The sequence below is a fragment of the Alcanivorax sp. DG881 genome, assembly GCF_000155615.1.
GTDB lineage: Bacteria > Pseudomonadota > Gammaproteobacteria > Pseudomonadales > Alcanivoracaceae > Alcanivorax.
Genome location: NZ_DS989915.1, coordinates 1247659 through 1295716, shown reverse-complemented (window position 1 = coordinate 1295716; position 48058 = coordinate 1247659). Strand labels below are relative to the sequence as shown.

At 58.2% G+C, this 48058-nt stretch carries 49 protein-coding genes (1 of these 49 cut by a window edge); 19 read left to right on the top strand and 30 right to left on the bottom strand.

Features of this window, described 5'->3' with window-relative positions; translation table 11 throughout:
- Window positions 1–55: 55 nt before the first annotated feature.
- Window positions 56–2092, top strand: a complete 2037-nt coding sequence (locus ADG881_RS05810; protein ID WP_050760125.1) for a hypothetical protein — start codon at window positions 56–58, stop codon at window positions 2090–2092.
- 28 nt (window positions 2093–2120) lie between these two features.
- On the opposite strand, the gene ADG881_RS05805 is transcribed toward ADG881_RS05810, so the two are convergent.
- From ADG881_RS05805 to miaB, 5 genes are all read right to left on the bottom strand, one after another.
- Window positions 2121–3215, bottom strand: coding sequence for a sulfate/molybdate ABC transporter ATP-binding protein (locus ADG881_RS05805; RefSeq protein WP_007149788.1), 1095 nt, complete (start codon window positions 3213–3215; stop codon window positions 2121–2123).
- The gene (gene cysW / locus ADG881_RS05800) at window positions 3212–4066 is read right to left on the bottom strand and encodes a sulfate ABC transporter permease subunit CysW (protein WP_007148783.1); all 855 of its coding nucleotides are present in this window, start codon (window positions 4064–4066) and stop codon (window positions 3212–3214) included. Before cysW ends, ADG881_RS05805 begins: the two co-directional genes overlap by 4 nt.
- 2 nt (window positions 4067–4068) lie before the next feature.
- Complete coding sequence (gene cysT, locus ADG881_RS05795; RefSeq protein WP_039927247.1) at window positions 4069–4896, bottom strand: sulfate ABC transporter permease subunit CysT; 828 nt, start codon at window positions 4894–4896, stop codon at window positions 4069–4071.
- A gap of 25 nt (window positions 4897–4921) precedes the next feature.
- On the bottom strand, window positions 4922–5923 hold the full coding sequence (gene cysP / locus ADG881_RS05790) for a thiosulfate ABC transporter substrate-binding protein CysP (RefSeq protein WP_007151448.1): 1002 nt from the start codon (window positions 5921–5923) through the stop codon (window positions 4922–4924).
- 130 nt (window positions 5924–6053) lie between these two features.
- On the bottom strand, window positions 6054–7391 hold the full coding sequence (miaB, locus tag ADG881_RS05785; RefSeq protein WP_007150980.1) for a tRNA (N6-isopentenyl adenosine(37)-C2)-methylthiotransferase MiaB: 1338 nt from the start codon (window positions 7389–7391) through the stop codon (window positions 6054–6056).
- Window positions 7392–7471: 80 nt separating this feature from the next.
- Between miaB and ADG881_RS05780 the strand changes: the two genes are divergently transcribed.
- The 5 genes from ADG881_RS05780 to ADG881_RS05760 all read left to right on the top strand — a co-directional run bounded on the left by ADG881_RS05780 (window position 7472) and on the right by ADG881_RS05760 (window position 11300).
- Window positions 7472–8044 carry an SCO family protein gene (locus ADG881_RS05780; RefSeq protein WP_039927246.1) on the top strand — a complete coding sequence of 191 codons (573 nt, stop codon included), beginning with the start codon at window positions 7472–7474 and terminating at the stop codon, window positions 8042–8044.
- Window positions 8025–8480, top strand: a complete 456-nt coding sequence (locus tag ADG881_RS05775; protein WP_007150565.1) for a copper chaperone PCu(A)C — start codon at window positions 8025–8027, stop codon at window positions 8478–8480. The genes ADG881_RS05780 and ADG881_RS05775 overlap by 20 nt, the downstream gene beginning before the upstream one ends.
- Before the next feature lie 83 nt (window positions 8481–8563).
- On the top strand, window positions 8564–9799 hold the full coding sequence (locus ADG881_RS05770) for a hypothetical protein (protein ID WP_007148560.1): 1236 nt from the start codon (window positions 8564–8566) through the stop codon (window positions 9797–9799).
- Window positions 9800–9811: 12 nt separating this feature from the next.
- Window positions 9812–10219 carry a hypothetical protein gene (locus ADG881_RS05765; protein WP_039926308.1) on the top strand — a complete coding sequence of 136 codons (408 nt, stop codon included), beginning with the start codon at window positions 9812–9814 and terminating at the stop codon, window positions 10217–10219.
- A gap of 148 nt (window positions 10220–10367) precedes the next feature.
- A complete protein-coding gene (locus tag ADG881_RS05760; RefSeq protein ID WP_007149461.1) occupies window positions 10368–11300 on the top strand; it encodes an endonuclease/exonuclease/phosphatase family protein in 933 nt (310 codons plus the stop codon).
- Window positions 11301–11494: 194 nt separating this feature from the next.
- Here ADG881_RS05760 and ADG881_RS05755 read toward each other — a convergent pair whose 3' ends face one another.
- From ADG881_RS05755 to ADG881_RS05745, 3 genes are all read right to left on the bottom strand, one after another.
- Entirely contained in the window at window positions 11495–12205 is a 711-nt protein-coding gene (locus ADG881_RS05755; protein ID WP_007149341.1) for a TorF family putative porin, read from the bottom strand.
- Between the two features lie 217 nt (window positions 12206–12422).
- Window positions 12423–12893 carry a hypothetical protein gene (locus tag ADG881_RS05750; RefSeq protein WP_007149245.1) on the bottom strand — a complete coding sequence of 157 codons (471 nt, stop codon included), beginning with the start codon at window positions 12891–12893 and terminating at the stop codon, window positions 12423–12425.
- Window positions 12894–13003: 110 nt separating this feature from the next.
- Entirely contained in the window at window positions 13004–14053 is a 1050-nt protein-coding gene (locus ADG881_RS05745) for a M14 family zinc carboxypeptidase (RefSeq protein WP_007151169.1), read from the bottom strand.
- Between the two features lie 284 nt (window positions 14054–14337).
- Between ADG881_RS05745 and ADG881_RS05740 the strand changes: the two genes are divergently transcribed.
- Entirely contained in the window at window positions 14338–15078 is a 741-nt protein-coding gene (locus tag ADG881_RS05740; RefSeq protein ID WP_007150174.1) for a YiiX/YebB-like N1pC/P60 family cysteine hydrolase, read from the top strand.
- On the opposite strand, the gene ADG881_RS05735 is transcribed toward ADG881_RS05740, so the two are convergent.
- The gene (locus ADG881_RS05735) at window positions 14978–15439 is read right to left on the bottom strand and encodes an isoprenylcysteine carboxylmethyltransferase family protein (protein ID WP_039926307.1); all 462 of its coding nucleotides are present in this window, start codon (window positions 15437–15439) and stop codon (window positions 14978–14980) included. The genes ADG881_RS05740 and ADG881_RS05735 overlap by 101 nt on opposite strands.
- A 395-nt stretch (window positions 15440–15834) precedes the next feature.
- On the opposite strand from ADG881_RS05735, the gene ADG881_RS05730 reads away from it, so the two are divergent.
- Complete coding sequence (locus tag ADG881_RS05730; RefSeq protein ID WP_007151315.1) at window positions 15835–17301, top strand: PhoH family protein; 1467 nt, start codon at window positions 15835–15837, stop codon at window positions 17299–17301.
- Window positions 17302–17429: 128 nt separating this feature from the next.
- On the opposite strand, the gene ADG881_RS05725 is transcribed toward ADG881_RS05730, so the two are convergent.
- Complete coding sequence (locus tag ADG881_RS05725; RefSeq protein WP_007149691.1) at window positions 17430–18434, bottom strand: hypothetical protein; 1005 nt, start codon at window positions 18432–18434, stop codon at window positions 17430–17432.
- A gap of 547 nt (window positions 18435–18981) precedes the next feature.
- On the opposite strand from ADG881_RS05725, the gene ADG881_RS05720 reads away from it, so the two are divergent.
- Entirely contained in the window at window positions 18982–19665 is a 684-nt protein-coding gene (locus ADG881_RS05720) for an OmpW family protein (protein ID WP_007150249.1), read from the top strand.
- 145 nt (window positions 19666–19810) lie between these two features.
- Here ADG881_RS05720 and glpE read toward each other — a convergent pair whose 3' ends face one another.
- Together glpE and rhlB are read right to left on the bottom strand one after the other, a co-directional pair.
- A complete protein-coding gene (gene glpE, locus ADG881_RS05715) occupies window positions 19811–20131 on the bottom strand; it encodes a thiosulfate sulfurtransferase GlpE (protein WP_007150169.1) in 321 nt (106 codons plus the stop codon).
- A 2-nt stretch (window positions 20132–20133) separates the two neighbouring features.
- The gene (rhlB, locus tag ADG881_RS05710) at window positions 20134–21420 is read right to left on the bottom strand and encodes an ATP-dependent RNA helicase RhlB (RefSeq protein WP_007151607.1); all 1287 of its coding nucleotides are present in this window, start codon (window positions 21418–21420) and stop codon (window positions 20134–20136) included.
- Between the two features lie 133 nt (window positions 21421–21553).
- Here rhlB and ADG881_RS05705 point away from each other — a divergent pair, with 133 nt between their 5' ends.
- Window positions 21554–21817 (top strand): DUF1145 domain-containing protein, encoded by a 264-nt coding sequence (locus ADG881_RS05705; RefSeq protein ID WP_039926305.1) that lies wholly within the window; start codon window positions 21554–21556, stop codon window positions 21815–21817.
- 12 nt (window positions 21818–21829) lie between these two features.
- On the opposite strand, the gene ADG881_RS05700 is transcribed toward ADG881_RS05705, so the two are convergent.
- From ADG881_RS05700 to ADG881_RS05685, 4 genes are all read right to left on the bottom strand, one after another.
- On the bottom strand, window positions 21830–22420 hold the full coding sequence (locus tag ADG881_RS05700) for a DUF938 domain-containing protein (protein WP_007151024.1): 591 nt from the start codon (window positions 22418–22420) through the stop codon (window positions 21830–21832).
- A gap of 77 nt (window positions 22421–22497) precedes the next feature.
- Window positions 22498–23337: an SDR family oxidoreductase gene (locus ADG881_RS05695; RefSeq protein ID WP_007149516.1), complete on the bottom strand. Its 840-nt coding sequence runs from the start codon at window positions 23335–23337 to the stop codon at window positions 22498–22500.
- Window positions 23338–23649: 312 nt separating this feature from the next.
- Window positions 23650–24396, bottom strand: a complete 747-nt coding sequence (locus ADG881_RS05690; RefSeq protein WP_007149916.1) for a lysophospholipid acyltransferase family protein — start codon at window positions 24394–24396, stop codon at window positions 23650–23652.
- Window positions 24397–24502: 106 nt separating this feature from the next.
- Window positions 24503–25252 (bottom strand): START domain-containing protein, encoded by a 750-nt coding sequence (locus ADG881_RS05685; protein ID WP_050760124.1) that lies wholly within the window; start codon window positions 25250–25252, stop codon window positions 24503–24505.
- 265 nt (window positions 25253–25517) lie between these two features.
- On the opposite strand from ADG881_RS05685, the gene ADG881_RS05680 reads away from it, so the two are divergent.
- Together ADG881_RS05680 and ADG881_RS05675 are read left to right on the top strand one after the other, a co-directional pair.
- Window positions 25518–26819 carry an exo-alpha-sialidase gene (locus ADG881_RS05680; RefSeq protein ID WP_156790348.1) on the top strand — a complete coding sequence of 434 codons (1302 nt, stop codon included), beginning with the start codon at window positions 25518–25520 and terminating at the stop codon, window positions 26817–26819.
- Window positions 26819–27481, top strand: coding sequence for a hypothetical protein (locus ADG881_RS05675; protein ID WP_039926302.1), 663 nt, complete (start codon window positions 26819–26821; stop codon window positions 27479–27481). The genes ADG881_RS05680 and ADG881_RS05675 overlap by 1 nt, the downstream gene beginning before the upstream one ends.
- Here ADG881_RS05675 and ADG881_RS05670 read toward each other — a convergent pair.
- Both ADG881_RS05670 and ADG881_RS17830 read right to left on the bottom strand, forming a co-directional pair.
- Complete coding sequence (locus tag ADG881_RS05670) at window positions 27409–28962, bottom strand: sodium:solute symporter (RefSeq protein ID WP_039926299.1); 1554 nt, start codon at window positions 28960–28962, stop codon at window positions 27409–27411. The two genes, ADG881_RS05675 and ADG881_RS05670, sit on opposite strands and share 73 nt — an antisense overlap.
- A 78-nt stretch (window positions 28963–29040) precedes the next feature.
- Complete coding sequence (locus ADG881_RS17830; RefSeq protein WP_007150727.1) at window positions 29041–29649, bottom strand: cold-shock protein; 609 nt, start codon at window positions 29647–29649, stop codon at window positions 29041–29043.
- 213 nt (window positions 29650–29862) lie between these two features.
- Between ADG881_RS17830 and ADG881_RS05660 the strand changes: the two genes are divergently transcribed.
- Entirely contained in the window at window positions 29863–30912 is a 1050-nt protein-coding gene (locus ADG881_RS05660) for a GNAT family N-acetyltransferase (RefSeq protein WP_007149476.1), read from the top strand.
- A 22-nt stretch (window positions 30913–30934) separates the two neighbouring features.
- Here ADG881_RS05660 and ADG881_RS05655 read toward each other — a convergent pair whose 3' ends face one another.
- The 8 genes from ADG881_RS05655 to ADG881_RS05620 form a co-directional block, all read right to left on the bottom strand.
- Window positions 30935–31300, bottom strand: coding sequence for a hypothetical protein (locus tag ADG881_RS05655; protein WP_007150409.1), 366 nt, complete (start codon window positions 31298–31300; stop codon window positions 30935–30937).
- Between the two features lie 282 nt (window positions 31301–31582).
- Entirely contained in the window at window positions 31583–33517 is a 1935-nt protein-coding gene (locus tag ADG881_RS05650) for a M48 family metallopeptidase (RefSeq protein WP_007148628.1), read from the bottom strand.
- A gap of 12 nt (window positions 33518–33529) precedes the next feature.
- Window positions 33530–34117 carry a LemA family protein gene (locus ADG881_RS05645; protein WP_007148825.1) on the bottom strand — a complete coding sequence of 196 codons (588 nt, stop codon included), beginning with the start codon at window positions 34115–34117 and terminating at the stop codon, window positions 33530–33532.
- A gap of 236 nt (window positions 34118–34353) precedes the next feature.
- Complete coding sequence (locus ADG881_RS05640) at window positions 34354–34809, bottom strand: DUF962 domain-containing protein (RefSeq protein WP_007150441.1); 456 nt, start codon at window positions 34807–34809, stop codon at window positions 34354–34356.
- 157 nt (window positions 34810–34966) lie between these two features.
- Window positions 34967–35878: a heme o synthase gene (gene cyoE, locus ADG881_RS05635; RefSeq protein WP_007149599.1), complete on the bottom strand. Its 912-nt coding sequence runs from the start codon at window positions 35876–35878 to the stop codon at window positions 34967–34969.
- Window positions 35875–36936, bottom strand: a complete 1062-nt coding sequence (locus ADG881_RS05630) for a heme A synthase (RefSeq protein ID WP_007148383.1) — start codon at window positions 36934–36936, stop codon at window positions 35875–35877. Before ADG881_RS05630 ends, cyoE begins: the two co-directional genes overlap by 4 nt.
- A 15-nt stretch (window positions 36937–36951) precedes the next feature.
- Window positions 36952–37587 (bottom strand): hypothetical protein, encoded by a 636-nt coding sequence (locus ADG881_RS05625; RefSeq protein ID WP_232211692.1) that lies wholly within the window; start codon window positions 37585–37587, stop codon window positions 36952–36954.
- A 244-nt stretch (window positions 37588–37831) separates the two neighbouring features.
- Window positions 37832–38584, bottom strand: a complete 753-nt coding sequence (locus ADG881_RS05620) for an SURF1 family protein (protein ID WP_007148351.1) — start codon at window positions 38582–38584, stop codon at window positions 37832–37834.
- Between the two features lie 261 nt (window positions 38585–38845).
- Here ADG881_RS05620 and ADG881_RS05615 point away from each other — a divergent pair, with 261 nt between their 5' ends.
- Together ADG881_RS05615 and ADG881_RS17505 are read left to right on the top strand one after the other, a co-directional pair.
- On the top strand, window positions 38846–39118 hold the full coding sequence (locus ADG881_RS05615; protein ID WP_007151124.1) for a twin transmembrane helix small protein: 273 nt from the start codon (window positions 38846–38848) through the stop codon (window positions 39116–39118).
- Between the two features lie 258 nt (window positions 39119–39376).
- The gene (locus ADG881_RS17505) at window positions 39377–39544 is read left to right on the top strand and encodes a hypothetical protein (protein ID WP_007150997.1); all 168 of its coding nucleotides are present in this window, start codon (window positions 39377–39379) and stop codon (window positions 39542–39544) included.
- Window positions 39545–39713: 169 nt separating this feature from the next.
- Here the strand turns inward: ADG881_RS17505 and ADG881_RS05610 are convergent, their stop codons facing one another.
- Window positions 39714–40049, bottom strand: a complete 336-nt coding sequence (locus ADG881_RS05610) for a DUF1820 family protein (RefSeq protein WP_007149300.1) — start codon at window positions 40047–40049, stop codon at window positions 39714–39716.
- Window positions 40050–40446: 397 nt separating this feature from the next.
- Here ADG881_RS05610 and coxB point away from each other — a divergent pair, with 397 nt between their 5' ends.
- Genes coxB through ADG881_RS05590 form a run of 4 tightly spaced genes read left to right on the top strand, consistent with a single transcriptional unit; the run spans window position 40447 to window position 44799 of the window.
- The gene (gene coxB, locus ADG881_RS05605; RefSeq protein ID WP_039926296.1) at window positions 40447–41655 is read left to right on the top strand and encodes a cytochrome c oxidase subunit II; all 1209 of its coding nucleotides are present in this window, start codon (window positions 40447–40449) and stop codon (window positions 41653–41655) included.
- Between the two features lie 14 nt (window positions 41656–41669).
- Entirely contained in the window at window positions 41670–43277 is a 1608-nt protein-coding gene (ctaD, locus tag ADG881_RS05600) for a cytochrome c oxidase subunit I (RefSeq protein WP_007150287.1), read from the top strand.
- Window positions 43278–43313: 36 nt separating this feature from the next.
- Window positions 43314–43889 (top strand): cytochrome c oxidase assembly protein, encoded by a 576-nt coding sequence (locus tag ADG881_RS05595; protein WP_007148909.1) that lies wholly within the window; start codon window positions 43314–43316, stop codon window positions 43887–43889.
- Window positions 43890–43917: 28 nt separating this feature from the next.
- Window positions 43918–44799 carry a cytochrome c oxidase subunit 3 gene (locus ADG881_RS05590; RefSeq protein WP_007149881.1) on the top strand — a complete coding sequence of 294 codons (882 nt, stop codon included), beginning with the start codon at window positions 43918–43920 and terminating at the stop codon, window positions 44797–44799.
- Between the two features lie 349 nt (window positions 44800–45148).
- On the opposite strand, the gene ADG881_RS05585 is transcribed toward ADG881_RS05590, so the two are convergent.
- From ADG881_RS05585 to rapA, 3 genes are all read right to left on the bottom strand, one after another.
- Entirely contained in the window at window positions 45149–45607 is a 459-nt protein-coding gene (locus tag ADG881_RS05585) for a hypothetical protein (protein ID WP_083787461.1), read from the bottom strand.
- A gap of 178 nt (window positions 45608–45785) precedes the next feature.
- The gene (locus ADG881_RS05580) at window positions 45786–46451 is read right to left on the bottom strand and encodes an alpha/beta hydrolase (RefSeq protein WP_007149343.1); all 666 of its coding nucleotides are present in this window, start codon (window positions 46449–46451) and stop codon (window positions 45786–45788) included.
- 2 nt (window positions 46452–46453) lie between these two features.
- A protein-coding gene (gene rapA / locus ADG881_RS05575; protein WP_007148884.1) for an RNA polymerase-associated protein RapA crosses the window boundary here: on the bottom strand, window positions 46454–48058 show its 3' portion. It continues 1305 nt past the right edge of the window; only the last 1605 of its 2910 coding nucleotides appear in the window; its start codon lies beyond the right edge, outside the window; the stop codon is at window positions 46454–46456.

Below are 48058 nucleotides of genomic sequence, written 5' to 3'. Positions count from 1 at the left end.
GAGGGTTTCAGTGGTTCGATGGGTTGTTATCAATGGATGGAAAGGGAGTAACAGGATGAACATCGGCACGTATCGTAACCTTGGTTTCACCGCGCTGGCGGCGGCAGTGGGTCTGGCCGCTTGCGGGGGTGACAGTAGCAGTAATAATAGCGTCACACCGCCTTCAGCTCGATCAGCCCCTATTCTGGTGATGCTCAATGGCCCGACCAACCGGGGACAAATCGATCGACTGGACCCGGCGCTGAACGTGGAAGCGAATTTTTCATCCGGTGGCAACGAAGGCATGGCGCAGGATCTGCTGGGCAATCTGTATGTGGCCGATGACACGGCGACGCCCAGCACCTTCCAAACCATTCACCTTGCGGCCCAGCGAGAAGACGGCAGCCTCACTGATCCGGCGCTGGAGCGTGATATCGATGCGCCCGGTTCCGCTACGGTGAAAGGAATTGCCGTGGCTCATGAGGCGGGCCTGTTGTTCGCCGCCAATGTGGGCGGTAACAGTATTGAAGTGTTTGGCACCGCGGCGGGGGACATGGCCCAGCCGTTGGCCTCCACCGCGCTCCCTGCCAACTGCTGGGATCTGGCCTATAACGAAACCCAGGATATTCTGTTCCTGGCCATGACCAACGGCACCATCCTGGTGGTGGATAACTATGTGGCGGGTGGATTTGACGCCAGCGCCGCGCGAACCATTACGCCAGGCGACGGCGTCAGCATTTCCAACATTCACGGGATTGCCTACCGCGCGGATACCGACACCCTGGTAGTCACCGATGTGGGGGATGCGGCGGTGGCCGATGATGGCAAGGTCTATGTGATCAGCAACGCCAGCTCCGCTTCTGGCATGGTGACCCCGGATCGCACACTGGCAGGGCCGGCCACCATGCTGGGTAATCCGGTGGATCTGATTCTGGAAGGCAACAAGGCGTTTATTGCCGAGAAATCCAACGACGCCATTCTGGTCTACAACAATATTTTTGCGGGCCAGTCCGGCGATGTGGCGCCCAATCGCACGGTGGCATCGGTGAAGCCGGAATCGCTGGTGCGCATCACGACGCCACGCCTGGAAGCGGATGTCTCGGATATCGATGACAGCGACACCACGATCGATGGCGTGCTGGTGTCCAGCAATGCGCCGTTGGCGGGTGACCCGGATGTGGTGGTGCTGGATACCGACCTGACCACCGTGCAACGGGACTTCACCGTGGGCGAGTCACTGGAAAGCGTCAGCGTTAACCAACTGGGCGATGTCTACCTGACCGCCGATGATGGCGCCAACCTGGACGGCCGCATTGTGGTGGTGAACCGTCTTGGAACGGAGCGTGACGGCGAGATGTTTTCGCTGAGCCGCGACCGCATTGTGTCCGGGGCGGCAACTACGCTGGTCAGCCCGAAAGGCTTTGATGTGGCGGACGAAGCCGGGCTGCTGCTGATCACCGATAACGGTGACCCGGCGGTGAAAGTCTTTGGTGCCCAGTCGGGTGCAGATGCGCCTCCGCTGTTCACCACCTCCCTGGCAGTGGCGCCCTGGGATCTGGATTACCACCCCAAGGGCGATCAGCTCTTTGTGGCGCTGACCGATGGCACGGTTGCGGTGTTCGATGATTATCTGGCCAACCAGGGGGCGGAAGATCCGGACCGGATCATCACCCCGACCATCGGTGGCAGTGCCATTGCGGCGCCGACCAACCTGCATGGCATTGTCTATGTGGCGGATCGCAAAACCCTGATCGTTTCCGATGTGGGCAGCGGCGCGGTGGGCACCGATGGCAAGCTGTATGTGATCGAGAAAGCGGACCGTGCGGATGGCAATACCGATGTGGCGGTTAGCATTGATAATGGTGATGGCACCACCGTGGGCAATACCCAGCTGGGCAACCCGGTGGATATCGCCTTCGATGGCAGCAGCCTGTACGTGGCGGAAAAATCCCAGGATCAGGTGCTGCGCTTCGATAACATCCTGTCCAGCCCGGGCGGCGATGTGACACCGGATGCCAGTTATGCGCAGACCAAACCGGAGTCCGTGGTGTTGTTGCCAGATTACCTGGCACCTTCTGAAGAGGATGGCCTGGGCAGAGGCAGCATACGCTGAGGCCAGGCTGCTGAAGCGGGGCGTCGGGTCAGGCAGGTGTGACCCGGGGCCCCAGATTGCCGTCGCAGGTGACGGTCTGTAATTGGCGCGGATGCACAAACAGGGTATCTCCCGGTTGTGCATTCAGCGCTTGCCAGGCGTCCCGGCTCAGTTCTACTTCCATCACCTCCGCTGGCCAGCCCAGTGCTTCCAGTTCCAGTGTTACCGTGCCGCCAAACACGCTGCGTGCGCCCAGTTTGACGGGCAGGTTGGCGCTGTCACTGGGGGTTTTGCTCAAGTCCGCCTCGTGGGGGCGCAGGTAAAGGGTGAGCTCACCATCCGGGCAGGCGCCTTCGGTGGTAAGGCGCAGTTGCGCGTTGCCCGCTTGCCAGCTACGGCCGTCGTAGTGCCCCTTCAGTGCATTGATGTGTCCCAGGAAATCGAACACGAAACGGCTGGCCGGTTGCTCGTAGACGGTGAGCGGTGAGGCCATTTGTTCGATGCGTCCCTGGCTCATCACCACCACCTGGTCCGACACTTCCATGGCTTCTTCCTGGTCGTGGGTCACGAAGATGCTGGTGACCGAAATCTGCTCGTGCAGATGACGCAGCCAGCGGCGCAGCTCCTTGCGCACTTTCGCATCCAGAGCCCCAAAGGGTTCGTCCAGCAACAACACGTCCGGTTTCAGGGCCAGTGCCCGGGCCAGTGCCACGCGCTGTTTCTGGCCGCCGGATAATTGTGCCGGGTAGCGACCGGCCAGGTGGCCAAGCTGGACCAGATCCAGCAGTTCATTGACCCGCTGGCGGATCGCCGAGCGGGCGGGGCGTTCCTTGCGCGGCAGCATGCGCAGGCCAAAGGCCACGTTGTCGGCGACGGTCAGGTGGCGGAACAGGGCATATTGCTGAAACACAAAGCCGACTTTGCGCTTGCGAACGTCCAGGTTGGTGACGTCCTTGCCGTGGAAAAGGACCTTACCCTGGTCGGCTTTTTCCAGCCCGGCGATGATGCGCAGCAGGGTGGTCTTGCCAGAACCGGAGGGGCCGAGCAGGCCGACCAGCTGGCCTTCCTGAACATCCAGATTGATGTCGTCCAGCGCGGTGAAATCGCCGAAACGCTTTTGAATCTGTTCGACACGAATGCTCATGGGGTGTCCTGTTCGGTTTTCTGTTCAGTGGCATTGTCCGTGTTGTGCTGTGTGGCCCATTCCAGCACGGTTTTCAGCAGCAGGGTGACCAGCGCCATGGCGGCCAGCAGGCCGGCCGCGGTAAAGGCGCCCACGGTGTTGTAGTCCTGATTCCACATCTGCACCAGCAAAGGCAGGGTCAGGGTCTGCCCGCGAATCAGGCCGGAGACCACGCTCACCGCGCCGAATTCACCCACCGCCCGGGCGTTGGTGAGTACCACCCCGTACAGCAGCGCCCAGCGGATCTTCGGCAGGGTGACATACCAGAAAGCCTGCCAGCCGGAGGCGCCAAGAATGATGGCTGCTTCTTCTTCGTGCTGGCCCTGGGACTCCATTAACGGAATCAGCACCCGTGCCACATAGGGGCAGGTAACAAAAACGGTGACCATGACCATGCCGGGCAGGGCGAACATGAGCTGCACGCCCATGCCGCTGAACCAGTTGCCCACCACGCTCTGGGCCCCGTACACCACTAGATAACATAGCCCGGCGACCACCGGGCTCATGGCGAAGGGGATGTCGATAAGGGTACTTAGCAGTTTGCGGCCGCGGAACTCGTAACGGGTAACGCACCAAGCCAGCAGAATGCCGAACAGCAGGTTCACTGGCACGGTGATTAGCGCGACGATCAGGGTCAGCTTGATGGCGCCGAGCATGTCCGGGTTGGTCAGGTTCTGCTGCACCATGGCCCAGCCCTGGCTGAAGGCTTCGGTGAAAATCAGCGCCAGTGGCATCACCAGCAAGATGGCGACCGCAGCAAAGGCGGCCATGATGAGAAGCCACTGGTGCCAGTGGCGGGGGCGTTCATGCATGGTCAGTGCCCCTTCCAGCGACGGGTCAGACGGGATTGCACCAGCTGGATACCAAAGAGCAGTACCAGCGAGGCAATCAGGATCACCGAGGCCAGTGCGCTGGCGGCGGCGTAGTCGAACTCATCCAGGCGGATGTTGACCAGCAGCGAGAGGATCTCGGTTTCGAAGGGCATATTGCCGGCGATAAAAATCACCGCACCGTATTCACCCAGGCTGCGGGTAAAGGCCAGGGCAGTGCCGGTGAGTAGTGCCGGCATCAGCTGCGCCAGAATCACCCGGGTAAAGGTGGCCATGGGTGTGGCGCCCAGGGTGGCGGCGGCTTCTTCCACGTCGGGCGTCAGGTCTTCGAGCACCGGCTGCACGGCCCGCACCACGAAGGGCAGGCTGGTGAAACTCATGGCGATCATGATGCCCAGGGGCGTGTAGGCGACGCTGATGCCGATGGCTTCAAACCATTGTCCCAGCCAGCCGTTGGCGGCAAACAGGGCCGACAGCGTCAGCCCGGCCACGGCGGTGGGCAGGGCGAACGGCAGGTCCACCAGCGCATCCATCAGGCGTCGGCCGGGGAAGCGGTAGCGGGTAATCACCCAGGCCAGCAGCAGGCCGACCACGGCGTTGATACCGCTGGCGCCGGCGGCGGCCAGCAGGGTCACGCGGAAGCTGGCCAGTGAGCGGGGGTCGGTAATCACACCCCAGTATTGAGCCCAGCTCATCTGTGAAACATGGATGGCGAGCCCGGACAGGGGCACCAGAATCACCAGACAGATAAACAACACGCTCAGCGCGAAGCTGAGCGTGAAGCCGGGTAAAACGGAGTGTTGGGTTCGCAGTAGGGGCACTGTCTATTGGCGCGGTTTAGCGCAGGCTCCGGGCCTTGGCTTGCAAGCGATCCAGCTCACCACCAGAGGCAAAGTGGGTCTTCTGGGCATCCGCCCAGGAGCCGAAATAGTCCGCCACTTCCAGCAGCTTCACCGGGGGAAACTGGTCGGCGGTTTCCTTTACCACGGTATCGTTATGTACCCGGTAGTTGAAGCCGGCCAGCAGGCGCTGGATATCTTCGCTGTACAGGAAGTTCAGGTACTCGGTGGCCACTTTGCGGGTACCTTTCTGGTCCACCACCTTGTCCACCACGGTGACCGGAAATTCGGCGAGCACGGAGGTTTTCGGGACCACCACATCGTAGTCATCGCTGCCGTACTGTTTGCGGATGTTGTTCACCTCGGACTCGAAGCTGATCAGCACATCGCCGATCTCACGCTCGGCAAAGGTGACGGTGGCCGCGCGCCCACCGGAATCGAATACCGCTACGTTGGCAAGAAAGTGGGCCATGTAGTCGCGAATCTTGTCTTCATTCCCGTCCAGACGATCACTGGTGGCCATCCAGGCGGCCAGGTAGGTGTAGCGGCCGTTGCCGGAGGTCTTCGGGTTGGGGAATACCACGCTGACGTCTTCTTTCGCCAGGTCGGCCCAGCCCTGAATGTTCTTCGGGTTGCCCTTGCGCACCAGGAAAGCGGTGGTGGAATAGTAGGGGCTGGAGTTGTTGGGCAGGCGGGTGTTCCAGTCCGCCGGGATCAGGTTGCCCTTGTCGTGCAGCACGTTGACGTCGGTCACCTGGTTAAAGGTCACCACGTCGGCTTTCAGGCCCTGCAGGATGGCGCGGGCCTGTTTGGAGGAACCGGAGTGGGACTGCTTAATGGAGACCTCTTCGCCGGTCATTTCCTGCCAGTGGGCCTGGAACTTGGGGTTCACCGCGGCAAACAGTTCACGGGCGATATCGTAGGAGCTGTTCAGCAGGGTCTGCTGGGCACTGGCGGTGCCGGCGATGGCCAGCAGCAGGGCGGAAATCCACACACGCATGGTTTGTCCTCACAAATAGATCAGCGTTGGTCAGCACGAATGAGGTTCAAGTCTATATAACCAAGCGCCAATTAAAAGCTGTTCGGATGGAACGAATCGCTATAACGATATGAGCCCGGCAAGGCCCGGGCTAGCCCGGGTTGCGCGGGTCGGTGCCCAGCAGGGAATTGCTGTACGCCTGGGCAATGGTCACATCCACGAATTGGCCGATCAGGTCGGTGTCGTCGCACTGGAAGTTCACCACCCGGTTGTTTTCGGTGCGGCCCTTGAGCTGGCCCGGGTCCTTTTTGGAGAAGCCATCCACCAGAATGCGCTGGGTGCTGCCCACCATTTTGCGGGAGATGTCCTGGGCGTTCTGGTTGATGCGCTGCTGGAGAATCGCCAGGCGCTGCTTTTTCACGTCCATGTCCACATCATCGGGCAGGTCCGCCGCCGGGGTGCCGGGGCGGGCGCTGTAGATGAAGCTGAAGGACATGTCGAAGCCGATATCATGGATCAGGTCCATGGTGTCTTCGAAGTCCCGGTCGGTTTCGCCGGGGAAGCCGATAATGAAATCCGAGCTGAAGGAGATGTCCGGACGGATGCGCTTGAGCTTGCGTAGTTTGCTCTTGTACTCAAGCACCATGTGGTTGCGCTTCATCATGGCGAGAATGCGGTCGGAGCCGGATTGCACCGGCAAGTGCAGGTGGCTGACCAGTTCCGGCACGTCTTCGTACACCTGAATCAGCGCATCGGAGAATTCCACCGGGTGGCTGGTGGTGTAGCGAATGCGATCGATGCCGTCGATGTCACGGATCAGGCGGATCAGGTCGGCCAGATCCAGCGTATCGCCATCGGCGCCCACGCCCTGGTAGGCATTCACGTTCTGGCCCAGCAGGTTGACCTCGCGCACGCCCATGTCTGCCAGGTGCTGGATTTCACTGAGCACCGGCTGGACCGGACGGCTGACTTCTTCGCCGCGGGTGTAAGGCACCACGCAGAACGTACAGTACTTGGAGCAGCCCTCCATGATGGAAACGAAAGCGGAGGGGCCGTCTACGCTGGGTTCCGGAAGGTTGTCGAACTTTTCGATTTCCGGGAAGGTCACATCAATGGCCAGCTCGCGGGTGCTGGCGGCCTGGGTAATCAGGCCGGGCAGGCGGTGCAGGGTTTGAGGACCAAATACCACGTCCACATAGGGCGCACGGTCGCGGATGGCATCGCCTTCCTGGCTGGCCACACAGCCGCCCACGCCGATAATCATGTCGGGTTTGGCGTCTTTCAGCTTTTTCCAGCGGCCCAGCTGGTGGAAGACCTTTTCCTGGGCTTTTTCCCGGATAGAGCAGGTGTTGAGAAGCAGCACATCCGCTTCTTCCGGGTTGTCGGTGGACTCCAGGCCGTGGCTGGATTCGAGCAGGTCCACCATGCGGGTAGAATCGTACTCGTTCATCTGGCAGCCGTGGGTCTGGATAAACAGCTTACGTGCCATGGGTTGCCTAACCGTCAAATAGAGTGAAAATGGGCGCGGATTATACCGCTGACTGCTGCAAACTGCGAACCGGAGAATTCATGCGAAAACTGCTGTATGTGCTGCCATTGCTGGCAGCGTTGGTGCTGGCCGGCTGTGGCAAGCAGGAAAGCGACCTGCCAGTGAATACGCGGCTGGGGGGCGATTTCACCCTGACAGACCAGAATGGGGAGCCTTTTTCGGCGGAAAAATTGAAGGGCCAGGTATCGATTCTGTTCTTTGGCTACACCCATTGCCCGGACATTTGCCCGGCGGTGCTGGCCCAGGTGGCTCAGGTTTACCGTCATCTGGAAGAAGAAGGGGTGGCCGATCAGGTACAACCGGTGTTCATTACCTTTGATCCTGAGCGGGACACGGCTGCCCATCTGAAGGAATATCTGCCCTGGTTCAAGGCGGATATGATTGGCCTGACGGGCAGCCTGGAGCAGATTCGAGCCGTGGCCGAGCAGTACGGTGTGGTCTTTATCAAGGATCAGGAGGCCGGGGAGCAGGGCTACCTGTTTACCCATAGTGATTATATTTACCTGCTGGATGAGCAGGCGCGCGTGCGCAAGTTGTATCCGGCGGATTTCAAGATTGACGAGGTGGTAACGGATGTTGAATCGCTTTTGTAAGCCCGTTTGTCAGGGCGTGGCACTGGCTGTCGCGTTGTGCGCCGGCGTTGCCAGCGCGGATGTACGTATCAGCGATGGCTGGCTGCGGGCGGTGCCGCCGGTATCGCCGACCATGGCCGGGTACCTGACGGTGACCAATGAGGGCGATACCAGCGTCAACATTACCGGCGCCCGTAGTGAAATCGCCGGCCATGCCATGCTGCACAGCATGAAAACCCTGGATGACGGGACGCGCAAAATGGGCCATCTCCACCATGTCATGTTGGCGCCGGGGGAATCGTTTTCCTTTTTGCCGGGCGGCGACCATTTGATGTTGATGAAACTGCAGCGGGTTCCGCAGCCTGGGGAGTCGGTCACGGTCTGCCTGACACAGGCTGAGGGGGAGGCGATTTGTGCCGGGTTGCCGGTTTTGCGTGAAGCGCCCTCGGACTCTTGATTCCCGATCACAATCACGGATAATGCCATCCTTTCGTCTTAGTTAAACTTTAATGAAAAAGACGAAGTTTCTGTGGGGGAACTATGGGAAAGGCATTATCTGTCGTGCTCGGTGCGTCGCTGGGCATCAGCCCTTTATGGGCGATTGCTGCTGAAAGCGACGTGGAGCAGACGCTGCGTGATTACCAGCAGCGGCTTGAAAAGCTGGAACAGCAACAGGTTGAAAGCAGCCTGACACAGCCCGAGCGGCTGCGTATCAACGGATTCCTCTCCGCCGGCATGAGCCGTGCCGAGGCGGACACCACCTTGGGTGACGACGGCAGCTACATCGATGGCTCCGGTGATAAGTGGAGCCATGATTCCCTTACCCGTGCCGGCGTACAGTTTAACGCCCAGCTCACCGACAAGGCCGAGGCGGTTGTCCAGCTGTTTGCCTCCGGTGCCGATGATTTCAATGCGGAAGTGCAGTGGGCCTACCTGGACTACGACGTTACCGAGAGCGTCAGCGTCAAGGCGGGGCGTATTGTGGCGCCGTTTTATCTGCACTCACAGTATGTGGATGTAGGTTATGCCTATCCGTGGGTGTCATTGCCTTCCGAGGTGTATCAGCTGGCGCCCATCAAAACCATGGAGGCACTGGAAGCGACCTGGGGCTTCAATACCGGCCCGGTCAGCCACCGGCTTAGCGGTTTCTGGGGGTCCAGCACCGTGGATGGCGGGCCGCGTACCAACAATGCGCAATACCAGGCTGACGATCTCGCCGGCATGAACCTGACCAGCCGCTGGCGTGACTGGACCGTGCGTGCGGCCTACTCTGCGGCGGATGTGTCCGTGGGGCAGGATGATCTGGATGCGCTGATTCCTGCTACCGCATTGGGGCTGTCCTTTGACGAGGTGTACACCTACTTTGCCGGCCTTGGCCTGCAATATGATGACGGTAGCTGGTTCATGTCTGGCGAGGTGGCTCGTCTGGACTTTGGTAACTGGTACCCCAGCAGCCAAAGTGCCTATGTGAGCCTGGGCAAGTATATGGGCAAGTGGATGCCGTTGGTGACCTGGGCGGAAGTGGATCCCCGTGATCTGGATTCCTCTTTGCCTGGCCCGATCAATGATGGCCTGGCCGAGCAGCAGAAAAGCTGGACGGCAGGATTACGTTACTCGCTCACCGATTCCATCGCCCTGAAAGGGGAGTTCAGTTACTACTACGACTTCTCCGATGATGAGGTTTCCACCACAGGGTTCTTTGTCACCGACCCGGGGGCGGAGATGGAAGATGATCATGCCACCATTGTGCGTCTCAGCGCCGATCTGGTCTTTTAAGGGAGAATGATAATGAAGAAATGGATAATTTCATTGCTCCTGACCCTGTCCGCCACTCTGCACGCCGAGCCGGTTGTGGTGGTTTCAGCCAGTAGCGAATTGACCATGCTGACCCAGGACGAAGTACGCCAGTTATTTAATGGTTTGACTCGCCGGGCGTCTGGCGTTGCCTTGAAACCGTTGGATTTGCCGGCTCAAAGCGCTGAGCGCACGGGCTTTTATCAGCGGGTAATGGGCAAAAGCGCGGAGCAGATGAAAAGCTATTGGGCCAGAATGATTTTCACCGGCCGAGGTATGCCGCCCCGGGAAGTGTCCAGCGACCGGGAAATGGTCATGCTGGTCGGCAGTAATCGAAACTTTATCGGTTACGTGGATGAAACCAAGGTCTCACCACAGTTAAAAGTGGTGTATCGCCCCTGAATGTGTTTTTTGACCCGCCTCTCCGGCGGGTTTTTTTTGAACATGAATTAGACGGATATCGCCGTTGTGTCAGTGCGTGGTTGCCCTGCGTTAATCCGCTTCGCTTGAGCCTCTGTTACGCAGCGGATGGCGCGCATACACTGCCTGCATGCGTTTATTCATTCTGATTGTCCTCACTATTTCCCCGCTGTTGGCCCCGGCCGATTGTGCACAGCTTGCGCCTGCCCGTGGTGTGCCTGCTGCGTCTGATCAGACATGGGCGCTGGCAACCCTGAATCTGTGGCGCCTGCGCGATGACCACAAGAACAGCGAGCTGGATGACCCTGTGTCGTCTGTGTTGTTGAGGGCACGGATAAATGCCGTTGCGGGCTTTATTGTTGAAGACCTGAACGCGCCGCATGTTCTGGCGCTTCAGGAAGTGGAAAACCAGGCCGTGCTGGATCGGCTGGCGGATCGGTTGTCGCAGCGTGGTTACCGGTATCGTTCAGCGCTGCGTGAGGGTAATGACCCTTCGGGTATGGATGTGGCAATAATGTATCGCTCACCGGTCAATATTGGGTCGGTGAGCACTCTTTTTTCAGGCCAGCAATTCCATGGTCACGCGCTGTATGCACGCCCACCGTTGGTGGTTGCGCTTGAAGCGCCGCTTGCTGCGAATGTAGTGGTGGTGCATTGGCGTAGCGCGCGGAATTTGAAGAAAGCCTGGGTTCATGAAAAAAGACAGACTCAGGCGGCCTTGTTGGCCAACTGGGTAACGATGCAGACCTCGCCATTGATTGTCGCGGGGGATTTCAATACGACGTGGGATGAAGGCCGGTTCTCCGACAGCCATGAACGGTTTGAGCAATCGGGCTTGCTGAATCTCTGGTCGTTCTTGCCTGAAAAGGAACGCTACAGTTTCCGCCACCGTTGTCGCCCGCAAGCGCTGGACCACATCTGGGTGTCACCCGGATTGAAGCCCTCTGTTAGCAAGGTTGCGGTGAGTCGTGGTAATGCGGGGCGTTATGACAGCCTGTATGGCAGCCAGGGTGTGGCACCGATTTCAGACCATGATGCATTGGTGGTGTATTTTGAACGCTAGAAGAAAAAATGCGGGAAGCTTCATGCTGCGAGTAACACCGCTCCCTCTTTGCTTTTAAGCGTCAGGCATCGGGTGTTGAGCATCAAGCGTGAAAGGAAAAAGCGCCGCAGGGTTGCTTGCGTGCTTGCGAGGACCAGGGAGAGCCCTGCGGCGTAAACAGTGGGCGACCGGAGTCGCCCGTTTTTTTGCAGTGTTTAGATCGCGAAGGCGTAGGACACAACGAACAGGGTGTCGTCCGGTACTTCGTCGCTGTCGCCCATGCAGGTGCCCGTGGCGGTATAGACGCCTGTCCCAATCGCACAGTCGTCAGCGGAAACGATTTTGGACACGGTGAAGCTCAGCTCGTCGGTCAGGGCGTAGCTCAGGTCAACGTGGGTGTAGTTGGAATCTTCAGCTTCGTTGTCCCAGGTACCGACCAGAATGCCGTACTTGTCGTAGCTGTAGCCCAGAGTGAAGTAGTTGCTTTCGTTGTCGGCGGCATCGGCACCGTGACCCACTTCACCCACACCGAAGTAACCGGTAGCGCTCAGGCCGGCAAAACCCAGACCCAGAATGACTTCTTCCAGGTCGCTGTCGGTATCGTTCGGGTAGTTGTAGTCGATGTAGGAGATGTCGAAACTGAAATCGCCGAATTCTTTACCGTAGCCAGCATAAAGATCGTATTCGGTGGTGTCGGTTTCAGAGCTGCCCCATACGCCGGCGTACAAGCCGGATGAGTGTGCGTAGTCCAGGCTACCAAACACTTGTGCACCACCAGCAGAGATGTCCTGACCACGCCAGAAGTACATGTTGGAAATACCCAGACTCCCGCCAACTTCAGCAATGGCGATAGACGGGGCCACCACGCTGGCTGCGGCAATAGCAGAGGCAATGATGGTTTTCTTCAGACCCAATACGTTTTTCATGTGCAACCCTCTTAACAAGTCTAATTTGTTCAGTGTGCGTTAGTGACGCACCGCCATATCGGCTCGATAAGAGTGTTGCAGAGAGTGTGCCAACTATTTTTTATTTATATAAAACAGTGAGTTGGTGGTTATGAGTGGTGATAAAAGAACGGTAATAAAGTGAGAAAGAAGAATGCGGTGGGCGAAATTAGTGCGCCGCACCGCATTGGTGCGATATTTATGGGCATTGCCAGTCGATGAGAACCGCATCCACGCGCTTCCCGTCCTGTTCGGTCAGTGACAGCCCGCACTGGTCGTTTTCATAGTGGAAGCTGGCTTGATAGTGCTGACCGGCCACCGGATTAAATTGTAGCGCGACGCGGCAACGGTCACGGCTCTTATCGGTTTGGCGCTGGTCGTAGCTCACCCCGATGCGGGTTGCAGGTTCTGCAGCCACGGTGGTGGTGACTTCCGGGCTCTTTTTCAGCGACTCCAGTAAATCATTGAGCGCTTCGCCGCCCAGCGGGTTTTGGGCCAGAGCATATTCGGTGGGTTTAAAGCCCTTGCCGGGCACGCACACCAAGGGTTGGGCGGCATTATTGTTACCGGTAAAGGTGACGCTGGCGGTGTTATCCCCCTCCGGTGCCTGATAGCTGAGATGCTGGCAGCCGGCCAGCAGAATGACGCAGGCAGAAGCAAGGCGTTTCATAAGTGTTTCCTGTATGGGTTAGGCCAATCGCAAAGTGCTCCAATCTTGGGCACCGCGTATGCCCGGGTCAATGCAAGGGTGGGGCCAACCTGGCCGTTACGATGCGAAAATCAGGTATCGCTGCGGCGGAACCAGTGTTCAATGGCCTGGCGGGTGAGGCGTTGCTTCTCTTTCGGGGTTGGCAACCAGTTACCGGCGTTGCTGGCCATGGCGGTGAGGAACTCGAAGAAGGGCAGATGCTGGCGCAGAACCCGGTGATGGCGGTGGCTAATCATCGGGTTGAAGTAACCGAAGAAATCCAGCATCTGGCGCGGGTTCTTGCGCACCCAGAGCCAGGACCCCATTTCCAGGGTGAAGGGCAGAAAGGTGTGATCCGGCTGCTGTTCCTGGGCGTCGTCGTACAGGTAATCCCAGAGATCTCCGTGGGTGGTGTAGTTAATCGACTGCGGCTCGATCAGGTAGGGGTGGTGATTCGGGTAGGTTTGCTCGAAGACCTGTTTGAGCCGGTATACCTCGGCAATATGCGGGATCGGCCGGTGGCTTCGCGCGTAGCAACACCAGACCCGGTCCCGACGGCCAAAGCCGCTGTGACAATCGAGGCTCATGGAGAATGGTGAGGAAAACAATTTTTCTCGCACGGTGCGGATTACCGCCTGGGCCTCGGGCTCCATGGGTTCACCCCTTTTCCCCCGATACCAGGGCAAATGCCGGCTGATGCGATGGCCGCCGACCAGAAAGGGGGCCTTGCCCATGGCGTCAATCGGGGCGTTGCGCATCAGATCCACCCCGTTGGGGTTGCTGCGGGTGCGCCGCCAGATCCCGCCTGGATTGATCATGGGCATGAAAACCAGGCGTACCTTTTCCAGGCGCCGGTGAAGCTGGTCATCCCATTGCAGGCGATGGATCAGGCTATGCAGCCAGGACATCAACACCTGACTGCCAATCCGTTCCACACCGTGTACGCCACCGAAAAAACCTATCACCGGTGCGTTGGGCGATTGGCTGCCCAGCTCAATCACATGAATTGGCAAGGAGATTTGACCCATGGGCACCTGATGCACGGTGGTCACGCGTAAATGCCGTTCCCCGTGGCGGATCAATGCATCCAGTTCCAGCAGTTCCGGCAGGTGGCGTTGCAGCAGGTAGAGCTTTTCTTCCATAGGTCACTTTCGTCCACGGTGACGCTCACCTTAACGGCAATGGATAACAGAAATGTGACGATAGAAGCGGCGGGCGATTCAGGCGGCAGCACGGTCCGGGGCTAACGGGATTCTCCGCGTTGCCACTTGTAGCTTCACGTTTGTGGCTATCTCTTCCCTTTCACCAAAGTGTGATCGTGTTGTCAGCAGAGTGTCATGACGGGTTTCTAGCGTGAAGAGCAAGGGTTTCATCGCATGACGGGCGGAGTGCTTCGTCCGGATGTCATCACAACGGAAGGGCGACTGTGGCCAAGCCAGACATTCAGCCTCACGATTCTGTTGATACATTGCGCACCGGTGATCTGTTGCTGTTTTCCGGTCGGGGGTTTACCAGCGATGTGATTCGGGTATTTACCCGCAGCCCCTGGAGTCATATAGGCATGGTGCTTCACCTGCCTGGTCAGCCGGAACCGCTGGTGCTGGAATCCACTACTCTCAGTGAATCCCCGGATGTGACCCTCGGCCACCCGATTGCCGGTGTGGCGCTGGTTCCGTTACACAGAAAAATCCGGGATTACCCGGGGGCGGTGGCGGTACGTCGACGGCACGGGCCCAATCTGTCGGAGCGCCAGCAGCGCATGGTGGCCCGCATGGCGCGCCGACTGCTGCATCGCCCCTATAAAAATTATGTGTTCTGTAATGCGCTGGATGTGCTGACCGGGTTTACCCGCCGGCCAGACCAGCGTGGCTGGTTCTGTTCCGAGCTGGTGGCCGAGCTCTATCGTCGTCTTGGCTGGTTACCTCTGGATACGCGTCCAAGCACCTTGGTGCCCGGCCATTTTGGTTCGCGTCATATGCGTTTGCAGCATGGCAAGCTGGGCCCGGTGGAATGGCTCAAATCTGAATTGCCATGGCGTCCGATGCGCGGTGAGGCCGATAAGGCGCTTACAGCCAGCGCCGCACCTTCTTCCTGTATGCCTGCCACTGCTCGCCAAACTGTTGGGCATGAAACGTTTCTTCCGCCGCGATCACATGTTGCTGGATAACCCAGATGACAGGCACCCACATCACCAGCATGCCGGTGCTGTGTTGAGCCAGTGCCATGGCCAGATGCAGACAGGCAAAGCCCAGGTAGATGGGATTACGGCTGAGCGAAAACACGCCGCCGGTGAGCAGGGCATTGGCTGCCCGGTGGGGCATCAGTGTGGTGTGGGCCCGGCGCAGCTGAATCACCGCACTGGCGGCAAGCCCGATCCCGATAAGCGCGAGCACCAGTGTGACCCATTGCTGGCCGGTGAAGTGTACCGCTGGAAGGGACAGCGCACGGTCCAGCCCATATCCCATCAGCAGCCCGCCCAGAAAGAGGGCTGGCGGCGGCATCATGACCTGGGGATGTTTGAGCGACATGGGATTTCCTTCTGTGGTGTTTGTTTGCCGGTATGCGGGGCCAAGGTGTGATTGTATCTGCCTCAGGCTGTTTTTATCACGGGAAATACCGGGCCGATGTCGGCCAGGTCAACACTGCACCGGACCGCGTTGCACGCAGTGAACGCAAGGAGAGGCAAAAGATTGAGCAATGGACTATTGATCGTTTGTGAAAAGCTGGGTTATGGTAATTCCAATCCCGCCTTTGTGGGAGTGATCGCGATCAAAAGCTGAAAAAGCTTAATGCAACTGAACCGCCAAAGGGCTTAAACCGTGGCGGCAGGCGCAGGCGTCACTCTCGCAGTCCCAGATCTGACGTCAAGCCTCAGCCGCCAAAACGAAGCAACCGTACCGTCTAACCTGTATAGGGGATACGCATGGAAGAGCGCGCGGCCAGACTCCACACCCTTTCCGTCAACCACGCAAGCGCCAGTCAGAACGACAGTTCGACCTTCGAAGAAGACCAGAAAAAAACCTACGTTATCGATACCAATGTGCTGATTCACGATCCCAACTCGTTACTGAATTTCGAGGAACATCGGGTCGTGATTCCCATGACGGTGCTGGAGGAACTGGACAAGCTCAAGAGTGGAAAATCACACACGGCGGCGGATTGCCGTGCCGCGATTCGACAGATCGACAAGGTGCTGGGCAGTGCGACACCGCAGCAGGTGGAAGAAGGAATCCCCATTCCCCGTGGTGGAGATAATGCCCCCCAGGGCACCTTGACAGTGTTGATGGCGGAACAGAACAAGACCTTTGCGCCGCTGCCCAGTGACCTGAATGACAATCGCATCATCAACGATGTGTTTGCCATGAAAGAGCAGTTCCCGGATAGCCGCTATATTCTGGTGACCAAGGACATCAATATGCGCCTCAAGGCGCGGGCTTGCGGTATCGAGTCGGAGGATTACCACAACGACCAATTGGTGTCAGACATCAAGCAGCTGACCCGGGGTTACTTTGAAGTGCCCGGATCGTTCTGGGACCAGGTCACCCAGGTGGAAACGGAACAGGTGGGCGTGGACACCCTGCACCATTTGTCCCACGGTTTGCTGGTCAGTGAAATTCTGGGTGAAGAGGTCTATCCCAATCAGTATATCGTTGACGAACAGGGGTTTGTCGGCCGGGTTATGACAGTGGAAAACGGGGTGGTGACGCTTCGGCATTACAAGGCGGACAGCCTGATGGAGCAGGAAGCCTGGGGCCTGAAACCGATGAACATTCAGCAGGCTATTGCCCTGCAGATGTTACTGGACCCGGATGTGCACATTGTCACGCTGACCGGGGCGGCCGGGTCAGGAAAAACCATTCTGGCGCTGGCGGCGGCCATCGAAATGACCGTGGAGCAAAAGAGCTTCAACAAGATTATTGCCACCCGCTCCACGCCACCACTGGCGGAAGATCATGGCTTTCTGCCCGGCACGGAAGAGGAAAAAATGGACCCGTGGCTGGGGGCCATCAATGACAATATCGAGGCGCTACATCTGAACGATGAGAATCCGTCCGGGAGCATCCAGTATGTGAAAGAACGCGCCAATATCCAGTTCAAGGCGATGAATTACATCCGAGGGCGCAGTTTCCAGAAATCCCTGATCCTGATCGATGAGAGCCAGAACCTGACCCCCCATCAGATGAAGGCGATCATTACCCGGGCAGGCGAAGGTTCCAAGGTGGTGTGCCTGGGTAACCTGGCACAAATCGACACGCCTTACCTGTCGCCCACCAGTTCCGGGCTGACTTACATGACCGAGCGCTTCAAACGGTTCGAGCATGGTGGCTCGGTGCAGCTGAACGGGGTGCCCAGGTCCAAGTTGGCGGAATACGCAGAGTCGTTTCTCTGAATTTACAATTAATAACTTCGCGAGCCACTTCAGCTTTAGCCTGAAATGTAAGAGGCCGCGCCCTGTTTGGGTGCGGCCTCTTTTTTTAAAACCAGATGACCTGGTTGGGGTCAGTTATTAATTGTTAACTATTCATTATTAATTATGTTCCTGCACGCCTCAGACTGATAGAAATCGTCCAGCACCCACTCGATAAAGGGTTCCAGTACGCCTTGTTCAACCAGAACACTGGCGCCCCGGGCCAGTGCCGGTGTAGCGATCTCGCGGATCCGTTCTTCACTGATCTGCATGCCCTCGAGGACGCTTTTCAGTGGTTTCTCCATCAGCGATGCCACGGCTGCCTGGATGCCCACGCTGACCAGACGGCGGGTGTAGGCCAGACGGGCACTTTCATCGGTAATCGCGCAACTTTGCGCCACCACTTCCGTCACAGCGCCGTCGGGCACCATCTTCATGTAATTTGCCGGTTTAAGCGGGGCGACGCGGTGGTAGCCATCGCGGGCCAGTTGCTGAATTCGCTCGTTGGTTAATTGCTTGTTCAGCCATTGCTCACCGGTTTTCAGGGTGACGCGAATATTCTTTTGCAGGTAGGTGCGAATGGATTCTTCCATGCCGCCCATGGCTTTGCCGACCACACTCTTGCGGCCCATCTTCATCATGCTGCTAACACCGGGCAGTTTCGCCAGCGCATTTTCTTCCAGCAGGAAATTCTTGATGCCGGTATAGAGCATTTCACTGACCATTTCGCTGACCAGTGGATGGTTCATGGCTGCGTGGATAGCTTTTTCCCGCAGGCTTTGCAGCTTCAGTACCTGTTCGAGAATGGCCTCGAAGTGTTCTTCGCGGAGCAGCTCACCGATGGTGGCGTCATCCTGCTCAGCAGCGTCCCACACGGCAAGGCTCACGTCGTTGATGACGTCCTGCAATCCGCGGGCACTGAGCGCTTCCTGCAGCCACTGATCAACGACCTGTACAAGACTGTCTTGATCCACCAGGTTGCCGAGCGGAATGTCAGTGAGCAGGTTGCTCGCTTGAGCCATGAGGCCCTGCCAGTGTTCCGGGTCCTGAAGCTGTTGGCTCAGATGTGCCTTGTGAGCATCGCGCAGGGCGCTGACCAGTGTGTTGGAGGACATGGTGATACAACCTCGTTGTTATTCGGTTCTGGATATTGAAGATCCCGGGCCTGGCGATGGAACGCAGACCCCCGCTTCGCGGTAGAGCACACGGCTCCGAAAGCTATCTTGCGGCATTCGCACCACGCTGTATGTAACCGGGAAGACTGCTGCCGGGGGCGCTAGTGCAAACGTTACAGACGCAGTGCGGTGGTGTGTATGCCGGGTACGGTTTGCTACCAGAGTGGATCGGCATCGGCGTGCGGTATGTTTTGTACCGTTGGTCAAAATTTATGCGGTTTGGTCAGTATGCACAAGGTTGCACAGGTAGGGGCGCCTATTCTGAATCGAGCGGGGCGCCAATATGTCTGGACATCCAGTCTGGCAGTCAGTGTGGGGGCAGGCCTGCGAGGCCTGGTATCAAGTTTGAACCGCGACAGCATTTGGCGGACGCCTGATTTTTTATTGATGCAGCGCAATGCTTGGTATCCGAATGTGGCGTTCAATGGTGCCGTGTTGGCCCATCAGGGGATTCACTCCGGGTTTTTGAATGAATAAGGGGAAGGGTATGAAACTGCGCGGACAGGGAAAAAGTGTGTTGATGTTGTCCACCGTCTTGTTGGCCGGGCCTGTCATGGCTCATCAATCCGGCGATTTCATCGTACGCATGGGGGGCATCAAGGTTGCTCCTGATGTGAGCAGTGATGCTTTCGATTCGGCATTGCCAGTGGTTGGCGGGCTAGAGGTCGATGTGGACGATGATACCCAGTTGGGGCTGACGTTCGCTTATATGGTGACAGACAGCATCGGTGTTGAATTGGTCGGGGCAACGCCGTTCACCCATGACATTATTCTGGATACCGGGGGCAGCGGGGTGGTGATTGGCGAAACCAGCCATTTGCCACCGACGTTGCTGGCGCAGTTTTATGCTCCCCAGTTGGGTCCGGTACGCGGGTATCTTGGAGCCGGGGTGAACTACACGCTGTTTTTCGATGACAGCATTGATGATGCAGTAGTGAGCCCTTTGCTGGGCGGCGCTGATGTGGATGTGAAGTTGAGCAATTCCGTGGGCTTTGCCTGGGAAGTGGGGGCGGATTTCCTCATCAATGAAAACTGGCTGCTCAATGCTAGTGTCTGGAATATCGATATCGATACCGAAGCGCGGCTGTATGTGAACGACGCTCGGGTGGATAAAATCGATGTGGAAATTGACCCTTGGGTCTACATGGTCGGCGTGGGCTATCGTTTTTAGGGGCGCTTCACGCAACACGCTGAACGCTGTAGAGAGTAAGAAGCCAGTGAGCTTGGGCGAAACGGGCGGAGAGTGTAGTGAGTGATCTCCGCCCTGTGCCTTCCGGTTTGGCGTGTAGCCTGCTGCGTGTTGCTTCCCGCGAGGCTTAAGCCATTTCTTCCAGGCATTCCGGGAATTGCTGGCGAAACACCTCGTAGCCGCCATCCAGGCTGACGACATTGCTGAACCCTTGCTCTGCGAGCCAGTCTGATGCGCTTTGACTACTGTTGCCGTGGTAGCAATACACTACCAGGGCATGATCAGGTGCGGTGTTGGCCAGAAACTGATCCACGTTGGCCTGACTTAAATGCACGGCACCTTGCAGGTGTCCGGCGGCAAAGCTGGCAGGGTCGCGGATATCGACAAACAGAGTATCACCCTGATCAAACAGGGTTTTTCCGTCCGTAGGGCTGATTCGCGTTGCCATGGTCAGTCCTTCTTTTCTGCGTTTTGCGTGGTGTCGTGGCCCGGCGCTTTCATTGGGGCAGCCGTTTCTTTCTCGGCCAGCAGATCGGCGGGCGGGTATTCGCATTCCAGCTTCATGCCGATGGCGTTTTCCAGTTCCGGCAGCAGGAAGGCGTCGTCTTCACAGGCGAAGCTGATTGACATGCCGCTGGCGCCGGCGCGGCCGGTGCGGCCGATGCGGTGTACGTAATCTTCCGGGTCTTCCGGCAGATTGTAGTTCACCACATGGGAGACGCCGTCGATGTGGATGCCACGGCCTGCCACGTCGGTGGCGATCAGTACCTGCAGATCACCGGCACGGAAGCGTTCCAGAGTTTTGCTCCGCTGGGTCTGCGGCACGTCGCCGGAAATCAGGGAGACTTTCAGCCCTTTCTTGTGCAGCCGGTCGCTGACCCGGCGGGTAATATCCCGGCGGTTGGCAAACACGATGACCTTGTCCATGTTCATGCCGGTGATCAGGTTATAGAGCAGCTTGAACTTGTCGTCGGTATTGGTGATGTAGACCTTCTGTTCCACGGTATCGGTGGTGACCTGGGTGGGCTCGATCTCCACTACTTCCGCGTCCTGGGTCCAGCGACGGGACAGGTTCATCACATCGTCGTTGAAGGTGGCCGAGAAAAGTTGGGTCTGGCGGTACTGGCTTTTCGGGGTCATGCCGACAATGCGTTTCACATCGGGGATAAAGCCCATGTCCAGCATGCGATCGGCTTCGTCCAGCACCAGGAATTCTACCCGGTCGAGCCACAGGTCGCGGCGTTTGGCGAAGTCGAGCAACCGTCCGGGGGTCGCGACCAGAATATCAATCAGCTTGTTTTGCAGGCGTTCCTGCTGACGATTGAAGTTCATGCCGCCGACCACGCTCATTACCTGCAGGTCGGTGTGCTTGGCCAGAACCTTGGCGTCTTTTTCAATCTGCATGGCCAGTTCCCGGGTGGGAGCCACGATCAGGGCTCGGGGTTCACCGGCAAAGCGTTGCACGTCGATAGGGTGCTTGAGCAGGTCGTTGATCACGGTGATCAGAAAGGCGGCGGTTTTCCCGGTGCCGGTCTGGGCCCGGCCGATGGCGTCGGCGCCAGCAAGGGTGTGGGTCAGTACTTCAGCCTGAATGGGAGTGCAGTACTGAAAACCGGAATCAGCGATACCGTGCATCAGGTCCAGGTGCAGGTCGAAATCGTGAAAGCGGCTCTCGCCTTCCTTTTCCGGGACCTGAAATTGCTCCAGGCTCCAGGAGCTTGCCTTGTCTTTTTGCATGTATTCGCTCAGTCTGAATGCGAGAGATTTTGTGAGTGCAGTCGCCTTGTGTTCCTGTCTGGCAGGGCCTTGAAGGCGTCTCCAAACATCACAGTGTAGAAAAAATAGCCAGCGCTGTCAGAGGATGTTTGTTATGGGCTTGCTTCGCGGCGTTATTGTAGTGTTTTGGGTGGGGGTACTGTTAGCCATTTTCATGGATTTACCCGCTCCCTTTGACCGCTTGCTCATTATTGCCGGTTCGGTGGTGGCGATTCTGCATGCGCTGGAATGCCTGGGCTTTGCCCTGTGGCTGCGGGGCAAAGGCCTGTTTCACTGGCGTGATGCCTTGATGACCATGATATTCGGCGTGATTTACCTGAAGCCGAGAATGCGCGGGGTTCGCCGCGCCCGAGCCTGAAACCGTCGTTTCTTATCCAAACACCAGCACCCGGTTATTGGCCGGCATTTCATGGTCTGCCAGGCATTGCCGGCCGTGGCGGGCAAACTCCTGTTCGATCCATTCCTTGTCGCGGATGCCCCGCTGCGGATCGGCGGCTTTCAGCCAGCCGTTAAACTGCCGGTTTGAATCACTGGTGAACTGCCCGTCGTAGTTGAAGGGGCCGTAGACCATGAATCGGCCTCCTTCGTTGAGGCGCAGGCAGCCTTCGGCGATGCAGCGGGCGACCAGCGGCTGCGCCATGATATGAAAGGTATTGGCAGTGAACAGATAATCAAACGGGCCTGCGGGCCACTCGCCGGTGACATCCAGCGCCAGGGGCGGCCTGGCCGGGTTCGGCGTTTGGCTCAACCAATGGCGAATGGCGGGCAGATTGTCGGGTACGTCAGAGGGTTGCCATTGCAGGTGGGGCAGCTGTGCGGACAGCCAGGCGGCGTGTTGCCCGGTGCCGGCGCCGATTTCCAGCAAGGTGCCGGGGGCCTGGCAGTGTTGTTGCAAAACCTGAAGGATGGGGCCTTTGTTGTTTTCGGCCGCCTGGGAGAAAGGAACCTCTGAGGATGTCATGGCTACTCCTGTGAGTGAGAAGCCATGGCACCATCAAAGGCTTTTTCTGGCAAGGGAAAAGCGTGATTCCCTGGCGGTTACTTCTTGCTCATGTATTTCTGGCCCATGGCGATCAGCTTCTGGTAGCTGGTCGGCAGCAGGCGCTGCATGGTGTCGACGGCGACAGCATCAGAACCGATCAGCACCCGGCGCTTGTTACCGCGGACACCCTTGAGAATGGTGCTGGCAGCTTCTTCCGGGGTGGTGCGGAACATCTTCTCGAAATCCTGGATGGATTGTTCCTTGCTGGCACCGGTGATTCGCTCAACGCCATCGCTCATGCGCGCGGCCTTGGCAATATTGGTCTTGATGCCGCCTGGATGAATGGAGGTGCAGGAGACCGGGCTACCTTCCATTTCAAGCTCAATACGCAAGGATTCTGTGAAGCCACGCACCGCGAATTTGGCTGCGTTGTAGGCTGACTGGGTGGGAATGCCCACCAGACCAAAGATAGAAGATACGTTGATGATATGCCCTTCACCGGCTTGCTTCAGGTAGGGCAGGAACGCCTTGGTGCCGTAAACCACGCCCCAGAAGTTGATGTTCATCAACCACTCGAAGTCGTCGTAGTTCATGTCTTCCACGGTGGCGCCCAGTGCCACACCGGCGTTGTTGAAGATCATGTTGGCCTGGCCAAAATGGTTGACCACATCATCGGCGAAATCGTAGAACGCCTGGCGGTCGGCCACGTCCAATATCTTGGTCATCAGGCGATCTTCGCCGAGATTCAGGTTGTTGGCGGTTTCTTTCAGGCCCGCTTCGTTAATATCCGAGATAGCCAGTTTTGCGCCAGAAGCGGCCAGTTCCATGGCCAGTGCCCGGCCAATACCGGAGCCGGCACCAGTGATAACGGCAACTTTATCTTTGAAATTCTTCATGATGACTCCTGTATCCGCTCCCGCAGGAGAGGGCATGTATAAGCGAGTGGCAAGTTGAAAGTTCAAAGTTTAAAGGCGCGAGAGAGGTTGTCAGGGCCTGCATTGCCATGTCAGGTAGCAAGCCGTCGCGGCTTTTTGCGGCCGTGGATCCGTTCGGTGGGTACTGACTCTGCCCGCACAATCAACTTTGAACTTTTAACTCAAGTTGGCGACCGAGTGTAGACACTTTGTCACTGCAGAATGGGCCAATCTTGTCAGACAAGGTGCTGGCATCGTGGCATTGGCGACACGGCGGGCTGTCGCTGCGGTCTGTCAGAGCGATGGCTGGGGGCAGCTGTCGCTTAGTGGAGTGGCAATCGCAGCCCGGCTCTGGCGGACCAGGGTTTGCAGTTCAGTGTCACTGTGGCCGGTCACCGTGAGTGGGGGATGCAGGATAAGGCGGGCGGTGGCGCCGGGGTGAAGACGCAGGGTGCCGGCGGGCAAAATATCGAAGGTCCCGGACAGGGTGACCGGCAATACCGGTATGTGCAGGTCCTGGGCCATCTTGAACGCGCCTTTCTTGAAGGGTTTCAATTGCCCGTCGCGACTGCGGGTGCCTTCAGGAAAGAACAACACGCTGGCGCCGTTGGCCAGCCGTGCCCGTGCCTCATTGAGCGATGCAATGGCCGCTTCGGTGTTGTCGCGGTTGATGAAAACATGGCCGAGTTTTTCACAGCAGATGCCAATAACCGGGATTTTGCGCAGCTCGTGTTTCATCACCCAGCGAAAATCCACGCCCAGGTAGCCATACAGGACAAAAATGTCGAACTGGCTGAGATGGTTGGCGACGATCACGTAGCTCTGGCCTGGCAATAGATGATGGCGTCCATGCACCTCGACCCGCACGCCGCTGTATAACAGGCAGAGCTTTGCCCAGGGAATGGCGCTGAGCTTGGAGACTTTCTCCGCCGGCAGAAAGGGAATTAACAGCAAGCAGATCAGCCCCGCAAGCACAGTGGTGGCCACCATCAGTGGCACAAAGATCAGCCAGCTATAAAGAAAGAAAAACAGCCTTACCATCACGTGCCGCTCTCCGGATTATGCGCAGACGAGGGCCTATGGTAGCGGAGGGCTGGCCGAAAATGACAGACAGATAAGCACTTTGTTACGTTTTGATGATGCGCCTTTACGGGCCGGGAGCGGCCTGCGGGCTGGCGTCGGCCGGCCGACCAGGGCCATGCAGATCAATATAGTCGTAATAATGGTTCTGGTATTCCGGCTTGTTGACGATGCGGCGAAGGCGTTCAAGCGTGAAGTAAGGGGCATCGCGGAGCAGAATATTGGCAATCCAGGCGGGGATGTAGCCGCCGGGATCCAGAATCAGCTCATAGGTCATTTCCACTTCGTGGTTACCCAGTCGGGTAAAACCCAGCAGCCCGGTCATTTCCGGGAAGCGGATGTAGTTATTGTTGGGGGGCAAGGCATCGGGCTGGTTAATCAGCGTAATCATCACCGATTCCTGCTCGGTGTTCAGGATCTGCGTCACTTTGGCACGCAGCACCGCTTCCCGGTCGGCCAGCGGCCAGGGCAGCTGGGTGGTAAAGCGCAGCTGTCGGTCCAGGGGGCTGGTGCGGCCGAACTCTTCTGCGCTGTCGACAAAGTGAAGCCACTTGGGGAACGAAGGATAATCGTTGAGCAGGGCGACCAGAGAGTATTCGTCGTTCAGGGTAAAACGGGTGATGCCGCGAAACGTTTTCAAGCGGGATTCATCCCGGTGTTTCATGTACACCTGAATGTCATTGCGGTCACTGACCAGGGTCCAGTCGGGGTCCTCATTGCTGGATGCCGGTGCAGACCATGCCGGGGAAAAGGCAGAGAACAATGCAGAAAGTGCAAGCAGAAGCCAACTAAGGCAAAAAGGTCGAAGCCTGTCCATAGGGGGCGAAGAGTCCTTGTTCGCTATTCTTGGAATTGATTTGGGCATATAACGCGACGTCATTATGACATTATCATTATAGGGCTGAACACATTTTGACCGCTTTGCCCTGTGGTTTCTCCGCGCTAACTGACAGTCGGTGCGGCAAATATGTATTAACGGCAGGCAATTTTGTGAACGGCTGCTAGACTGTCGCCCGGCGCGTTTTGCGCTGATTGAGTACTCAATAACAAGCATTTGCATATTTCTGTTGTGACGATTCCCTATGCTTAAACGAGCGTTTCATCTTTTGGTCGGTGCCGCCCTGGTGGCGGGCTATTTTGCGGCCACCCCGGCTCGACTCTGGCAGCCGGCCCCGCAGTTGCTGGCGGCAGATCCCGCACCGGTGCCTTCTGCTTCCCAGTGGCAAACCCGGTTTGCGTCCGATGCGGATACCAGCATGGTGCATGCGGCTTCCATGGTGGAACTGCCCGACGGCCGCTTGCGCGCCTTCTGGTTTGCCGGCACCCGTGAAGGGGCGGCGGATGTGTCCATTAACTCCGCGATCTTTGATCCCGAGTCTGGTGCCTGGTCCGACGAGACGGTGTCTGTCACCCGCGAACAGATTTCCCGGGGCTGGGGGCGCCACATCCGCAAACTCGGCAATGCGGTACCGGTGCTGGATGATGATGGCCACATGCGGTTGTTTGTGGTGGCAGTCAGTTTCGGTGGTTGGGCGGCCAGCCGTCTGGTGGTGATGGAATCATCAGACCTGGGCGCCAACTGGGACTTCGATACGGCATTGGTGGCGACCCCGTTCCTGAATATCAGCACGCTGGTCAAGACCCCGCCAATTCATTACAGCGATGGCTCCATCGGCTTGCCTGTGTATCACGAAATGATCGGCAAGTTTGGTGAGATTCTGCGCCTGGACCAGGATAACCGTATCCTCGGCAAGGCCCGCATCGGCCATGGGCGCAAGGCCATTCAGCCGCTGGTGTTGGTGGACGACAGCAACCATGCGGTCTCTTTCCTGCGCAATGAGAATGAACCGAACAACGGCTACCTGTATCAGTCTTCCAGCAGCGATGGGGGCTGGCGCTGGTCTCCGCTGGAATATGCGCCGGTGGACAACCCCAGCTCAGCCGTGGGCGGTGTGGCCATGGGCCCGGGGCACTGGCTGGTGGCGACCAACTGCAATCGTGAAGAGCGCGATGACCTGTGTATTCGTGAAACCCGTGATGCGGGGCAGCATTGGGAAGATCGCTGGTTTTTCCATAATCGCGAGCAGTGGCGGGGTAACGCATTGAAACCGGATGCGTTTGCCGACCTGATTGATGATGAATTTGTTGGCAAAGCGATCCCCGAAGATCAGCGCCTGTTCCTGGAGCGGGTAAAAGCCAACAAGTGCCAGCCCCACCGAGGATGTGAGTTTCAGTACGATTACCCGTACATGGTGCGTACCCGCAACGGGGACCTGCACCTGCTCTACACCTGGAACAAGACGGCGATCCGCCATGCCTGGCTGAAAGCGGATGCCGTGGAGGGGCGCGCGGCGCAACAACAACCAGAACAGGGAGCTCGATAATGTCACTTGATCTGGTGATTTGTGCACTGGTGCTGGTGGCGGTGCAGTTGCGTATCAGCGCCAACCTGCTGTCCTTGCGCGGGCGTGTGGTGTTGGCCGGTCTGGTTTTTGTCTGGTCCCTGTTGCCCTACCCGTGGGGGCCGGGGGCCTGGGTGCTGAGTTATCTGGCAGGTTTTAGTATCTCTTCCGGCCTGTTGGCGGTGCTGGCGATTCAGCACCGTATTGCCGGGCATTACTGGCTGCCAGTGCGGGAATTGCGCACGGCCTGCCTGATGCTGGTATTGATGGCGTTGTGGTTCTACCCGATGAGCATGGGCTCCAGTTATGCGGATCCGTACGCGTTGGGTTTTGGCGATTTCGTCTTCAGCACCGCCCTGTTGTTGATCGGTCTGCTGGCGTGGGTCACCCGGGCCTATGCCTCCTGCCTGATTCTGGTGGCGGCTCAGTGCGCCTTCGGTGCCGGCTGGCTGACCAGTGATAATCTCTGGGATTACCTGATCGATCCCTGGCTGGTGTGCTGGGCGGCAGGTTGGTTATTGCGGGACCGGCTGCTGCGGGCGCGGGCCATGCCCGCGCCGCAGCCTCCGGTTCAGCCTTCGGAAGCGGGCAAAGATGCTGACGGCGCCACCGAGGCGGCGGGCCAGAACAGCGCCACCAGGTAGCCCACCAGGAACATCAATACGTTGCCGATCAGGCCGGTGTAATACAGGTCGAAGGGGGCGCTCAGCGCCTCCGGCAGCAGCTGGTTATTGGTCAGAATGGTCCAGCCAGTGAACACCAGTGTGCAGCCGATGCCACACCAGGCGGCCCGCGCATTCCCTCTCTTGCTGAAGAACCCCAGTAGATACAACCCCAACATGCCGCCACCGAGCAGGGAGACCAGAATGGTGGAGGTGTCCTGCAGCGTTTTCGTGTCCGCCTGGTTCAGCCACAGCGCGCCGAGAATCATTAGCCCGGTGACCGCAATGGCAATAGTCCAGGCCACCTTCAGATAGTGACGATCATCGCGGCCGGGGCGTAGGTGGCGGCGGTACAGGTCCACCACGCTGACCGTGGTTATCGAATTGATGCTGGAATCCAGAGAGCTCATGGCTGCCGCCAGGGCTGCGGCGATCACCAGCCCGGCCACGCCGGCGGGCAGGTAACCGGTAATGAAATGCGGCATCAGGGTTTCCGCCCGGGCATCGCCGGCCAGAATGGCGCTGGCATGCGGGTCCGGGTATGCCTGAAAGAACACCCAGAGCGCGGTGCCCAACAACATATAAAACGCCCAGATTGGCAGTGCCGTGAACAGGTAGACCCAGAGCCCGCGTCGCGCTTCCAGCGTCGATTGAGAGGCGCAATAACGCTGCACGGTGTTCTGGTTGCTGGAGTATTCGGTGAGCCAGTTGGTCAGCCCGATCAGCAACATCATGGTGGCGGTTTTTTCACTCAGGGAGAACGACCAGGAGGTGTCACCCGGGGCGCCGTTTTCCCACGGCGCCAGCGCAAACTTGCCGGCATTGCCGGCCTGCTCGAAGACCTGGTTCAGGCCGCCGGGCAGTGCATCCAGTATCACCCACAGGCAGATGATGCCGCCGAGCAGCAGAATCACGGTTTGCAGCACGTCGGTCCAGATCACCGCATCGATGCCGCCGATCACGGTGTACAGCCCGACAAAGAGGCCGCCCAGCACAATGGCGGTGGCGGGGGACAGGTCGGTGACCTGCTGGATCAGCAGCGACAGCAGCCACAGAATCATGGCCAGGCGCACCAGCTGTGCCACCAGAAAGGCCACGGCGCCATACACACGAATGGACGGGCCGTAGCGTTGTTCGAGAAATTCGTAGGCGCTGGTCATATTGCCGCGCCGGAAAAACGGCAGGAACACGAAAGCGGCCACCAGCATGGCGGGTAGCAGGGCCAGGTTGGGGAGATAACGAAGCCAGTCGGTCTTGAAGGCGTCGGCGGGGTAGGCCAGGAACGTGATGGAGCTGATGGACGTGCCCACCAGAGACAGGCCGATCACCCAGCCACGGAAGCGGCGACCGCCCACAAAATATTCTTCGGTGTTGGTGTTACGGCGGGAAAAGTAGAAGCCGATACCCAGCACCACACACAGGTAGCCGGCGAGGACCACCCAATCAGCCGTTGCTAGTGTCATTATTGTTATTCCGCTGCAAGGCAATCAGGCGGCACGCAACTCGCCGCCGTTGCGTGCCGTGATGCGACTTATGTTGCTTTATTGCTCGATATAAACGTTATCGGCCTGTTCCCCACGGTCGGACATGCGGGTATCAAAACGCACCTTGGTGCCGGTGCGCAGGCTGCGACGGCCACCGTTCTGTACGGCTTTGAAGTGCACGAACAGTTCTTCGCCGCTGTCAGTAAGAATGAAGCCAAAGCCCTTGTTGGGGTTGAACCACTTCACTTCACCACGCTGCTGACCATTTTTGCCGGGCAAAGAGGGCCGGGGCAGGTTGGCTGGCACCAGCTTGCTGAAGGGAATCAGCGGCAGCAGGTAGGCGAGGACCGGAATCCACAGCCACGCCTGGTGGGTGAAAACGGTATTGCCATGGCTGGCTACCAGGCCGGCCAGGTAGAAGAACACCGCCACATGCAGCGGCAGCCGCTGGCGCCCGCCAAGCAGACAGACCAGGTTCACGGCAGCAGCCAGCAACAGGCCCAGGCCGGTTTGTTGACTGTGGATGTTGGAAACCTGAATCATGGCCAGGTTTTCGTGGATGGTCACCAGGGCCATTTCCGGCGCAAACAGAAGCCAGGCGCCAGGGATGGCCAGCAACAGGGTGACGATGACGTAAAAAATAGTCAGCGATTTAGAGACATTCATGGAATTGACGTTACCTTGTTTAAGCAATGAGTGATAAAAGTAAGGATAAAAACCGCCAGATGACGAGGCGGTATTGCGCGGTTAACGTGCCCGGGTAAAACCCCCGTTACCGTCGCCCTTTTTGTTGGCAGGGCTTGCCGGTAATGACTGTCAGGCGCCACACAACCCGGGCATTGTACCCAAGCTGGCGGTGAAACTCATGTTGGAGTCATTTTGACGTCATATCCATTCCTGAACCCGGCTTTTTTTCAGGCGTTGCAGCAGTGCGGCGCCACCACCCCTGAGACCGGCTGGTCGCCCTGCCATGTGGAGCGTGAAGGGGCGTGGCTGCCCCTGTACGGGCGCGATCATTCCCGTGGCGAGTACGTATTCGATTTCAGCTGGGCGGACGCCTATCAACGCCATGGGCTGGCTTATTACCCCAAACTGGTGACCTCGGTACCGTTCACGCCGGTCGTGGGGCCTCGCTGGCTGGGCGACTGGAGCCCGGACGCGCTTTGGCAGGCAGTGAGCGAGCAAATGGCAGAGCAGCAGGCCAGCGGCTGGCATCTGCTGTTCCCGGACCTGGCCAGCCGCGAGACGCTGGCAGAGCTGCCGCTGGTGTCCCGTCAGGCCTGCCATTTTCGCTGGTTCAATCGTGACTATGCCGATTTCGAAGGGTTTCTGGCCCGGTTTCAGTCCCGTAAGCGCAAGAATTTACGCAAGGAGCGGCGGCGAATTCAGGAGCAGGGTATCCAGGTCGAACGGCGCCGGGGGGCTGAAATCCAGCCGGATGACTGGGCCTTGTTCTACCGTTGCTATGCCAGCACCTATCTCAAGCGCGGGCAGATGCCGTACCTGAACGAGGCCTTTTTCGCGACGGTGGCAGAGCAGCAAGGGGAGCAGCTGATGATGGTCCTCGCCCGGGATGACAACACTCAGGCCCCAATCGCGGCGGCCCTGTATTTCTTCGACGATACCCAGCTTTACGGCCGGTACTGGGGCTGTCTGCAGGAGCGTGATTGCCTGCATTTCGAGATGTGTTACTACCAGGGCATCGAGTTTGCCATTGAGCAGCAGTTGCAGGAATTTGATCCGGGCGTGCAGGGTGAGCACAAGATTCTGCGTGGCTTCGAGCCGGTGATTACCTGGTCAATGCACCATTTGCGCGAACCTGCGTTTCAGCGGGCGATCGGGGATTTCTGTGAGGAAGAGGCGCGGCATGTGCTGCGCTATCAGGACGAAGCGCGAACGTTGCTGCCCTTTCGGCGCGACGGCCTATAACGCCGGGAATCGGCCGCCTGGGTCAGGCGGCCAGCTGCTGTTCACGCTGGTACAGCAGCGCCATGGTGACCTTGTCACAGAGATCTGCCTGGGGATGATCCGGGGATTTCGGGCCCAGGGTGTCTGTCACGTCTTCCAGGTCGCAGTTCTGCGGGTCGTTCAGGTCGGCAAAGAATTCCCAGGCATGGCCGCGGTGGTCCACCAGGGTGCCGGTGTAGATGCCGTCATCAAAGCGGCATACGGAGGAAAAGACGGTTTCATCCAGCGCAAAGCCTTGCGCGTTGACCCAGGCGGACAGTGCCGGGTCCAGGCTACCATTGCGGACCTGTTCGGTGGCGTGGGCCACAAATTCCCAGGTATTGCGGGTGCTTGCTTTACTGAATTTCATTGTCTCGTCCTCGTCCCATGAGGTTGATCGTCCGTGAAAGTGTGATGTTGATCACATTCCTGCCGATCAACGGCAGTGTTTCGGAGATGTTCGTATTCTGCCCGTACTTCCGTGCCAATGCATGGGGAAGTCGCTCTGATGATTGTAAGCTAAAACTGACAATTTGAAGCCAATTCAGTGTTTTGCATAATAGAAGCGCCCGCCGTCCCACACGCGGTGGCGCTTGTTGGGGGCTATCAGGGGTAATGGACCCTGGCGAGGGTCACTGTAGACCGGCGAGGCTCAGCTGGCGAACAGCGGAGGTAGCGGGCACTCGAGCAGGGCGGCGATGGTTCGTAGCAGTTCGGCTTCCTGCACCTGCACCTTGCCGTCGGCCAGCACCAGGTCGGCGGCGGCATCAATGACCGGCCCCTTGAGTAGGGGGGACAGGTCGGCCAGCCGGTCCATGGCATGGCCGAGCTTGTGGCTGCCGCAGTGAGTCAGGGGCAGCAAGGTGCGGCCGGCGGGCAGCAGTCCATGGGTACTGCGCTGAAACAGTGTCCGGGCCTCTTCATTTTCGGCGCCACTGGCCCAGGTCAACACGGAAAACAGCAGTTGCAGCTCTGCAGCCAGGGCGCCGTAGCGGCGGAAACGGGTGCGCCGGTTCTTGCCGGATTGCTCGCCCAGTTGCTGGTGGGCGAGCCCCACCAGCGCCCATTCGAAAAAGGTGTAGCGGTTATCGACTTCAATCAGTGCCGTCAGGTGCGACAGGATGCGGGCACGGTTATCGGCGGGCAACGGTTTGAGAACCGGCAAGGCCAGATCAATGAGCGGCAGACGCAGGCGTGATCCCAGTGCCCTGATTGTCTCGCTTAAGGTCACCAGGGCTTGGCGTTGATCGCTGACGTTCAGTGCATCCAGAAGCGATTCGGTGTCGCTGGTGGAGGTGCTGAGGATCAAGGCGTAGAGCACGCTTTCCGCCGATTGGGGAGAGCGTATCTGGCGCCGAAGGTCCTCGGGAATAGCCTCCAGCAGGCTGCGGGCATAGCCCATATCCGGTTCGCTGACGGTACCGACCCGCTGTGAAGGGGCGGATGACGGCGTGGGTGCCTCGGGCGATTTAGCGCCTTCTGGTACCGTGCTGCCACCGGCAAAGGCGGCGGCGCCCTGTGGCGCAGCAGGGCCTGATGTTGCTGGGCTCGCCGGGCCACTCCCCGTGTCCCGGGCGCGGCTGCGGGCACGGGCCACCCAGTCACTGCCTATGGCGGACAGGCGCTCGTCCAGTGGTGGGTGGGTTCCCAGCAGGTTGCGCAGACGAAAGTGCAGTGTCTCCCCGAAGCACATGTGACTCATGTCTTCCGCGTGGGGCGTGGCCAGGTGGGAACCGTTGCCGTTGCGGATTTTGATCAGCGCGCCGCCGAGCCCGGCCGGGTTGCGGGTGAACTGCACGGCGGAGGCGTCGGCCAGCAGTTCCCGTTGCCGGGAAATGGCGGCCTTGATCAGGCGACCGAAGAACAGGCCCACATAGCCGATCACCATCAGGGCCAGGCCGGCAAACACCAGCCCGCCACCGCCCTTGCGGTTGGATGATGAACGGCTGAAGGAGGAGCGGCGTTGCCCGCGAATCAGGTACTCACCTACCTTGCCCAGCGCGAGAATGCCCGCCAATACGGCTAGCAAACGCAGATTAAGGCGCATGTCGGCGTTGAAAATATGGCTGAATTCATGGGCGATGACGCCCTGCAATTCATCCCGATTCAGTTCATTGAGTGTGCCCTGGGTGACCACGAGTACGGTTTCCGAGGGCCGAAAACCAGCCACGAAAGCGTTAATGGCGGTTTCCTTGTCCAGTACATAGAGCTGGGGGGCGGGAATGCCCGAGGCGATGCTCATTTCCTCGACCACATTGATCAGCTGCTTTTCCCGAGTGGCGGTGCTGTCCATGGTGATATGGCGTGCGCCGAGCATCTCGGCCAGCCCCTGGCCACCCTTGCGCAGTTGCCAGAGTTTTAGCAGGCAGCCAAACACCATCACGGCGAGGGTGAGCCCGGTAATCCAGTGGATGAAAGGGTGGCTAAACCACTGGCTGGGCGAGACTGACTGAAAATCGCCCCAGAAGAGCGTCAGCAATACCGCCAGATTCACGCACACCACAATAGCGATGACCGCAAGAATGAAATACAGAACCAAAAGCCCGGTTTTACGCCGGGCCCGTTCCTGGTGTTGGAAAAAATCCATGGGGAGGCCGGGTTAGAAGCTGACGTTCACGGCCTTGCGTGCCTGCTCACTTTCGATTTGCAGCAGTTTGGCTTCGCTAAAGCTGCCGAATAACCCGCCAATGAAGTTCTGCGGGAATTGTTCGCGGTAGGTGTTGTAGTTCATGACGGCGTCATTGAATGCCTGGCGGGCAAAGCCGATGCGGTTTTCCGTGCTGCTCAGTTCTTCCATCAGCTGGGCCATGGTGTCGTTGGCTTTCAGGTCCGGGTAGTTTTCGCTGAGCGCAAAGAAGTTGGCCAGTGAGCCGGACAACAGGGATTCCGCCTTGCCAAGTTGCGTCACGGCGCTGGCGTCGTCCGGGTGGGCGGCGGCGGCCTGTTTGGCGCTAACGGCCTGGTTGCGGGCCTCGATCACCTGGGTGAGCGTCTCTTTCTCGTGGCTCATGTAGCCTTTGGCGGTTTCCACCAGATTGGGAATCAGGTCGTGACGGCGCTGCAGTTGCACATCAATCTGGGCGAAGCCGTTCTTGAAGCGGTTCTTCAGGGCGATAAGCCGGTTGTAGACGGCAATGATGTAAATAATGACGGCAATGATGATGCCGAAAAAAATCAGAGTGCCCATGCAGGTGATCCTTCCCCAAGCGGTGTTGTTGTAGGCCTATAAACTACTGCAAAAGTCGTAGAGTGGGAAGGAGGGGGGCGCATGAAACCGTTGTAGGCGCTTGCTTGCAAGCGAATCGTCAGGGGGGGGCGAGTTGCGAGTCACGAGTTTCGAAAGGCTATGAGCTCTGTGTCTCTGTAGTAAAGCAATCTTTTCGGCTTTTGAAGTTCGTGACTCGTGACTCGTCACTCGCGTCTTTAGTACTTGATGCCCCATTTGCGATACAGAAAACCCATGATCCAGGCCGGGCCGATCATCAGGTACTGGATGTCTTCAAAGAAGGAGGGTTTCTGGCCCTCTACCTTGTGTCCCCAGAACTGGCCAATCCAGGCGAGAATGAAGACTACCAGCGAAAACAGCCAGACACTGATGCCGGCGGAGGCGATCAGGCTGAGGCCGGCCAGGCAGAGCAGGCTGAATACCAGCATGCCTGCAGCGATGGGCAGGGACAGGCGGGCGTAGTAGAGGGACACGAAGACCAGCGCCAGGCAGGCCCAGAAGCTGGTAAAAAAGGGTGCCGGGATGGCCCAGAGAAAGCCGATGATGGTGAAGAAGATCACCGGCACACAGACAAAATGCACTTTCTTGTTGGTGGGGTTCTGGTGACTCTCGCCGTAAGCGTTGAGCCAGTCATCCATGCTGCGGGTTGCCATGTTTCTCTCCCTTTTTTTGGCCGTTAAGGAGAGTATTGCACCGCTGGTTCAGATCGTGAAGGTTTGTCGCGAGGTGCGAGTAACGAGTTTCGAAAACCAGATGCGCTAGTGCCTTTTGACTTTCGCAACTCGAAACTCGTACCTCGAAACGTCTTTCTTATGCCCCCAGCCACCCGGCCACGGTCTGCGGCGTCACAGGCAGATAATGATCCACCAGCAAAGCGGTAAACAGGGCGAACAGATAGGTGATCGAATAGCCGAAGGTTTTCATCGGCAGCTTCGGGTCTTCGGAAAAGCGCAGCCGCACCGCGTGGTAAAGAAACACCAGGCCGAGAATCAGGGCGCTGAGCAAGTAGATCAGGTCGCTCATGCCGGTGAGATACGGCAACAGGGTGCAGATAAACAGCAGGATGGTGTAGTACAGCACCGACTCGCGGGTAAACGGGATACCGTGGGTCACCGGCAGCATGGGAATGTCGGCCTTGGCGTACTCGTCGCGACGGTGAATGGCCAGGGCCCAGAAGTGCGGTGGCGTCCAGACGAAGATGATCAGCACCAGCAGCCAGGCATAGGGGTGCGCTTCGCCGGTGACGGCGGTCCAGCCCAATAGGGGCGGAATGGCGCCAGCAATGCCACCAATCACGATGTTCTGTGGCGTAGCGCGTTTCAGATAGAGCGTATAAATAAAGGCGTAGCCGACAAAGCCGAACAGGGTCAGCCAGGCGGTGATCGGGTTCACCAGGAAGTACAGCATGATCATGGAGGCCGCCGCCAGCAGCACCGCAAAGGTGATGGCCGCTTTCGGGGTCAGCTTGCCGGCCACCAGCGGGCGCTTTTCGGTGCGCTTCATGATGGCGTCGATTTTCTGATCCATGATCTGGTTAATGGCGGCGGAGGCCATCATGGCCAGAGACAGCCCCACAAACGCAGGGATGAAGGTGCCCAGCGGCACCATGCCGGCCGGCTCGGTGGCCAGGAACATGCCGGCCACTGCGGTGACCATGAGCAGCATGACCACGCCGGGTTTGGTGAGGGCGAGATAGTCGCGCCAGTGGGCAGACTCACTCATGACGGGGCTCCTTGCTGTTTGGGGGGCTGGCGCTTGCCGCATTTCACGTTAATGGCGCGGATGAACAGCACCAGGCTGGCCAACAGTATCACTGCGACGAAGTTGTGGGCCACGGCCACATCCAGCGGCACCGCAAACATCACATTACTCAGGCCAAGGCCGATCTGCAGGCTGAGGATGCCAAGCATCACCAGTGCGAAATTGCGGAAGAACACACTGCGGGCACGCAGCAGAATCTTGCCCACCAACAGCAGCATCAGCAGGGTGACCACCAGGGCGCCGAAGCGGTGCATCACGTGAATGGTGGTGCGCGCGTCGTTGTCGAGGACGCCGTACTCGTAGTCGGGCTTGTCGTGTTCGTGGCCCCAGAAAATAAAGGCTTCCTTGAAATCCAGTCGATCCTGCCAGCCTTCTTCGCACACCGGCAGGTCGGTGCAGGCCACGGCGGCATAGTTGCTGGCGGTCCAGCCGCCCAGGGCGATTTGCAGGATAACGGCGGCCAGGGTCATCGATGCCAGCGGCTTGAGGGTCAGCACATCACAGTCATTGAGGAAGCTGGGCCAACGGAACACCCGGGCGGTGAGCAGAACCAGCAGGGTGAAGGTGGTAAAACCGCCGAGTAAGTGCAGCATCACGATAGTGGGCTGCAGCCCCATGGTCACCGTCCACATGCCGAGAATGCCCTGGAAGATAACCAGTGCCACCAGGAATAAAGGCAGCTTCAGCGGCTGCTTTTCCCGCTTGCGGTTAACAAAGGACAGCGCGGCGATGATGATAATCACCAGCCCCAGGGTGGAGGCGAAATAGCGGTGCACCATTTCCGGCACGGTCTTATGCGCTTCGCGCAATGCGCCGGGGGTGGTTTCGTTGGTGGTGGCCACGTGTGCGATGGCTTTGCGCACGTCCAGATGGCCGTAGCAACCGGGCCAGTCCGGGCAGCCAAGGCCGGCATCGGACAGTCGGGTCCAGGCGCCCAAAATGATTACGCCGGCGGCCATCAGCACAGCCAGAATACAGAAACGGCGCAGCCAGCGCTGCGATGCGGTGGGGGTTTGCATAATCAAGAGCCTGCCTTAACCGATCAGTGACCCTTTTAGGGTCCGTTTGAGATCGACGCGGATGTTCTCCGCCTCTTCGAGGGTGGCATCCATGTTTTCGTGCGTGGGGTAACGCATGAATATCTGGCCGTCCGGGCTGACCAGAAAAATATCGCCAATGGGCTGGCTGGTCTCGGGGGCATACACCGGGGCCAGGGCCTGGGTGACATCGGCGGGAGCCGCATGGATAGAAACCATGCCATCCACCTTGTCGGTGAGGAACGTCTGCAACTCGGCGCCGGCCGGGGCGGTATGCAAAATGACCCGACGCACTCGCTGAATGTCTTCGCCCAGGGTCAGGCGCACTTGCTGTACTTGATAATAGAGGCCGTTCTTGCAGCGAGTATCGCAGTCCTCCCCGGCCACATAGAGCAGGGTCCACTGAGTGCTCATGTCATTGCCGTCGTAGGGCTGCTGGTTGCTGTCAGTGGCGTTGAGGGCGGCCATGTCGATGTGTGGAACCAGCAATTGGCCCTTGTTGACCTTGGGTAGCTCCTCGACATCGATCAGGTAGCGTCCAGCCAGAAAAAACAGGACGAAGGGCGCAACGATGGCTAATAAGGTGACCCTGCTCTTGGTCCGTGGAGACATGAGGGGCTGTTGAGGTTTCATTCTTGCCTCTGCTGGAGTTCATTTTTTCGCCCGGCAAGGCGAAGGGAGCGTGGCATAGTGTTTCTATATGAGCGACCGCCAACGCAGCTGGGCGGCAAAAGGAGCCCAGCCCTACGGGTTGCGCCTGAAAAAGCGCCACTCGTTGTTGCGTGTCGTTCATTTGGAGCAACCAAACTTCTCTCCTCGCGCCTAGATTGGCGCATTTTCAGGCACAACAGAGGTAAGAATGAAACCTCAGCAGCCCCTACCGTTCCTCTCGCGTCTTGCGTGCTTTGCGCCAGTTTCGGAGTGCGGCGGCAACATATATCAGCAGGGCGGCCAGTGCCAGTGCGAACCACTGCAATGCGTAAGCCTTGTGCCGTTCCGGGCCCATCACCGTCACGTCCTGCCAGTGCCGGGGTAGCGGTGTGTTGTTGCCCAGCGCCACTTCCGGGGTGACCCGGATTTCAAAGGGCGCTAATTCTACCCCAAGTTGTTCGCCAATAGCGTCAAAATCCACTTTCTGAACCCGTAATGGCCACTGATTGTCGGGCAATGGCATGTCCTTGAGCACAAAAACATCACGGGACGGGCGGTATACGGCGCCGGTGACGGTCAGGCTTCCTGTGATCGGGGCAATGGCGGGCAGATTGGCGCGGTTGTTGCCCCGGGGGAGCCAGCCCCGGTTGACCAGTACCCAGCGCCCTTTGCGGGTTTCAAACGGCGTCAGCAGGTGGTAGCCAGCCACGCCGTTCAGGGTGCGATTGTCCAGCAACACGTTATGGGCGTTATCAAAGTGGCCGGAAATGGAGGCGCGGCGGTGCATGGGATCATCGGCGGCCTGCAGGGTGGGCAGGTCTGCCGGTGGCAGGGTGGCCCGTTCACTCTGTTCGGTGAGCCACTGCCGCTTTTCGTCGGCCCGCTCCAGCTGCCAGAAAGCCAGTCGCAGGCACACTCCGGACACGATCAGGGTGGCGATCAGTGCGATCCAGGGGGCACGGCGGTGAGTGTGAGGCATGGCGGTCTGCCCTCATGACAGCAGTAGCGTAGCAAAACGGTTGGCTTGTCCGATCTGTGGACGGCCAGCACAGGCTAGATAGTGCGTGCACTGGCGGAGTCGGCCATTACAATAGCCGCATATAAAGGCGGCCCTGAGATCATCCCGGATCGTCCACACAGTAATGGCGGCACATTGTACATAGCTGGCCGGGCTTTTCATCCAGGGAATCCGGGCTGTGTGTTTATACGCCTTGGTAATGCGTTCAAGGAGATAACGAGTATGTGGTGGGTAAAGCTGATTGTAGTCATTCTGCTGCTGGCGGCAGTGATTTCTCTGGGGCGTGCGCTCATGTCGCTGGTGAAGGGGCAGGGCAAGGAAGGCAAGACCATGCGAGCGCTGGCCTGGCGTGTGGGTTTTTCCGTGGCGGTGTTTCTGTTCATTATCCTCAGCATGTATATGGGGTGGGTGCAGCCACACGACGTGAACCCGACCCTGCGGTATGGCGAGCCGATTGACGCTGGCGAGGTAGCGCCTGCTCGCCAGGGTGAATAGGGGCTGGCTTGGCAAAGGGCAGGGCGCTGCTTGTAAAAGGGCGGTAAAAACGCGATCGGTCGGTGAACGAAGACGGAAAAGGCGCCTCTGATACGGTAACTCGCCTTGAGTGAGATGCGCGGAGAAGGGCCAGCAAGGATGGCCAGGGAGCACGGACGCACTTCCCCGCTTCCTTTATTGGATTCTTGGGCGGGCTCTGTCGGCCGCTGGTGTTATCAGGCGGTGATAGAAGTCGAACGGCGATTAGAGGAAATGACGATGGAATGGATGACACGGTTTGCGCTGATTCTGTTTGTTCGCATGATTGCGCGGGCTGAGCAGGCAATGCTGCTGGCACGCAGTGCTCGCGCTGACGTTTCCGCTGGCCGCTCTTTCTGTCGCCCTCTCCATGGCAGTCACCATGCCTCCCAGGATGTTTCTCGCTAGCGGGAAGGTTTTTTCAGTCCCGCGGGAACCTTTGCATTCGTGCGCGGACTAATTCAGTAGGCAAAATACGTTTTCTCCTCTTAGTAACATCAGGCAACCCTCTGGGCGCTCGGTCTAACCGGCGCCCTTCTTTTTTTGGGGTGCAGTGCTTTTGCAGAGACAGGCGCGGCTATTTGCCCGGACCTGGCGGCATGGGGAAAGGGGAAACGTTGCTGTTGCGGGGCTCTGTGCGTGATTCCGTGATCTTGCCGACCCCTTCCTTTTCGACCTCATCAATGCGAATAACCGCATGCATGGGGATGTACGACCGCAGAACCCCTGAAAACTCGCTCTTCAGCTTCTCTTCCGATGGATCCACCAGCACACCGCTGCGCTCATCAAACAGGAATTCCTCTACCTCGATAAAGCCGTGCAGATCACTTTGGTATATCTCGGAGGCATAAACTTCGTAGGTTTGCCCCTGATTCTGGAATATGACGCGGTAAATGGGACGGCGTTTTGACATGGCAGAAAGGGACGCTGGGTAGGGGAATAGAGGCGGAGTGTAGCATAGCGTTCAGCTTTCGTATCTGCCTGAAAGGCTTGATAAACCCTACGTTTCGGCTGGACTTTAGCCATGCGAATGACTAGAGTTGGCGCCCATAAATGCAGTGGGACAATTTGCCACACCTCCGGCAATTCAGTGAAATCAGCATGGCGGTAAATAGCTATTTGATTTTATTGGGTTTTGCCTCCCATGTGACACGTTAAACGGCCGCCCCCTTGGTCGTCGATGTCAGTGGGGAAGGTCTGGTGACCGTTTCGCCGCATCAATCCTGAAACTCGCTTTCCAGGCGCCGGTAACGGCAAAGAACAAGCGTGCCTGTAACGGGGTAGCGCTGGGGAAAACAGGGAGCAAACGCATGCAGTCAACTCTGTTCCACCGCGCGGCGGCGGGTCTGACGTCACTGATGATCAGTGGCATGACCTTCGCTAGCGACTGGACCGAACGTTCCGATCTCGACCTGCGACCGGGGGTAACCCAGGTCAGTCAGGAAGTTCAAAATCTTCACACCACCGTTCTCTGGATCGTGACCGTTATCGGTCTTCTGGTCTGTGGCCTGATTCTGTTCTCGATGATCCGCCACCGCCGTTCCAAGAACCCGAATCCTTCCACCTTCCACGAAAACGTGTTTTTCGAGGTGCTGTGGACAGTGATCCCCTTCGTTATCCTGATCGCCATGGCCGTGCCGGCCACCCGCGTACTGGTTCAGCTGGACGATACCGCTGAGTCAGAACTGACGGTGAAGGTGACTGGCTATCGCTGGAAGTGGAGTTACGAGTACCTGACGTACGAAGACGACAACGATATTGGTGTGTCTTTCTTCTCCAACCTGGCCACGCCGCCGGAACAGTACAACAACCCGGTTCTGTCCGGTGGTCTGTTCCCTTATGGCACCGCGAAAGATCTGGTCGGCAAGGACGCTCCCGAGAAAGACCACAACTACAACCTGGAAGTGGACAACAAGCTGATCATTCCGTCGGGCCAGAAAGTGCGTTTCCTGGTGACCTCCGATGACGTGATCCACTCTTTCTGGGTGCCGGATTTCGGCGGCAAGAAAGATGCAATCCCCGGGTTCGTCAATGAAACCTGGGCGCTGGTACCGGAAGGTAAGGAAGGCACTTACTACGGCCAGTGTGCGGAACTGTGTGGCAAGAACCACGCCTTCATGCCGATTGCTGTAGAAGTGGTGACCCAGGACGAGTTCAAGACCTGGATTACCGAAGAGAAAGAAAAAGCTGCCTCTGGCCCGGATCTGACACCGTTTGCCGGTATCGATCAGGCGATGGAAGAAGGCAAGCAGGTTTACGACAGCGCTTGTGCCCTGTGTCACGGTGCCAATGGTGAAGGCGGTATCGGCCTGGCGTTTGCCGGTACGGAATTCGCTACCAAGAAAGAGCACCTGAACGAGCACATTGATGTGTTGGTCAATGGCCGTGCCGCCATGCCCAACTTCAAGGCTCAGCTGACACCTCGCCAGATTGCGGCGGTGATCACCTACGAGCGTAATGCTTTCGGCAACGACACCGGCGATCTGATTCAGCCCGCCGACGTTAACGACCACGAATAAGGGAGGGGATAGCAATGTCTACTGCAGCTGCAACCCATGATGATCATCACGATCATCACCACGCCCCGACCGGCCTGAAACGTTGGCTGTTCAGCACCAACCACAAAGATATCGGTACCCTGTATCTGTGGTTCAGCTTCGCCATGTTCCTGTCCGGCGGTTTCCTTGCCATGGTAATTCGTGCCGAGCTGCTCGAGCCCGGCATGCAGTTCGTGGATCCGGAGTTCTTCAACCAGATGACCACCGTGCACGGTCTGGTCATGGTATTTGGTGCGGTGATGCCCGCCACGGTTGGCCTGGCCAACTGGATGATTCCCTTGATGATCGGTGCGCCGGACATGGCGCTGCCGCGGATGAATAACTGGTCCTTCTGGATCCTGCCTTTCGCTTTCACCATCCTGATTGGTTCGGTGGTGATGAGCGCGTTCGGTGCCGGCAACCCCAGCGCCCCGAACTTTGGCTGGACCTTCTACGCGCCGCTGTCGACCAAGTACGGCCCGGCGTCGACTGACCTGTTCATTCTGTCGGTTCACATGATGGGTATTTCTTCCATCATGGGCGCCATCAACGTGGTCGTTACCGTCTTCAACATGCGTGCCCCGGGCATGACCCTGATGAAGATGCCGCTGTTCGTATGGACCTGGCTGATCACTGCCTTCCTGCTGATAGCGGTTATTCCGGTTCTGGCCGGTGCAGTGACCATGATGCTGACGGATCGTCACTTCGGCACCAGCTTCTTCGATGCCGCCGGTGGTGGTGACCCGGTACTGTTCCAGCACGTGTTCTGGTTCTTCGGGCACCCTGAGGTGTACATCATGATCCTGCCGAGCTTCGGTATCGTGTCAGCGATCATCCCGGCCTTTGCCCGCAAGCCGCTGTTCGGTTACGCCTCCATGGTGTACGCGACCGCGTCCATTGCGCTGCTGTCCTTTGTCGTCTGGGCTCACCACATGTTCACCGTGGGCATGCCGCTGGCCGGTACCCTGTTCTTCATGTACATGACCATGCTGATCTCCGTGCCGACCGGCGTGAAGGTGTTCAACTGGGTCGCTACCATGTGGCGCGGGTCCATGACCTTCGAACTGCCAATGAAGTGGGCGATCGCCTTTGTGGTGCTGTTCACCTGTGGTGGTCTGTCCGGCCTGATGCTGGCGATTACCCCGGTGGACTTCCAGTACCATGACACCTACTTCGTGGTGGCGCATTTCCACTACGTGCTGGTCACCGGTGCGATCTTCTCCATCTTCGCTGCTGCCTACTACTGGCTGCCGAAGTGGTCCGGCATCATGCCCAACAAGACCCTGGGTGAACTGCACTTCTGGAACTCCCTGATTTCCGCCAACCTGCTGTTCTTCCCCATGCACTTCGTGGGCCTGGCCGGCATGCCGCGTCGTTACGCTGACTACGCGCTGCAGTTTGCGGACTACAACTTCTGGATTTCCATTGGCGGCTTCTGGTTCGGCCTGTCACAGCTGCTGTTCCTGGCCGTGACCGTGCTGTGTGCCATGAAGAAAGGCGAAAAAGCCCCGGCCAAGCCGTGGGAAGGTGCCGAAGGTCTGGAATGGGAAGTGCCGTCACCGGCGCCGTTCCACACCTATGACACCCCGCCGGTGGTCAAGTAACAGATAGTCAAGTAACAGAGAGTGACGGAGGGCACCATGAGCGACGAACAGCTCAGTGTTGAACAGCGCAACAAGCGCACGCTGAAAAAGCTGTTGATTTGGGCGGTGGCCATGTTTGGCTTCGCCTTCCTCATGGTGCCCTTTTATAACGTTATCTGTGATGTCACCGGACTGAATGGAAAAACATCGAGTACGGCCGCCACTCAAGCGCCTGAGACTGTGGTGGCAGACCGTACCGTGACAGTGGAATTCATTACCCAGAAGGGCGACGGAATCAGTGGGGAGTTCACCTCTGAGACCAAGCGGGTAAAGGTGCATCCGGGGGAAATTACGCTGGTGCATTTTTTCGCAAGCAACCCGACTTCATCGGACATGATTACCCAGAGCATCCCGTCGGTAACACCGGGGGAAGCGGCTCGATACCTGCACAAGACGCAGTGTTTCTGTTTTGATCAGCAAACGTTGCTGGCGGGTGAGCGTAAAGACATGCCGATGATTTTCTATCTGGACCCGGAAATTCCCAGTCACATTAACCAATTCACTCTGTCGTATACGATCTTCGATGTGACAGAGCGGGTCGCCGGTAAAAACAACAGCGTGGCTGCTAACTAGAACAGCCGGTTGTAGAGGAGATTTTTTAATGGCTACTGAAAAGTATTACGTTCCCGAGAGCAGCCCCTGGCCGTTGACCGCGTCCATCGGTTTGTTCATGACCGCCATTGGCGGTGCAAACTTTATTCAGCAGAGCACCATGGCGGACATGGAGCCCAGTTTCTTCGGCAAGCCTCTGTTCTTCCTGGGCCTGACCTGGTTGCTGGTAGTGATCGCCCTGTGGTGGCGTGACACCGTCAAGGAATCCGTTGGTGGTTTGCACAGCAATCAGCTGGGCGGTTCTTACCGTCAGGGCATGTTGTGGTTCATCTTTTCCGAGGTGATGTTCTTTGCGGCCTTCTTTGGGGCCATGTTCTACACCCGCTGGCTGATCCTGCCGTGGTTGTCCGGGGAAGGCAGCAACGCCATGACCCACGAGCTGCTGTGGCCGAACTTTCAGGCCATGTGGCCGCTGACCGTGACCCCGGCCGGTGATACGACCCAGGCCATGGGCGCGTGGGGGCTGCCGGCCATCAACACGGCTATCCTGCTGGTGTCGTCAATCACGCTGACTATCGCTCACCACGCCTTGCTGGAAGGCAAGCGCGGCACGCTGATCGCTTTCCAGGCAGCCACGGTGGTGCTGGGGATCATCTTCCTGTTCCTGCAGGTGGAAGAATACATCCACGCTTACACCGAGCTGGGTCTGACCCTGGATGCGGGTATCTACGGTAGCCTGTTCTTCCTGCTCACCGGTTTCCACGGTGCACACGTGACCATCGGTACCATCTTCCTGTTTGTGACCCTGCTGCGTGTGATCAAGGGGCACTTTGATGAAAAGAATAACTTCGCCTGGGAAGCGGGTGCCTGGTACTGGCACTTTGTGGACGTGGTGTGGCTGTTCCTGTTTATCACGGTGTACTGGTTGTAAGAGACGGCCACACGCATCACGCGACAGGCAACACGAAAAAGCCGCGCCCCGAAAGGGCGCGGCTTTTTTTGTTCTTCGCGGATTGGAATGAACAAGATGCCTCTAAGCGTTTGATTGGCTTATCGCCAAGATTTCAGACTTTGCCGAACGCTCAACGCCAGATGCCTGACGCAAAAACACACAGTTTGAGAGGCTGCAGCTATCTCGGTATGTATGCCTTTGAGGGAGGAGCGAGGGGGGGGCTGACGTTTCTCTATGAAGAGAGCTAGAGGCCTGCTTTTCTGGTTTTGAATGAAAGTGGCAACCGCAGGCCCTGGCCAGGGCCTGCGGTCTTTGCGATGACGTTATATCAACGGTTAATTCCGAATACATCAAGAATTGTTTGGGTTGCATCAATCACTCGAACCACTTCGTTATCAATAATCACGTCACTGACACCATCGATGTGACGCATGCCGTCATATGAGGGTAAGCGCTGGCTGTTGTAGTAGAGCGAATCGGGCAGGCGCTGGCCTTTCTGCAGTTTTTTTTGCCAGCCCGGTGGTAATTTTCCGCCACGTGCCACTTTCTTCTGTAGCCCGGGAGGGAGGGAGTCAAACTCCCGGTGGCTGAGGCGCTGACGGAGTGCTTCACGCTCGTGGCTAGTGTAGCGATATTCAGAGTAATCACGGCGACTGTCCACAAGCTGAATACGTGCAGGATCGTCGTGTTGTTGGGTTGCCTCCCACGGCGGGCGGGCCTGGGCGAGTGTGGGGGCTACACTCAGACCAAGCAGGGTAGTAAGGGTCAATATTGACGTTGTCTTCATACGGTTCCCCTTATTTGAAAGAGTATTGGCACCAGTATGATGGGAGAACGTGCAAAAAACGCGCAGGAATTGTCAAAAAGGGTAAAGCGTAGAGTGTCGGGTGAAACCGCCAGGGCGAGTAGGTCCGATTAGGCGTAGCCGTAATCAGACATTCAGCGTCGCTGTCAGGCCTCAGGCCTCAGGCCTCAGGCCTCAGGCGTTCCGTCAGCCACTTCCCTATATCCCGAATCTGTTCCAGGCAGACCATGTGCTCCATGGGGTAGCTTTTGTACTGCGGGCTATAGCCCAGTTCGGTCAGGGTGGCTGCTGCCCGTTGGCCCAGTTGCTCCGGCACCATCGGGTCCATGCTGCCATGGCAGATCATTACCGGCAGTGAGGCGTTCGCGTTGCTGGGGGTCACCGGCATGGCCATATAGGTGGACAGGGTGAGCAGGCCGGCCAGGGGTTGGGGGTGGCGCAGGGCGGCCTGGTAGGCAACGGCGCCACCTTGTGAGAAACCCGCAATAATGATGCGTTCGCTGGGAATGCCGCGGGCGATTTCCTGCTTGATGAGTGCATCTACCGCGTCCGCTGAGGCCAGAACGCCGGCTTCGTCCACTTTGCGGTCGATATCCATGGCGAGAATATCGTACCAGGCGGGCATGACCATGCCGCCATTGACGGTCACAGGGATCTGCGGGGCATGGGGAAAGATAAACCGCACGGCCAGGTCAGCAGGCAGCTGAAGCTCGGGAACGATGGGCTCAAAATCGTGACCGCTGGCGCCCAGGCCGTGTAGCCAGATCACACTGGCGGTGGCTTGGGCTGATGGTTCAATTTCAACGCAACGCAATAGATCACTCATGGTTAGTCTCCTCCCGAAACAATAATTCGCACGGCTTCAAGCTGGCAGCGCGCTTCGTTGAGGCACTTTTCCAGGGCGTGTGTCTGTGCTTCCAGAGCCTCTACTTCTTCATGGCGGACTGCCGGGTTTTTGGCTTGCAGCGCCTTCAGGCGGGCCAACTCATGGGCCTGTTCGGCACGCATTTTTTCCTGGGCAGCAGCAATAATACTTTCCGCTTCCTGACTGGCGTTGGCTTCGTCAGCTTTCAGCAATTTCTCCAGCAGGGGTTTCTGGCTGCCAACGATCTTGCGGCTGAGTGGCTTGTCCATCTTGTGGCATTGCTGGCTCAGGCCGTCGTGGCTGATGGCCTGGCTGATGTTCTTGCCATTGCCATCCAGCAGGTGACGAATCACTGTGGTGGGCAGGAAACGGTCTGCCTGCAACTGTTTGGGGGCAATGGCATCAACGGTATAGATGGCTTCGATCAGTAGGGTGCCAGCCTTGATTTTGGGATTCTTGAGCAGGCTGACGGCGGCTTTGCCACGGTGTTCGGTGAGCATCATCTCCAGGCTGCCGGTGACCATGGGATGCTCCCAGGTCAGAAACTGCATGTCGTCACGGGCTAGTGCGGTGGCCCGGTTGTCGGTCATGGTCACGCCTTCTTCCGGCAGGGCAGGGAACGCATCGCGCATGTGCGGGCCGGGTTTGAGGATGATGGCCGTGTCGGAATGATCTTCCTGTTCCACGCCGTAACGATCAAAGATGCGCTGCATGAAAGGCAGTGGGCTGTCGTCATCCGCGGCGATCAGGTCGGTGATCAAGGTTTCAGCTCGCTCACCGTCGAACGAACTCAGCTCCAGCAGTCGGTCGCGGCCGGTCTCCAGTAGCGTATGCAGCTCGGAAGTGATGGTGCGGGTATCGTCGACCAGCGCTTCGATGGCGGTGTATTCCGGGTCGCCGGTAAGCAGCGGTTCCAGCGCGTCGCGGCTGCGCAGATAGATGTCGTGGCCGGCCGGGTTGGTGTGCTCGAAGGCATTCATGCCGTCGTGATACCAGCGGAACAGCACCTCTTGAGCGTGCTGCTCGAAGTAGGGCACGTGAATCTGGATATCTTCGGTCTGGCCGATACGGTCCAGGCGACCGATACGCTGTTCCAGCAGGTCCGGGTTCAAGGGCAGATCCAGCAGCACCAGATGGTGGGCAAACTGGAAGTTACGGCCTTCGGAGCCGATTTCCGAGCAGATCAGCGCCTGGGCACCGTCGAAGTCATCGGCGAAAAAGGCGGCGGCCCGGTCCCGTTCGATCAGGTCCATGTCTTCATGGAACATGGCCACGTTCATGCCCAGCTTGTAGTTACAGTGGGCATGCAGGTCGGTGGCGGTGTGTTTGCTGGCACAGATCACCAGCACCTTGTCGTGACGATGCTGTTTGAAAAAGTTTTCCAGCCAGTTCACTCGGGGATCCAGGCTGCACCAGCGGTCATCGTGGAACAGGGTTTCCGGGTGCAGGTGGCCGTCAATTTCTTCGTCACTGTCGTATTTGTATTCGTCAGGCAGCGTCAGCGGAATGCCGTGCACGTGGCGTGCCGGGAAGCCGGCGATGTTGTGGCGGGTATTGCGGAACATGAC

Excerpts from the sequence above, each read along its gene's own strand:
- ADG881_RS05705 (WP_039926305.1), top strand. The coding sequence starts at position 21,554 with ATGGGCTTGCTTCGCGGCGTTATTGTAGTGTTTTGGGTGGGGGTACTG.
- ADG881_RS05725 (WP_007149691.1), bottom strand. The coding sequence starts at position 18,434 with ATGTCCTCCAACACACTGGTCAGCGCCCTGCGCGATGCTCACAAGGCA.
- ADG881_RS05610 (WP_007149300.1), bottom strand. The coding sequence starts at position 40,049 with ATGTCAAAACGCCGTCCCATTTACCGCGTCATATTCCAGAATCAGGGG.
- ADG881_RS05780 (WP_039927246.1), top strand. The coding sequence starts at position 7,472 with ATGCGAAAACTGCTGTATGTGCTGCCATTGCTGGCAGCGTTGGTGCTG.
- ADG881_RS05690 (WP_007149916.1), bottom strand. The coding sequence starts at position 24,396 with ATGGTAAGGCTGTTTTTCTTTCTTTATAGCTGGCTGATCTTTGTGCCA.
- ADG881_RS05630 (WP_007148383.1), bottom strand. The coding sequence starts at position 36,936 with ATGCAAACCCCCACCGCATCGCAGCGCTGGCTGCGCCGTTTCTGTATT.
- ADG881_RS05765 (WP_039926308.1), top strand. The coding sequence starts at position 9,812 with ATGAAGAAATGGATAATTTCATTGCTCCTGACCCTGTCCGCCACTCTG.
- ADG881_RS05675 (WP_039926302.1), top strand. The coding sequence starts at position 26,819 with ATGTCACTTGATCTGGTGATTTGTGCACTGGTGCTGGTGGCGGTGCAG.
- ADG881_RS05640 (WP_007150441.1), bottom strand. The coding sequence starts at position 34,809 with ATGGCAACCCGCAGCATGGATGACTGGCTCAACGCTTACGGCGAGAGT.
- cyoE (WP_007149599.1), bottom strand. The coding sequence starts at position 35,878 with ATGAGTGAGTCTGCCCACTGGCGCGACTATCTCGCCCTCACCAAACCC.
- rhlB (WP_007151607.1), bottom strand. The coding sequence starts at position 21,420 with ATGCAAAAAGACAAGGCAAGCTCCTGGAGCCTGGAGCAATTTCAGGTC.
- ADG881_RS05685 (WP_050760124.1), bottom strand. The coding sequence starts at position 25,252 with ATGGACAGGCTTCGACCTTTTTGCCTTAGTTGGCTTCTGCTTGCACTT.
- ADG881_RS05615 (WP_007151124.1), top strand. The coding sequence starts at position 38,846 with ATGTGGTGGGTAAAGCTGATTGTAGTCATTCTGCTGCTGGCGGCAGTG.
- ADG881_RS05760 (WP_007149461.1), top strand. The coding sequence starts at position 10,368 with ATGCGTTTATTCATTCTGATTGTCCTCACTATTTCCCCGCTGTTGGCC.
- ADG881_RS05625 (WP_232211692.1), bottom strand. The coding sequence starts at position 37,587 with ATGAAACCTCAACAGCCCCTCATGTCTCCACGGACCAAGAGCAGGGTC.
- coxB (WP_039926296.1), top strand. The coding sequence starts at position 40,447 with ATGCAGTCAACTCTGTTCCACCGCGCGGCGGCGGGTCTGACGTCACTG.
- ADG881_RS05750 (WP_007149245.1), bottom strand. The coding sequence starts at position 12,893 with ATGAAACGCCTTGCTTCTGCCTGCGTCATTCTGCTGGCCGGCTGCCAG.
- ADG881_RS05580 (WP_007149343.1), bottom strand. The coding sequence starts at position 46,451 with ATGAGTGATCTATTGCGTTGCGTTGAAATTGAACCATCAGCCCAAGCC.
- miaB (WP_007150980.1), bottom strand. The coding sequence starts at position 7,391 with ATGGCACGTAAGCTGTTTATCCAGACCCACGGCTGCCAGATGAACGAG.
- ADG881_RS17505 (WP_007150997.1), top strand. The coding sequence starts at position 39,377 with ATGGAATGGATGACACGGTTTGCGCTGATTCTGTTTGTTCGCATGATT.
- glpE (WP_007150169.1), bottom strand. The coding sequence starts at position 20,131 with ATGGCAACGCGAATCAGCCCTACGGACGGAAAAACCCTGTTTGATCAG.
- ADG881_RS05700 (WP_007151024.1), bottom strand. The coding sequence starts at position 22,420 with ATGACATCCTCAGAGGTTCCTTTCTCCCAGGCGGCCGAAAACAACAAA.
- ADG881_RS05645 (WP_007148825.1), bottom strand. The coding sequence starts at position 34,117 with ATGGGCACTCTGATTTTTTTCGGCATCATCATTGCCGTCATTATTTAC.
- ADG881_RS05810 (WP_050760125.1), top strand. The coding sequence starts at position 56 with ATGAACATCGGCACGTATCGTAACCTTGGTTTCACCGCGCTGGCGGCG.
- ADG881_RS05735 (WP_039926307.1), bottom strand. The coding sequence starts at position 15,439 with ATGTCGCTCAAACATCCCCAGGTCATGATGCCGCCGCCAGCCCTCTTT.
- ADG881_RS05695 (WP_007149516.1), bottom strand. The coding sequence starts at position 23,337 with ATGAAGAATTTCAAAGATAAAGTTGCCGTTATCACTGGTGCCGGCTCC.
- ADG881_RS05775 (WP_007150565.1), top strand. The coding sequence starts at position 8,025 with ATGTTGAATCGCTTTTGTAAGCCCGTTTGTCAGGGCGTGGCACTGGCT.
- ADG881_RS05620 (WP_007148351.1), bottom strand. The coding sequence starts at position 38,584 with ATGCCTCACACTCACCGCCGTGCCCCCTGGATCGCACTGATCGCCACC.
- ADG881_RS05590 (WP_007149881.1), top strand. The coding sequence starts at position 43,918 with ATGGCTACTGAAAAGTATTACGTTCCCGAGAGCAGCCCCTGGCCGTTG.
- ADG881_RS05650 (WP_007148628.1), bottom strand. The coding sequence starts at position 33,517 with ATGGATTTTTTCCAACACCAGGAACGGGCCCGGCGTAAAACCGGGCTT.
- ADG881_RS05730 (WP_007151315.1), top strand. The coding sequence starts at position 15,835 with ATGGAAGAGCGCGCGGCCAGACTCCACACCCTTTCCGTCAACCACGCA.
- ADG881_RS05755 (WP_007149341.1), bottom strand. The coding sequence starts at position 12,205 with ATGAAAAACGTATTGGGTCTGAAGAAAACCATCATTGCCTCTGCTATT.
- ADG881_RS05805 (WP_007149788.1), bottom strand. The coding sequence starts at position 3,215 with ATGAGCATTCGTGTCGAACAGATTCAAAAGCGTTTCGGCGATTTCACC.
- ADG881_RS05655 (WP_007150409.1), bottom strand. The coding sequence starts at position 31,300 with ATGAAATTCAGTAAAGCAAGCACCCGCAATACCTGGGAATTTGTGGCC.
- ADG881_RS05585 (WP_083787461.1), bottom strand. The coding sequence starts at position 45,607 with ATGAAGACAACGTCAATATTGACCCTTACTACCCTGCTTGGTCTGAGT.
- cysP (WP_007151448.1), bottom strand. The coding sequence starts at position 5,923 with ATGCGTGTGTGGATTTCCGCCCTGCTGCTGGCCATCGCCGGCACCGCC.
- cysW (WP_007148783.1), bottom strand. The coding sequence starts at position 4,066 with ATGCATGAACGCCCCCGCCACTGGCACCAGTGGCTTCTCATCATGGCC.
- ctaD (WP_007150287.1), top strand. The coding sequence starts at position 41,670 with ATGTCTACTGCAGCTGCAACCCATGATGATCATCACGATCATCACCAC.
- ADG881_RS05670 (WP_039926299.1), bottom strand. The coding sequence starts at position 28,962 with ATGACACTAGCAACGGCTGATTGGGTGGTCCTCGCCGGCTACCTGTGT.
- ADG881_RS17830 (WP_007150727.1), bottom strand. The coding sequence starts at position 29,649 with ATGAATGTCTCTAAATCGCTGACTATTTTTTACGTCATCGTCACCCTG.
- ADG881_RS05595 (WP_007148909.1), top strand. The coding sequence starts at position 43,314 with ATGAGCGACGAACAGCTCAGTGTTGAACAGCGCAACAAGCGCACGCTG.
- ADG881_RS05680 (WP_156790348.1), top strand. The coding sequence starts at position 25,518 with ATGCTTAAACGAGCGTTTCATCTTTTGGTCGGTGCCGCCCTGGTGGCG.
- ADG881_RS05770 (WP_007148560.1), top strand. The coding sequence starts at position 8,564 with ATGGGAAAGGCATTATCTGTCGTGCTCGGTGCGTCGCTGGGCATCAGC.
- ADG881_RS05720 (WP_007150249.1), top strand. The coding sequence starts at position 18,982 with ATGAAACTGCGCGGACAGGGAAAAAGTGTGTTGATGTTGTCCACCGTC.
- ADG881_RS05745 (WP_007151169.1), bottom strand. The coding sequence starts at position 14,053 with ATGGAAGAAAAGCTCTACCTGCTGCAACGCCACCTGCCGGAACTGCTG.